Source organism: Streptomyces sp. NPDC048142, from assembly GCF_043202835.1.
GTDB lineage: Bacteria > Actinomycetota > Actinomycetes > Streptomycetales > Streptomycetaceae > Streptomyces.
Genome location: NZ_JBIDBC010000026.1, coordinates 57,672 through 109,783 on the forward strand (window position 1 = coordinate 57,672; position 52,112 = coordinate 109,783).

Sequence of the window (52,112 nt, forward strand, 5' to 3'; positions counted from 1 at the left end):
CCCTGGACCCGGAAACCGGCAGCCGGGCGAAGGCCATGGCCGGGGCGGTCCGCACCGATGGGGCGATGGTGGCGGCACGACTGCTCCTCGACACCGCCGGCCGAGGAAGCCAGGACGGACCCGCGAGTTCCTGAGCCGCCCAGGTCACGCTGATCCGACAGCCGTAGGGACTTACCCCCCTGATCACGTGCCGTCCCGTAATCGAGACGAATATCAGCTCACGCACTCGTCGCTCACACCGAATTGTGAAACGTCAGCCCGCCCACATGGCGCTGTTCACGTGCGCGGTGTCGTGGTGTTCGTGGTATTTGCTGATCTTTCCGCCGTCGATCTCGAAGAGGAGGTGATATTGATTGCGATAGTCGCGTGTGTTCTTCAGTTTCATTGTCGAGTACGCCTCCACGGCGACCCGAGGGCCCTGAATGGTCCATGCGGTGGGCGTGATGACCAGCGGACCGTCGGTGATGGAGTCGAGCGGCTTGAGCATGGTGCGGAACTCGTCCTTGGTGATGTAGCCGTCTCCCGGAGCCCCGCTCATCCACCACTCGACGTCGTCGGTGAGACAGCCCAAGAGCTGGTCCAGCGGCTCCGTGTCGTCGGCCGCTCCCCACCGCCCCTTGGCGTAGAGGCTCAGGAAGTATTCGACGATTTCCCTCTTCCGCGCGTCGTCCATCACGCATCTCCGAATTCTGGTGGTTGGTGGCCGGCAGGTGGGACCCAGCGTGCATGACCTCAGCTGTGCGCACAAATGATCGTTGAGCACATCAGGTATGCGATGTGGGAATACCTTGGCTGTAGGGTGCAGGGCATGGCGGATGTGACTCTCGTTGGGCTTCGGGTAGTGCGCGAAGTCGCTGCGACGGGCTCCTTCAGCGAAGCGGCGGCTTCTCTCGGCTACACGCAATCGGCCGTATCCCGGCAGGTGAAAGCTGTCGAATCAGCCGTGGGCGCAGCCCTTTTCGAGAGGAGGGCACGCGGGGTGGCACCCACGGAGGCCGGCGTGGCGTTCGTACGGCACGCGGCCGATGTGCTGTCGGGCCTCGACGCCGCCATGCGTGAGGTCGGCGCACGGCGCCGGCACATCACGGGCTCTGTGACGATCGGCGCGATCCCGGCCGCGGCCGCAGCTCTGGTTCCGCGTGCCCTCGCGCAGCTCGCGGACGAGCACCCCCATGTGACCGTCGGCTTCGTGGAGGATTCAACGCCCAGCCTTTTGCGGCAGCTACGTTCCAACCGTCTGGACATTGCCGTCGTGGGTGTGTGTGCCGGGCCGCAGGAGCATGACCTCGACGGGCTGCGCCAGGAGACCCTCATGGAAGACGATCTACGTGTCGCCCTGCCCCGGCATCACCCGTTGGCCACTCGGCCCCTGGTGCGGGCCGACGAACTGCGCCACGACAGTTGGATCGTCGAAAGCGCTGCCGGTGACGCCCCGTACTACGGTGCCTGGCCCACCCTCGTTCAGCCGACAGTCGCCCATCAGGCGCGCGATTGGTCCACGCGCCTGGGCATGGTCGCTGCCGGCCTGGGGGTCTGTCTGCTGCCGGGCATGGCGGCCCCCTCCGCTCCGGCCGGCGTGCGAATCGTCCGGGTCGAGGACCGCTACTGGCAGGGACGCGCGACCATCGCCGTGACCAACGAACAGCGCTCCGCAGAAACCGACGCGGCTGTTGCAGCCCTCAGACAACAGGTGCCTGATCTGCGTTAATGCCTCGTCATCCTGATTCCTGCCGGTCAGCGGGGCCGGCGTGTGGTCTCGATGGGGTTCTCGTGCCGGTCGGAGCGGAGATCGACCACAGGAAGGTCGTCGGCAGCGGGCAGGCGGCGGTCGGCGCGTCGGTCGACGTCCAGGGCGGCGGCCATGGCCGGGCATCGGCTCTGCCGGCCGTTGCGGACCACGTACGGGATCTTGAGACCACGAGCAGCCCATGGCAGGCTCATGCCGCATGATCGATGAGTTCGCGAAGGACCACCTGCACGGGAGACTGCGGCGGGACCGCGCGGCGCTGCTCTGGAAGCTCGACGGCTTGTCCGAATACGACGCCCGGCGACCTCTGACAGCGACCGGGACCAATCTCCTCGGCCTGGTCGCCGTGCACGTCGGGTGGGACCAGTACCTCTACATCGGCAGCAAGCTGCCCTGCGAACCCGCACCGGCCCGTACCCGCACGCTCGGCCTGTTCCCGGAACGCGTGGACGCCTCACCGTACGACTTCGCCCCCGACGACCCGGCGTACGTGCAGCGGCCGGCCGACGCCGACTTCTGAGCCCGCCTGCAGTGGACCGTCAGTGCCCACTGCGCGGTGTTCCTGGAGGAGGTCTTCGCTGGCAACGCCTCCCGGTGGCACCGCCTGAGCCGCGGCAACATCGAGACCGTGCGCGCCCAACTGGCTCCACGCGCGCAGCTGGCAGTCCGGCCGGACCTGCTCACCGCCGTCGACCAGGCCGTGGCCGCTCTGCCCGACGAAGGCCTCGTGGAGATCGTCTGGGAGGACGAGGACGGTCAGATCACGAGCACGGTCGTCGACGAGACCCAGTTCGAGGCGGTGACCTCCCAGCTCACCAGCGCGCGTGCTGCCGGCGTCGTTTCCCTGTATGCCGGTGAGGATCTCCCGCTGTTCACCGCTGTGCTGCCCGACAGCGACGGCGTTCTGCGCGCTCGCTGGCAGACCGAACCGACGCCCAGCGACCGGGACTGGGCGTTCCTCAAGACCTTGCGGCGCGGCCAGGTCGTCACTGGGACAGTGACGACCATCGCCAGCTTCGGCGTCACCTTCGTGGACATGGGCGGCTCACCGCGATGATCAACATTCCGGAGTTGTCCTGGCGTCCCTTCGACTACCCGTCGGACGTCGTCAACGTCGGCCAGGAGGTCACAGCTGAGGTCCTCGATGTCGACATGGTCCGGGAACGGGTGCCGCTGTCGCTCCGAGGAGCGCAGGAAGACCCGTGGCCGCAGGTAGCGCGGAGGGTCGGCCAGGTGGTTATGGGGCCGGTCACCAACATCGTGCCGTTCGGCGTCTTCGTCCGCATCGAGGACCGAGAGGACGGCTTCCAGGGGCTCGTGCCCACCAGCGAGCTGAATGCATCGTCCAGGGGCCTCGTCGAGGTCGGCGACGTCCTCACAGCGAAGATCATCGACGTCGATCTCGCGCACCGCCGCATGGTTCTGTCACATGTCCAGGCTGCCTCTGCCACGGAAGGTCAGCTGTGTGACTGACGACGAAGGGAATCCGGCGCACAGATGCGGCGAGGCTTAGACAGCCGTTGCCCGCCCTCGCCTGTCGCGAGGTTGAGCACCGGAGTTGGCCATCAAGGCCAGGTACCGCGCTCAGTCACAGCGCTGCCGGGCGGAGACGCATCCGGCCCGAACGGACCAGAATCCGGCCCGCGCGGTGCCTCCGCGGGATCAGGTGAGGTCGCCGGGGGCGAGGTCGGGGCACAGTCGGTGCCAGGAGGGGTGGCGCAGGCGTCCGGTACGGGTGCGGGGTCGAGTGGCGGACTTCGCCGACGAGCCGGGGGAGTACCCACCGTGCCCCGGCGACCGGCGGGACCTCGGCGAAGGGGCAGTGATCGGCGGCCGCGATCCGCAGGAGCTCGGCGAGGCGGGCACGTTCGGCCTCGCTCCACCCGGTACCGACGTTGCCCGCGTAGTGCAGCAGTCCCTCGCGCCGCTCCCCGACGAGAACCGCGCCGGGCAGTCCGTTCAGCCGGCCACGCCCAGGGGCCCATCCGCCGATCACGACGTCGGCGAGATGGTGAATCTTGATCTTCAACCACGCCTTCGACCGCACCCCGGGCTCGTACCGGGACGTGAGCCGACCGGGGCGAACCCGCAGGAAGTGGCCGTGGCGCCGGACGGCGCTCACGTCTACGTCAGCAACGGCAGCGGTCCCAACGACAATCCCGCCGGGACCACCGTCACCGTCCTGAACACGCCCAGCAACACTGTCGGGGCCACCATCACGGTCGGCAACAGCCCGGGCGGGATCGCGGTCACCCCCGACAGCACGCGCCTGTACGTCGCCAACCGCGGCAGCCGAACGGTCAGTGTCGTGGACACCGCCACCAACACGGTGACGGCCACCGTCGGCGGGTTCAGCGACCCGACAGGAATCGCGGTCAACGCGGCGGGCACCCGGGTCTACGTCTCCGACTCCGCCTACCCCAACGGGTCGGTCCGGGTCATCGACACCGCCAGCAACACGGTCACCGGGTCGGTCACCGTCGGCCCGTTCCCGCAGGACGTCGCCCTCAGCCCGGACGGAGCGCGGGCCTACGCCACCAACCACGGCGACAACACGCTGAGCGTCATCGACACCGCCGCTCTCACCGTGACCGCGACTGTGGCACTGAGCGACCAGCCGTTCGCGGTCGCGGTCAACCCCGTGACCGGGGCGGCCCACATCAGCCACTCCAACGACAACTTCCTGTCCGTCGTCGACCCGGCCACCCTCACTGTCGCCACGACGATCACCACGGCGGGCAACCCGATCGGTGCAGCGTTCAGCCCTGACGGCGCGACCGCGTATGTGACCAGTTTCTCCAGCAACTCTCTGGCGGTGATCAACACCGCCACCAACACCGTCACCGAGAACGCCCCCATCGGCAGCGGCCCCTACGGTGTCGGGGTGAGCCCGGACGGCACCCTCGCTTACGTCGCCAACACGCGCAGCGCCACCCTCGATGTCCTGCGCCTCGCGACCGTCACGCCCGCACCGGCCGTCACCGCGATCAGCCCGGCCTCGGGCCCGACCGCGGGCGGCACCGCCGTGACGATCACCGGCACCGACCTGGCCGATGCCACCGCCGTCACCTTCGGCGGCACCCCCGCCACCGGCGTGAGCTGCGCGGCGACCTCCTGCACGGCCACGTCTCCCGCCCATGCCGCCGGAACCGTCGACGTCCAGGTGACCACCCCCGGCGGCACCAGCGCGACCACGCCGGCCGACCAGTACACCTACCTGGTTCCGCCCGCGGATATCGACGTCAACCTCACCGCGCAGCCGCACCTGGGCCTCCTGGTGCCCTACCTGTCCTACACCCTCACCGCCTACAACACCGGCCCCGGCGCCGTCACCTCCGCCACCCTGACCGCGAAACTCCCGCCAGGCGCGACCGCCACCAACCTGTCCGCCGGCTGCACCGTCGCCGCCACCACGGTGACCTGCGCCTACGACGCCATCGCCAACGGCGCCGGCGTCAACAAGACGTTCCGCGTCCCGCTGAGCCTGCTCACCCTCGGCCAGGTCAAGGTCACCGGGCTGCGCACCGTCTCCGCACCCACCGACCCCAACCCCGCCAACGACACCGCCAGCGCCACCTGCACCGCCATCTCCATCATCCTGGTCACCTGCCCCTGACCCATCCGACGCACCACCGCTGCTCTCCACCGGCGCCCACATGCCGGCGGAGAGCAGCGGCATGAGCGAAACGTTCTTGACCGGAACACTCGCCAGAAGCCCGACCCGGACCCACCGGACGTGCCGAACGTGCCTCAACAACCCATGGATATCGATGAGGCACATGGTTCTCAGACCACCTGCCTCATATGCCTCACAACCTCCGAAGCACCCTAGATATCCAGGGCAATCGGGTGGAAGTGTGTGCGAGTGCTGAGGATGACGTTGCGGGACATCGCGTTCGTGTTGGCGGGGAAGTTGTCCGACGGCTGCGACGGCGATGCTGTCGTGACCGCGCCTGTCTGCTGTGACCTACGCGAAGTGGTGACAGGCGGCCTGTTCGCCGCGATTGAGGGCGATGAGGAGCAAAGCGGGGTGGCGTATGCGCAAGCCGCTGTCACTGCCGGCGCCGTGGCCGTGCTCGCCGAACGCGAACTGGGCGTGGCGACCATCGTCGTGGACGATGTTCGAACAGCGCTGGGCCGTCTGGCCGCCGAGCTCATCAGGCGCCTGCCGACGAGGACCACAGTGATCGCCATCACCGGGTCGGCCGGCAAGACCAGCACCAAGGACGTCACCGCGCACCTGCTGAACACCCTGGGACGGACGGCGTCCACGGCCGAGAGCCGCCTGTTTTGTTGATCCCCCCGGCACACACGGGTGGTCAGGCAACCAAGATCAATCTCACCGATACTGACTGTTCCGCTGGCCCCAGGGCCGGAACCCCTCCGTCGCGAGCATCTACCGGGCGCTCGCCGAGCACGCCAAGCGCGAGGCGTACCCCGAGGCCGTCGAGCAGGCCCACGCCGACTTCGCCGCCCTCCAGGTTGGCGAACTCCCCGCACCCCGCCTCACTGCCCCTGACAGGGCGTCACCCTGATTACAGGGAGCTACTTGTCACTTCGCCGCAGCTTCGGGAGAACAGGGCCGAAAGGCTGCCAGGACGGCCGGACCCGTCAAGGCGTAGAGGCCGCCTCACGTGACGTGAGGTCCGTGCGGCTTGAAGCCGATCATGGGTGCCGATCTGTCGAAGCGTCAGGTCTTTGAACTCCGGGGGCGGGCCGCGCCGTTGCCGCCGTCGTTCGCGGCTCGTCCGCCAGGTGGTGGGACGGCCGCAACCGCGCATCGCCGCTTCACGGTACGGACCGGGGCCGGCCAGTGGCGCCGGCCGCGTCGGGCGGTGCCGGACGGACTCGGGGCCCGGGGCGGGGTGGACCGGGCCCCGGCGGTCGTCGACACGGCCTCCGCGTGGGGCGGGGCCGCATCCGGTACGTCGGGAGGGACGGCGGAAGGTCCGAACCGGGCCGGTGCCGACGGAGATCCCGACGGCGCCGGAAGGCGTACGGGCCGAGCCGCCCGTACGCCTTCCACCGGGACGGGGAAGAGGATCAGGAACCGGGGGTGAAGGACTCGGCCTCGGCGGCGACCTCGGCCGGCCGGACCACCTTCAGGCCGCCGGGGGCCTTGGCGTCCGGCTTCATGATGATGCTCTCCCGGGTGGACGGCGCCTTCGGGTCCGAGAAGTCGTGCGACACCCCGAACTCGCTCCCGTACCCCTTGATCGTGAGCAGCGCCCTGTCGACGCCCTCGCGGGTGAGGTCCTTGTCGTCGCACGCCTTGGACAGCGCCTCGCCGAACAGGGAGGCCGCCGTGTAGCCGGCGACGACGCCGTTGTCGAGCACGTCCTTCGGGTACTGGGCGGCGTACTCCTTCGCGAGCTTGGCGGGGCCGTCGCCCGGGTCTCCGATGGGCAGGGTGGAGGCGGCGACGTAGTAGTCCTTGAGCAGGGCGGGGCCTGCCTGGGTCTTCAACAGCTGCGGGGCGAAAGCCGAGTTGTTGCCGACGACCGGGACGTCGAAGCCGGTGGCCGCCGCGACGCCGACGAGCGAGGCCGCCTGGCGGGGGCCCGCGCTGACGATCACGGCCTTGACCCCGGCCTGCTTGAGGGCGGCGACCTGGGCCGTCATGTCGTTGTCGGTCGGCTTGATCTTCTGCTCGACCACGGTGAGACCGGCCTCCTTCGCCGCGTGCTTCGAGCCGATGAGCGCGTTCTCGCCGTAGTCGCCCTCGAAGTACACGTGACCGATCCTGTCGCCCTTCGCGATGCGCTTCTCGGCGAGGAGATAGTCGATCAGGTTGATCGTCTCGACGTCGTACGTGGCGCCGATGACCCGGATGTACGGGGAGCCCAGCAGGTTCGCCGACCAGGCCTGCGGCAGCACGAGGCCCTTGTCCTTGCCGTCGATGCGCTGCTCGACGGCGGCGACGAACGGGGAGCCGATGAACTGGGCGAAGCCCACCACCTCCGGCTCCAGCTCGGTGTACGCGGTGATCGCCTTCTGCGGATCGTATCCGTGGTCGCGGACCGTCAGTTCGATCTTCCGGTCGCAGATGCCGCCCTCGTCGTTCGTCTGCTTCGCCCACAGCTGCTGCGCCTGGGTGACGCTCTTGCCGAGTGAGGCGTAGACACCGGTCATGTCGGTCAGCACGCCGAGGGAGATCGTCGAGGAGGAGACCCCGGGACCCGTCTTGATCCCGGCCTTGTCCTGCTCGTCCGCCTTTCCGTCGGTGGCCTTGCCGCTGCACCCGACGAGGGTGACGGCGAGGGTCGCGACCACGGCCGTGAGCACTCTCGGTTTCATGACTTCTCCCCTGGATTGTTCGGAGCCGCTGACTGCTTCGGAGCCGCCGGCTGCTTCGGAACGGCCGGCTGCTTCGGAGCCTTCGGCTTCTTCGTACGTACGAGGCCGAGGCGGGCGAGGCCGCCGGGCAGGAACAGGACCACCGCGACCACCGCGGCGCCGTACAGATAGCGGGACGCCTCACCGGGTGCCAGCCCGCCCGTTCCGGGGGCGGAGACCAGCGGGAGGGAGTCGCTGTAGTGCGTGAACACCTGCGGGAGCAGGGAGACGAAGGCGGCGCCGATCACCGCGCCCGCGACGCTGCCGAGCCCGCCGATGACGATCATGGCGAGGTATTCGAGGGACAGGATCATGCCGAAGTACTCGGGCACGGTCCGCTGGAAGACCAGGGCGAGCAGGACGCCCGCGAGGCCCGCGTACATCGAGGACAGGACGAAGACGCCGGCCCGGTAGCGGGCCACCGGCACGCCCATCACCCCGGCCGCGATCCGGTGGTCGCGGATGGCGTTCATGGCCCGTCCGGGCCGGCCGCGCAGCACACCCCGGGCGAACAGCGCGCTGAGCAGGAGCGCGGCCAGGCCCACGTACCAGAGCTTCTCCGAGGAGCCGAACGGCACGGCGGCGACGACGAGTTCGGTGTCGTCGAAGGTGAAGCCGAACAGCGACAGGGGAGGTACGGCCCGGCCGTTGTAACCACCGGTCAGCGAGCCCGCGTTGAACAGGACGTGCTGCCCGATGAAGATCAGCGCGAGCGTCGCGATACCGAGGTACGCGCCGCGCAGCCGGCCGGCGATGGGGCTGAAGAGCCCGCCCGCCGCTCCGGCGAGCAGCACGGCGAGGATCGCGGCCAGCCAGGTGGGCAGTCCGAGTCCGGTCAGTGTGTGCCCGTTCTCGGTACTGCTCTCGCCCGCCAGGATGCAGTAGCCGTACGCGCCGACGGCCAGGAAGAACGCGTGGCCCATGGAGAGCTGTCCGGTGGCGCCGGTGAGCATGTTGAGCCCGATGGCGCCGATCGCCGCCGCCATCGCGAACAGTCCGGCCTGGAGCCAGAAGCGCTCCAGGTAGAAGGGGAGGACGAGGAGCAGGAGGGAGCCGATGAGGACGGCGTACGTACGAGGCCTGCGCAGCCGGTCGGTGAGGCTCTCCGCGCCGCCGCCGCGTGCGGGGGCGGCAGGGGCTTCGGGGGCTGCTTCGGCGGTGGTGTCGGAGGCGGTGGCGTCAGACACGGGCCAGCTCCTTCGTGCCGAAGAGCCCCGCGGGCCGGATGAGCAGGACCGCCACCATCACCAGGTAGGGCGCCAGATCGCCGATGCCCCGGCCGAGGAAGGCGAGGTCGCTCTGGTAGCCGGTGGCGAGGGACTCGGTGACGCCGACGATGAGTCCGCCGGCGAGTGCCCCGGTGGTGGAGTCGAGTCCGCCGAGGATCGCGGCGGGGAACGCCTTGAGCGCGGCGAGCGAGGTGGCGCGTTCGAGGCCCGGGGTCGGGAACACGGTGAGGAAGAGGGCCGCGACGGCGGCGAGGGCCCCGGCGACCGCCCAGGCGGCGAGCGACACCCGTCCCAGCTTGATGCCCATGAGCGCCGCCGTCTGCGGGTTCTCGGCGGCCGCCCGCATCGACACGCCCCACGAGGTGTAGCGGAAGGCGAGCAGGAACACCGTGATCAGCAGCCCGGCGGCGAGGAACGCGGCGATACGGGTCTGGGCGAGGGTGATGCCGCCGATGGAGACGACCTGGTTGCCCCAGGGGTCTCCGAGGGCGAGCACGTCCGTGCCCATCCGGCGGGTGAGTTCGGTGATCAGGAGGATGTCGACGCCGATGGTGACGATGGCCAGGACGCTGTGGTCGCTGCCCCGGTAGCGGCGCATCACGAAGAACTCGATGGCCGCCCCGACGGCCGCCGCCCCCGCGATCCCGACGAGCAGCGCGGGCCAGAACCCGATGTCGTCGTGGAGTACGGCGGTGACGTAACCGCCCGCCAACAGCAGGGACGCATGGGCGAAGTTGACGACCTCGGTGGCTTTGAAGATGACGACGAACCCGAGCGCGATGAGTGCGTAGACCGAACCGATCGACAGGCCGCCGAGGAGGAGTTCGAGAGTCGTGGTCATTGAGGTGCTCCCAAGTAGGCCTGGACGACGGCCGGATCGTTCTGGACCTCGGCGGGTGTGCCGCCCGCGATCCTGCGTCCGAAGTCGAGTACGGTCACCGCGTCCGCGAGCCGCATCACCACTCCCATGTCGTGCTCGACCAGCACGATGGAGATGCCGAGGCTGTCGCGTACGTCGGCCACGACGGCGGCGGTGCGGCGGCGCTCGTCCGCAGTCATCCCGGCGATCGGCTCGTCCAGCAGCAGGACCTTCGGCTCCATGCACAGGGCGCGGCCGAGCTCGACGAGCTTCTGCTTTCCGTACGGCAGTGATCCCGCCGGACGTTCCAACTCCTTGCCCAGGCCGATGAATTCGGCGATCTCCCGGACCCGGTCGCGGTGGCGTCGTTCCTCGCGGGCGGCACGGGGCAGCCGCAGGCCGGTGGCGAGGAACCCGGAGCGGGTCAGCCGGTGGCGGCCGAGCAGGAGGCTGTCGGCGACGGTCGCGTGCGGGGGCAGCGCCAGGTTCTGGAAGGTGCGCGCGACTCCGAGGTCCGCGATGGTGTGCGGCGGGAGTCCGGTGAGTTCGGTGTCGCCGAGCCGGACGTGCCCGGAGGTGGCGCGGTAGACGCCGGACAGCACGTTGAAGCAGGTGGACTTGCCCGCGCCGTTGGGCCCGATGACGGCGTGCACACTGCCGGGTTCGACGGTGAAGGAGACACCGTCCAGGGCGGTGAGCCCCGAGAAGCGGACGGTGACGTCCCGCACGGCGAGGGCGGCCGTGGTGCTGTGCGCGGAGGCCGTCGCGGTGGTGGTGGTCATGCGGACCACCTGCTCAGGGTGCGGCTGCTCCGGGCGGCCGGGTCGGTGTCCGCCGCCGCGTCCTCGTCGACGACGCCGAGGTAGCGGCGGCGCACCTCGTCGGACGCGGCGAGTTCGCCGGCGGGACCGGACAGGGCGACCTCGCCGACATCGAGGACGTACGCCGTGGAGGCGAGCCGCAACGCGATGGCCGCGTTCTGCTCGACGAGCATGACGGAGGTGCCGCTCGCGTTGATCTCCCGCACGGTCTCGGCGATCCTGGCCGCCATCAGCGGGGCGAGGCCGAGCGAGGGCTCGTCCAGCAGGAGCAGGCGTGGCCCCGCCATCAGGGCCCGGCCCATCGCCAGCATCTGCTGCTCGCCGCCGGACAGCAGCCCGGCCCGCTGGTGCGCGCGGTCGGCGAGCACCGGGAACAGCTCGTGCACCCGGGCCAGTGCGGCACTCGTCTCCTTGCGCCCGCCACGCGCCCCGAGGGCGCCCGCCCGCAGGTTGTCGGCCACCGTCATCCGGGCGAAGACCTGCCGGCCCTCCGGTACCTGGACCACTCCGGCGGCCACCACCTGGGCGGGCCGCAGCCCCTCCAGGGGGCGGCCGTCGAACCGGATGGTGCCGGTGCCCGTCCCGCGGTGGAAGCCGAGGGTCCGCGACACGGCCCGCAGCAGCGTGGTCTTGCCCGCGCCGTTGCCGCCGAGCACGGCGGTGATCCCGCCGTCCGGCACATCGACGGAGATGTCGCGCAGCGCGCGGACCGGGCCGTAGCCGACGGACAGCGCGCGGATCTCTAGCGTTGCCATGCGTCCTCCTCCTTCCGCCTTGTCGTGTTGTCCTCGTCTGTCGTGCTGGTTGGTGGGGGTGGTGCCACAGACCAGCACCGGACGGGGCGTGCGTCCACGGCGCGGGACCGACTCGATGCGGGCGACCAGCGAACGAGGGGCCTCGTTGTGCACCTGCACAGACACAGGTACGGGCGGGCGCCCGCCCGGCCGGCCGGTGGCATCCTCATCGGTCATCAGGTACGCCCGGACCCGGGGACGGAGCGGCGGATGCGGCGTGGAACGCGGTACGGGGCGCTGCTCGGCCCGCTGCTGGCGGGCGGGGCCCCGCCGGACCTGGTGGAGCGTGCGGCGCGCGGCCTCGGGCTGCCGGTACGAGGGCGTTACGCGGTGGTCGTGCTGGCCGCGCCCGTGCCGGAGGGCGCGGAGGCGGAGGGCGCGGAGGCGGACGGGACGCGCTGGTACTGGTGCGACTCCAGGGACGGGTACGGGGTCGAGAACGGGTACGGGGACGGGCACGTCGTGGTGGTGCTGCTGGGTGCGGTGGGCGCGGCCGGGGCGGTGGCGCGGCTCACGGAGCGCGGTGCGGGGCCGGGGGGCATGAGTCCCGTGGTGGGCTCGCTGGCGGAGCTGGGTGCGGCCCGGCGGCTCGCGGGCACGGCGCTGCTGACGTGCGCGCCCGGCACCCGGGAGGTCGTACGGCTCGACGAGCGGCTGTCGACGGCCCTGCTGGTGAGCCGGCCGGAGCTGTCCGCCCGGCTCCTCACGGAGGTGTTCGGTCCGCTGCTGGCGCTGGTTCCGGCGGAGCGTGCGGTGCTGGTGGGGACGCTGGAGGCGTGGCTGGAATGCGGCGGGTCGGTGGGGCGGGCGGCGGTACGGCTGCGGTGCCACCGCAACACGGTGTTCAACCGGCTGCGGCGGCTGGAGCGGCTGACCGCGCGCTCGCTGTCACGGCCGCGCGAGCTGGTCGACCTGGTGCTGGCGCTGGACGTCCTGAGGCTGTCGTCCGGACCGACGTGAGACGCGGAGGGGCGGGGCCGGGCCCGGGAGGCGCGAGGCGCGGGACGGACCCGGGACTCGCGGAGCCCGAGGCACGGAAGCCCGCAGGGCCCGAGGCGCGGAAGCCCGCGAGGCACGGGGCGCGGAGGCACAGGGCACGGGACGCGCGGAAGGGGCCCGGCGTCTGTCCCCGGGCCCCTCCGCACGTCCGCTCTGTACGTGCGCTCCGTACCGTCCTCGCACGTCCGCTCCGTACGTCGACTCCGTGCCGTCCCCGTAACGTCCGCTCCGTACGTCGGCTCGTGCCGTCCTCCGTACGTCGCGCTCCGCGTCAGCGCCGCAGGAAGTCCCGGGCGATCGACTCCGCCGCCCGCTCCAGCAACGGCCCCGCCTGGGCCATGGACACGGCCGGGTCCGGTTCCAGCTCGGCCAGGGCGTAGGCGCGGCGGATGCCCGCCTTCTCCAGGGCCTCCGGGGAAAGGGCGAGCCGGCCGCAGACCGCCACGACCTCGATCCCGGCCGCGCGAGCGGCGGCGGCGACCCCGGCCGGGGCCTTGCCGTGCAGCGTCTGCTCATCCAGTGAGCCCTCGCCCGTGATGACCAGCGTGGCCCTGGCGAGCGCGGGGGCGAAGCCCAGTACGTCGAGCATGACCTCGATGCCGGGGCGGAAGCGGGCGCCGAGGGCGACGAGCGCCCCGTAGCCGATGCCTCCGGCCGCGCCCGCGCCGGGCAGGGCCGCCGTGTCCGGGCCCAGGATCGAGGCGTAGTGCGTCAGGGCCGCGTCGAGGACCGCGATGTCCTCCTCGCTCGCACCCTTCTGCCGGCCGTACACCTCGGGAGCGCCCTTGGGCCCCGTCAGCGGGTTGTCCACGTCGCTGGCCAGGACCAGGTCGACGTCCGCCAGGCGCGGGTCGAGCCCCGAGAGGTCGGCCTCGGCCAGGTCGCCGAGCGGGCCGCCGCCGGGGCCGACGGGCCTGCCGTCCGCGTCCAGGAAGCGGGCCCCGAGGGCGGCGAGCATGCCCGCGCCGCCGTCCGTGGTGGCGCTGCCGCCGACCCCGAACACGATCGTCGTCGCCCCCGCCTCCAGCGCGGCCCGCAGGAGCTCGCCCGAGCCGTACGTGGTGGCCGTGAGCGGGGCGAACACCCCGTCGGGCAGGAGCTGGAGGCCCGAGGCCTCGGCCATCTCCACCACGGCGGTGGACCCGCGCAGCGCGTACGCCGCCGTCACCGGCTCCCCGAGGGGGCCGGTCACCCGCGCCTCACGGCGCTCGAATCCGGCGGCCACCGCCGCCGCGACCGTGCCGTCGCCGCCGTCCGCGACCGGCAGGGTCTCCACCCGTACACCGGGAACGACGCGCCGCAGCCCGGCCGTCACCCGCTCCGCGACCTGTACGGCCGTGAGCGAGCCCTTGAACTTGTCCGCCGCGACGAGCACGCGGGCGGTCTCCACATCTGCTCCGTCCGTCACCTTGCATCCCTTGCTTTCGAACAGGCAGTCGCGCCGCCCCGACCCTATCCGCAGGACCCCTGATCTGCCCATGGCCGTCCACGGCCGGGCCGCCGGCCCGTGCCACTACGCTGTCGGCCGTGACGAATCCCGACGCCGACTACGCCGCGTACATCGCCGGGCTCCCCCGGGTCCTGGCCGGTGCCGCCTCGCTCTTCCGTGACGCGAACGGGCGGATCCTGCTCGTCGAGCCGAACTACCGCGAGGGCTGGGCGCTGCCCGGTGGGACCGTCGAGTCCGAGGCCGGCGAGGGGCCCCGGCAGGCGGCCCGGCGCGAGACGGCGGAGGAGATCGGCCTCGATCTGGCCCCGGGACGGCTGCTCGCCGTGGACTGGGTGCGGGGCGTCGGCCGCCCGCCGATCGTGGCGTACCTGTACGACGGCGGGGTGCTCACCGCCGCTCAACTCACGGCGATCCGGCTCCAGGAGGAGGAACTGCTCTCCTGGAAACTGGTGGCGCCCGCCGATCTGGACGGCTTCCTGCTGGGCTCGCTCGGCCTCCGGGTGCGGGCGGCGCTGGCGGCCCTGGCGTCGGGCGGCGGGCCGGCGGAACTGGAGGACGGCGACCCGGTCGCGTAGGCGCGCAGCAGGCCAACAGGAGTCGCCCTGGACGAGGAGGCCTCCTGCTCGGCCTCGGCGGCGGGCGCCTTCGTGCCGGGCCGCCCGCACCGTCGTGATCACCATCCGGCCCGGCGCCGGTGTGTGGACGGCCGCCATTGCCGTGGGCCTTACGGGTTCCTGGTCCCGTGCGCGGTCGATGCGGCGAGAGGTGTACGGGCATGAGCAGGGACAAGGTGCTCGACACGGCGCCCCCCGACCGGCTGCGCCCGCTCGTGCCGTCCCGCCGTCCCGCCGTCCCGCCGTTCGGCGGCCGCGGCGGCTGGAATGCCGGCTGGACGACGGCCGGCACGACAGTCCGCGGCCCCCGTCCAGCCGAGCCCCGAAGCCGCCCGAACGGGCCGGTCCCGCCCAGCCGCCCGCCCGCTGCCCGCTGGACGGCAGCCCGCTCCACCCGCACGCCCCTGACGGAGCCCGCCACGCCGGAGGGCTCCCTTCCGTCGCGGTGAGCAGCTCGCGGGCCCAGGTGCTCCGGGGGTCGCGCACGGTTCGCCGGGTGGCGGTGTCCGCCACTCCCCGCCCGCTTACTGTGGCGTTCCGCGCCATGGGATGTCCGGCCGGGTGTCTCTAGCGTTTCCGGCCATGACGAGCCGATTTCACTCAGTTCCCGGCACCTCCGCGCCGGGCGCCGGAGCCGTGGACCTCACAGGGCGTACCGCCCTCGTCACCGGCGGCGGCAGCGGCATCGGGCGGGCCGCCGCCGAAGCGCTCGCCGGGGCCGGTGCACTTGTTCACGTGGTCGACCGCGAGGCCGAAAGCGCCAGGACCGTCGCCGCGGCGATCGGCGGCGTGGCCCACACCGTGGACCTGGCCGGCCCCGAAGCGATCGGGACGCTGCCGACCGGTGTGGACGTCCTGGTCAACAACGCCGGGCTGCAGCACGTCGCCGCCATCGAGGACTTCCCGCCGGCCCGCTTCGAACTGATCCAGAAGGTGATGGTGACCGCCCCGTTCCTGCTGATGCGGAACTGCCTCCCGCACATGTACGCCGGAAAGTGGGGCCGGATCGTCAACGTCTCCAGCATGCACGGGCTGCGGGCCAGCGCCTTCAAGTCCGCCTACGTCGCGGCCAAGCACGGCCTGGAGGGGCTGAGCAAGGTGGCCGCTCTGGAGGGCGCCCCGCACGGGGTGACCAGTAACTGCGTCAACCCCGGTTACGTGCGCACGCCCCTGGTGGAGGGCCAGATCGCGGGCCAGGCCGCCGCGCACGGGATCCCCCCGGAGGAGGTCGTCACCGACATCCTCCTGGACCGCTCCGCGATCAAGCGGCTGATCGAGCCCGAAGAGGTCGCCGCCGTCTGCCTCTGGCTCTGCGGCCCCCACACCTCGTACATCACCGGCGCCTCGCTCCCCGTCGACGGGGGCTGGGGCGCCCGCTGACCCCCACACCCGGCTCCGGTCCCCACCGGAGCCGGGCGCACGACGCGCACCACCCGCTCCCGCACCCCCGTCCCTGACCGCCCTGCCAACGAAACGCGGTGACTCATCATGGGTTCCCCCAGCTCCGCCTCCGCACCACCCGCCCCCGGGGGCAAGATCGGCCGGATCGTCGCGGCCAGCCTCGTCGGAACCACCATCGAGTGGTACGACTTCTTCCTCTACGGCTCGGCCGCCGCGCTCGTCTTCAACACGCTCTTCTTCCCCAGCAGCGACCCGCTCGTCGGCACCCTGCTGGCCTTCCTGACGTACGCGGTCGGCTTCGCCGCCCGTCCGCTCGGCGGTGTCGTCTTCGGCCACTACGGCGACAAGATCGGCCGGAAGAAGCTCCTCGTGATCAGCCTGCTGATGATGGGCGGCGCCACCTTCGCCATGGGGCTGCTGCCCACCCACGCCGGCATCGGCGTCTGGGCGCCGATCCTGCTGACGGTCCTGCGGCTGGTCCAGGGCTTCGCGCTCGGCGGCGAGTGGGGCGGCGCCGTGCTCCTCGTCTCCGAACACGGCGGCGACGAGCGGCGCGGCTTCTGGGCCTCCTGGCCGCAGGCCGGAGCCCCGGGCGGCAACCTGCTCGCGACCGGCGTCCTGGCGCTGCTCGCCACCGTCCAGTCCGACGAGACCTTCCTCGCCTGGGGCTGGCGCATCCCCTTCCTGCTCTCCGGCGTCCTCGTCATGATCGGCCTGTGGATCCGTATCTCCGTCGAGGAGTCCCCGGTCTTCCTGGAGGCGCAGAAGAAGTCGCAGGAGCAGGCCGCCGCGGGCGTCAAGGAGCAGGCCCCGGTCGTCGCGGTGTTCCGCAAGAGCTGGCGCGAGGTGCTCCTCGCCATCGGCACCCGCTTCGGCGAGAACATCTCGTACTACATCCTCACCGCGTTCCTCCTGGTCTATGTGACCGTGCACCTGGAGATGTCCAAGAGCGACGCCCTCAACGCCGTACTGATCGGCTCGGCGGTCCACTTCGTCACGATCCCGCTGTGGGGCGCCCTCTCGGACCGGCTCGGCCGCCGGCCCGTCACGCTGATCGGCGCCCTCGGCATGGCCGTGTGGGCCTTCGGTTTCTTCGCGCTCCTGGACACCAGGTCCTTCCCGGTGATCGTCCTGTCGGTCACCGTCGGCCTGCTGCTGCACGGGGCGATGTACGGGCCGCAGGCGGCTTTCATCTCCGAGATGTTCGATACGAAGGTCCGCTACTCCGGTGCCTCGATGGGCTCCCAGCTCGCCTCGATCATCGGCGGCGCCCTCGCCCCGCTCATCGCGGTCGAACTGCTCAAGGACTACCGCTCCTCCGTCCCGATCTCCCTCTACCTCTGCTTCGCCGCCCTGGTCACCGCGGTGACGGTCTGGCTGGCGAAGGAGACCCGTGGCCGCGACCTGGCCAAGGACGGCCTGGACCAGGCGGTCCCGGGCACGCCGGCCGCCGGCCGCGAGGACTCGGTCACCCTCGGCCGCTGACCCCGCGCCTCCCGCGCGCCGCACCGCTCGTACGGCGCGCGGGAGCCGCACCCCCGCTGCCCGCTCGGCCCTCCCCGGGAGGCGACCACCCGTATGCTCACCGGCGTGACAGCCCCCGGCCCCCAGCACTCCGCGGCAGCCCTGCGCCGGCTCCTGGACCTGCTGGCACAGGGTGCGGCGGCCGAGGAGTTCGACCGGCCGGCCGCCGCCGCCCGGGAGGCGGGAGCGTCCGCCGCCGAGCTGGCCGAGATCGCCGAGGCCGCCGCCGTGGCGCTGCGCATCCGGCGCACGCTCAGCCAGCACCGGGTGCGCGAGGCGCAGCTCACCGCCCTGTTCGACACGGCCAGCGACCTGGCGGCCCTGCGCGACCTGGACGCCGTGCTGCGGGCCATCGTCCACCGGGCGAAACTGCTGCTCGGCACCGACGTCACCTACCTCTCCCTCAACGACGACACCGCGGGCGACACGTACATGCGGGTCACCGACGGGTCGGTGGCCGAGGCCTTCCAGCGGGTGCGGCTCGGTATGGGCGAGGGCCTGGGCGGTCTGGTGGCCCAGACCGCCCGCCCGTACGCGACCGGGGACTACCACGCCGACACCCGGTTCCACCACACCGCCATCATCGACGACGCCGTCCTGGACGAGGGCCTGCGGGCGATCCTCGGCGTTCCCCTGCGGCTGGGCGCCCGCATCATCGGAGTCCTGTACGCGGCCGACCGGGCCCCCCGCGAGTTCACCGCCACCGAGGTGGCGCTGCTCTCGTCCCTGGCCGACCACGCCGCCATCGCCATCGACGGGGCACGGCTGCTGGAGGAGACCCGGGCCGCGCTGGTCGACCTCAACGCCGCGTCGGAGACCATCCGTACGCACAGCGAGGCGATGCGCCGCGCCGAGGAAGCCCACGACCAGCTCACCGACCTCGTTCTGCGGGGCGGCGGCGCCGACGACGTGGCGGCGGCCCTCGCCGACATCCTGGACGGCGGGATCCTCATCCATGACGCGGACGGCGCCGAGCTGGCCCGTGCCCGCACCGGGCCGCTGCCGCCACCGGTCCCGGCGGTGTCCGCCTCCCGGACCAGGGGCCGGGCCGTTCCCCTGGACGGCACCTGGGTCTGCGCCGTCCTCGCCGGCCCCGAACTCCTCGGCTCCATCGCGCTGACCGGCCGGGCGGGGCTCGCCGACGCCGACCGGCTGCTGTTCGAGCGTGCCAGTGTCGTCACCGCGCTGCTCATGCTGCTGCGCCGCTCGGTCGCCGAGACGGAGGACCGGGTACGGGGAGAGCTGCTGGGCGACCTGCTCTCGCGCACCGGCGACCCGGGCACCCTGACGGCCCGCGCACGCCGGCTGGGCGTCAGCCTGAGCCGCCGGCACAGTGTGTTCGTCGCGCACAGCGAGGTGGCCCCCCGCCACCGTCTGCTGGCCGCGGCAGCCCGGAGCGCGCAGGCCCGCAACGGTCTGGCCGGACTGCACGACGACCACGTCGTCCTGGTGGCGCCGTCCGACGCGCCGGGACCGGCCGCCCGGACACTCGCCGCCGAGCTGGGCCAGGCGGTCGGTTTCCCCGTCACGGTCGGCTCGGCGGGACCCGCCACGGGTCCGGCCGGGCTGCCGCAGGCGCACAGCGAGGCCGGCCGTTGCCTCTCCGCGCTGCGCGCCCTCGGCCACACCGGGAGCGGCGGGGCCATTTCGGACCTCGGGTTCATCGGCGTACTGCTGGGCGACCAGGCGGACCTGGGAGGCTACGTGCGGCGGACGCTGGGGCCCGTACTCGACTACGACAGCCGGCGCGGCACCGACCTCGTCACCACGCTGGACGCCTATTTCGCCCAGGGGGCGAGCCTCACCCGGACCAGGACACTGCTCCACGTCCATGTGAACACGGTGGTGCAGCGGCTGGAGCGTATCGGCCGGCTCCTCGGCCAGGACTGGAACACGCCTGCGCGCACCCTGGAGATCCAGCTGGCTCTGCGGCTCCACCGTCTGACGCGGGGCCGGTGACGGGAAGGCCTCGGGTGGTGACGGGAAGGCTCGTGCTCCGCCGGGCCGCCCTGCGGGAGGGCCCTCAGCCCTCCAGGCCCGCCCGGACCCGGCGCGAGGGCTGGAAGACGTACAGGTCGAGGATGTCCGGGGCGTCCGCGAGGCCCGGTCCGCCCGCCGCCGCCCAGGTCACGATGTCCCGCTCGGCGTGCTCGTCGTTGACCAGGCCCAGCCAGACCGGCCGCCCCCCGGCTCGGCGGCCCTCGGCGGAGGGCTGCACGACGATCACATTGCCCTGTTCGCAGGCGTCCAGGCACTCGACCGCCCGTACGGTGGCGGTGCCTTCGAGGCCGGAGCGCAGCCGGGCCAGCTGGGCCGCGTGGTCGACGCCCGGGATCTTCTCGGTGCCGCAGCAACAGCCCCGGCAGACGCTGACGGTGGGCCGGGGGACGTTCTGGGCGGGCACGTCCTTGCGGGGGCGGCGGCTCATGGGGGCACTTCCCGTCGCGGTGGGTGGGGTGGGGATCGCCAGTGGCACCGGTGATCATCACGACTCTACCGACGCTCCCCCGGTCTCGAACACCAGATCCCCCACCCGGCCGGGTGGGGTAGTGTTGACGGCTGCGAAGGGGAGTAGCCCCGCAAACCGGTCGTCGACATACTGGAGCCTTCGGGTTCCCGGTGGCCGGGCTCGTGAGTCCTATGGAAGGACCCTCACGGGCGGGCGAGACCTTCGGTCCTGTATGACACGTCCACGTCCTGTGGGCGCTGCCGTCATGCCGGGCCGAGTGGTCCTCCGAACAGCCCGAACGGCGCTTCGCGAAGATCCGGGGTCCGGCTCGAACAGAAAGCCACCCGGAATGCACCTCGACCCTCTGGCGATCATCACCGCCTTCGGGCTGATCTTCCTCGCGGAGCTTCCCGACAAGACGATGTTCGCGTCCCTGGCCATGGGCACGCGGATGCGTCCGCTGTACGTCTGGTTCGGCACCTCGTCCGCGTTCGTCGTGCACGTCGCCATCGCCGTCGGCGCGGGCAGCCTCGTCGGGCTGCTGCCCGACTGGATCGTCAAGCTCGTCTCGGCCTCGCTCTTCGCTTTCGGCGCGTTCATGCTGCTGCGCGGCAGCGGCGGGGACGACGACGAGGACGACGGGGTGAAGACGGTGACCGGGTTCTGGCCGGTCTGCACGACCGCGTTCATGGCGGTGTTCATCAGCGAGTGGGGCGACCTGACGCAGATCACCACCGCCAACCTCGCGGCGAGCAACGGCACCTGGTCCACGGCGATCGGTTCGGCCGCCGCGCTGATGTCCGTCTCGGCCCTGGCGCTGCTCGCGGGGAGGTTCATCGCGAAGCGCGTACCGCTGAAGACCGTGCAGCGCATCGGCGGTATCTGCATGCTGGTCCTCGCCCTCTGGACGGCCGTGGAGATCTTCACCGGCTGAGGAGCGCGGCCCCGGGGGGGCGTACCGGCTTCGGTCGCCCCCCGGCCCGTCCCCCGGCCCGCTCTCCGTCTCCGTGTCCGTCTCCGTGTCCGTCTCCGTGTCCGTCTCCGTCTCAGAACAGCGGCTGCGGGCCGTCCTGCCTCCCGCCGCTCTCGAACGCGAGCAGCCGCTGCTTGCGGTCCAGGCCGCCGCCGTATCCGGTGAGGCTGCCGGAGGCTCCGATCACGCGGTGGCACGGCACGATGATCCCGACCGGGTTCTTGCCGTTGGCCAGGCCGACCGCCCGTGAGGCCCCCGGTCTGCCCAGCTCCCCGGCCAGTTCGCCGTACGTACGGGTCTCGCCGTACGGGATCTTCAGCAGCTCCGCCCATACGCTCCGCTGGAACGGCGTGCCCGCCAGATTCAGCGGGAGGTCGAAGTCCGTGCGCTCTCCGGCGAAGTACTCGGTGAGCTGCCGGATCACCTCGCCGAAGGGCTCCGGGTCCGGGACGCCGAAGGTCTCCTGGGGCGGGCGGTGGCGTTGGTCGCTCATGTAGAGGGCGCAGAGGACGCCGTCGTCGGCGACGAGCGTCAGCGGGCCGTAAGGGCTGTCGATGACCGTGTGCTGCTTGGTCACCGGAGATGTGGTGGTGCTGGTCGTGGTCATGGGAACGGTGTCCTTGTCTTCGTCGGGCGGGCGTCTCCCGTCGGGCGGGTGTCCCCATCAGGCGGGCGTCCCCGTCAGGCGGGCAGGTGGTTGATGGGGTGGCCGTCCACCGTCCAGAGGTACTGCACGGCGTACGCCCGCCAGGGACGCCAGCCGGCGGCCCGTGCGGTGAGGGCGGCGGGGGTGGCCGGCAGGCCGAGCCGTTCGGCCGCCCGGCGGATGCCGAGGTCGGTGGGGAGGAAGGCGTCGGGGTCGCCGAGTGCCCGCATGGCGATCGACTCGACCGTCCAGGGGCCGAAGCCGGGCAGTGCGGCCAGTTCGGCGCGGGCCTGCTCCCAGTCGGTGTCGGTGTCGAGGCGCAGCCGGTCCTCCGCGAGGGCGGCGACGAGTGTGGTGAGCGTGGTGCGGCGGGTGCGCGGCAGCGCCAAGGCCTCCGGGTCGAGGCCCGCCAGCGCCTCGGGGGTGGGGAAGAGGTGCGTCAGGCCGCCCTCGGGATCGTCGACCGGGACGCCGTGGGCGGTGACCAGCCGGGCCGCGTGGGTGCGGGCGGCGGCGGTGGAGACCTGCTGGCCGAGCACCGCGCGTACGGCGAACTCCGCGCCGTCCACCGTGCGGGGCACCCGGCGGCCGGGGCCCGCGTCGACCAGCGGGGCGAGCAGCGGGTCGGTGCGCAGCTGCGCGTCGACGGCGACCGGGTCCGCGTCCAGGTCGAGGAGCCAGCGGCAGCGGCTGATGGCCCGGGTGAGGTCGCGGGGGTCGGTGAGGGAGAGCCGGCAGGCGATGTGGTCGGCGGCCGGGCTCAGGGCGACGACTCCGTGCCCGTACGGGAGGGTGAGGGTGCGCCGGTACGCGCCGTCGCGCCACTCCTCGACGCCGGGGACGGCGGTCGCGGCGAGGTGGCCGAAGAGGTTGCTGGGGTTGAGCGGGGCCCGGTACGGGAGCCGGAGTGCGATGACGCCCGGTACGGCGGCGGCCCGGGGACCCCGGGCGGCTCGGGTGCGCAGTTCGCCGGGGGCCAGGCCGAAGACCTCGCGGACCGTCTCGTTGAAGGTGCGGACCGAGGAGAAGCCGGCGGCGAACGCCACCTCGGCCATGGGCAGCGCGGTCGTCTCGATGAGGAGGCGGGCGGTCTGCGCCCGCTGGGCGCGGGCCAGGGCCAGCGGGCCCGCGCCCAGCTCGGCCAGCAGCTGGCGTTCGATCTGGCGGGCGGAGTAGCCGAGCCGGGAGGCGAGTCCGGGTACGCCCTCGCGGTCGACGACCCCGTCCCGGATCAGGCGCATGGCGCGGGCGACCGAGTCGGCGCGGGCGTTCCACTCGGGGGAACCGGGGCTGGTGTCGGGGCGGCACCGCTTGCAGGCCCGGAATCCGGCCTGCTGGCAGGCGGCGGCGCTGGGGTAGAAGGTCATGTTGCGGACCTTGGGCGGCACGACGGGGCAGCTGGGGCGGCAGTAGATCCGGGTGGTCAGGACCGCGGTGAAGAACCAGCCGTCGAAGCGGGCGTCCTTGGACTGGACGGCCCGCACGCAGCGCTCGGTGTCGGTGTGCATGGATCCAGGATCGGTCACCGGTCAGGGGCTTGGCTGGCGGAAATCCGACACGGCGCTCGCGCGGAACAACGACGACCGGCCCGCGAGCCTCGCGGTGACCGTCGGGCGCGGGCTCAGCGCATCGCGAGGACTTCCTCGAACTCCACGTACGCGTGCGCGTCGAAGAGCACGAAGCGCACCTCTTCGACCGGCTCCACGGTCTCCGCCAGGACCGTGCGTACGGCGATCCGGGCCCCGTCGTCCATCGGCCAGCCGTAGATGCCGGTGGAGATCGCCGGGAACGCGATGGACTTGGCCCCCAACTCGGCTGCCAGGCGCAGGGATTCGCGGTAGCAGGAGGCGAGCAGGGCGGAGCGGTCCTGGGCGCCGGAGAAGACCGGTCCGACCGTGTGCACGATCCACTGGGCGTCGAGGCGTCCGGCGGTGGTGGCGACGGCCTGTCCGGTGGGCAGGCCCTTTCCGTGGTGCGAGGCGCGCAGCTCACGGCAGGCGGCGAGGATGTCGGGTCCGCCGCGCCGGTGGATGGCGCCGTCGACTCCGCCGCCGCCGAGCAGCGAGGAGTTCGCCGCGTTGACGATGACATCGACGGACTGGTCGGTGATGTCGCCGCGGACCAGACGTACGGCGGGGGAGACAGAGGTGCTCATGCGGACATCATGCCGCGCGCCGGGGGCCTTCGCCGCCCGGTCGGTTCAGGAGGCCCGCAGCCGCCGCCAGACGGCCTTGGCGGCGTGGTGGCCGGACATGCCGTGCACGCCGGGGCCGGGCGGGGTGGCCGAGGAGCAGAGGAAGACCGCCGGGTGCGCGGTGGCGTACGGGACGCGGGCGAGCTTGGGGCGGATGAGGGTCTGCAGGCCCGAGAAGGCTCCGCAGGCGATGTCGCCGCCTACGTAATTGGCGTTGCGCGCGGCGAGTTGGGGCGGGCCGGAGACGGCGCGGGCGAGCACCAGATCGCGGAACCCGGGGGCGAAACGCTCCAGTTGGCGTTCGATGACGTCGGTGGCGTCGCCCTCCCAGCCGGCCGGGACATGTCCGTACACCCAGAAGACATGGCGTCCTTCGGGGGCCCGGGAGGGGTCGGTGAGGCTCGGCTGGGCGGTGATGAGGAAGGGGACGTCGGGGTCGCGGCCCTCGACGGCGGCGCGCAGCGCGGTGTCGATGGTCCCGGCGTCGGGGCCGATGTGGACGGTGCCGGCGCGGCGGGCCTCCTCGGCGGTCCAGGGGACGGGGCCGGACAGCGCGTAGTCGATCTTGAAGGCGGAGGCGCCGTAGCGGTAGCGGTGGTACGCGGAGCCGAGGCCCGCGATCCGGGCGAGCGCGGCGGGCGAGGTGTCGAAGATATAGGCGCGGGCGGGCGGGAGTTCGTCCAGCCGCCTGACCTCGCTGCCGGTGCGGATGGTGCCGCCCTGCTCACGGAGGTAGGAGGCGAGGGCGTCCGAGATGGCCTGGGAGCCGCCGCGGGGCACCGGCCAGCCGTTCTCGTGGGCGGCGAGCGCGAAGACGAGGGCGATGGCCGAGGTGGCGAAGCCGCTGGTGGGAGCTATGGCGTGGGCGGCGAGCCCGGCGAAGAGGCCGCGGGCCTTCTCGCCGCCGAAGCGGCGGGAGACCCAGGTGGCGGGCTGGAGGCCGAGCAGGCCGAAGCGGGCCAGTCGGTACGGGTCGCGGGGCAGGCCGTCCCAGGGGGTGCGCAGGAAGTCGGCGGCCAGGGTGTCCCAGCGGCCGAGGAAGGGGGCCATGAGGCGGCGGTAGGCCCCGGCGTCGACGGGCCCCAGCGACATGGCGCTCTCGCCGATGGAGCGGGTGAGCGCGGCGGCGGTGCCGTCCGGGAAGGGGTGGGCGAGGTCGACCTCGGGGTGCAGCCATTCCAGCCCGTGCCGGGCCAGCGGCATCGCCCGGAACGCGGGCGAGCCGATCCCGAGGGGGTGCACGGCGGAGCAGGGGTCGTGCCGGAACCCCGGGAGCGTCAGCTCCTCGGTGCGGGCGCCGCCGCCGACGGTGTCGTGCGCTTCGTGGACCTCCACGGCGAAGCCTCTGCGGGCCAGTTCGGCCGCGGCGGTCAGCCCGTTGGGCCCGGCCCCCACGACGACCGCATCGAGCATCGAGGGCACCTTGGGACTCCTTCGTCGGCCGGCTGGCTGAACCTCCAGGATATTCCGGCGCACCGACAGCGTGGACGCGGGTACCCCGGGGCCGGTCGGGCGGGTCAGCCGCCCGACCGCAGGGCGGCCAGGACGCGCTGGAGGGTGGCCGCGTCGCGGGCCGCCGCGAACGGCAGGTCGTTGCCGCCGGCGATACGGAACGGGACGCCGGACAGGGTCGACTGGGCGCCGCCGGCCTCGGTGACCAGGAGCAGGCCCGCGGCGTGGTCCCAGGCGTACTCCCAGTTGAAGGCGGTGGCGTCCTGGGCGCCGCGGGCGACAGCGAGGTACTCCAGCCCGGCCGAGCCGCAGGGGCGGGCCGCGATGCCTTCGGTGCGCAGGCCGAGCAGGGCCCGCTTCTGGGCCTCGGTGGTGTAGTCGGGGTGCGACATCGCCACGCTCAGCACGGCACCGGGGGCGGTCGCCCCGGAGCGTATGGGCGTCCCGTTCAGCGTGGCGCCCCGGCCGCGCAGTGCGACGGCCATCTCGCCCAGGACCGGTGCGTACGTCCAGGAGGCGTGGACCTCGCCGTGCTGGGCGAGGGCGACCAGGGTGCAGAAACCGGCCTCGCCCCGGACGAACTGGCGGGTGCCGTCGACCGGGTCGACGATCCAGACCGGGGCGTCGCCGCCGAGGGCGTCGTAGACCGCCGGGTCGGCGTGCACGGACTCCTCGCCGACGACGACCGAGCCGGGCAGCAGCTTGGTGAGGGCGGCGGTGAGGTGTTCCTCGGCCAGCCGGTCGGCTGCGGTGACCAGGTCGTGCGGGCCGCTCTTCTCGATGATCTCGTGGGCGGCGAGCTTCCGGCGGCGGGGCATGATCTCGGCCGCGGCGGCGGCGCGCACGGCCTCCTCGACCTCGGCCAGCAGTCCGGTGCGCCCGGCGGTCCCGTACAGGAAGTCATCGATCATGGCTCCAGCCAATCACAGCGGGGCGGTCCCGCACGCCCCGGGTGAATGCGGACATCTCCGGCGCACAGCCGGATGCCGGACAGTGCCCATAACGTCCAGCCATGAACAAAGGATGCGTCAATTTCCGCCGCATATTCTTGACCCCCGGGTAAAAATCCGCTGCGTGACAAGTGAGGGCTCTGCGGTTACTGTTGATCTCGATTCGGGGCCCGAACTCTCGCATTGGGGTTCGCCCCGCGCGGCCTTGAGCGGCCACCAGACTGGAACGCGTAACCAGGGGGGAAACGGTGCCTCAGCCAGCTACCCCCTCAGGGGTATGCCACCCGGGCCGGGCCAGGCGGAGTTTCCCGCCACACCACCGCGATCCAGGCCGGTTACGCCCACCGTGCCGCCGCACGCACGCCCCGGATCCACTGTTCCCACGGATGTCACAGAGCCTTAACGTGCAAACCGAAACCTGGAATCAAAGGCCCGTGAGAGTGGAACCGGACATGGAGCGGATGCGTCTTGCACGGGGAGCCCCATTCCCGCGCGGATTATCTACGCGCCAGTAATACCCGCCGGTACGAAATTACTTCCCGCCTGAATACACGGCGACATCCCGGCAACAATACGGTCGCGCAACGGAGCGCGCCGTCATCCCGCTTTCCCGCCACCCCGGGCCGCACCGGAGCGGACTGAAACGGCGGGGAGGGCATCACGTCGCGTTGACAGTTCAACACATTCACAACATGCCGAACGACACACGGCAGCAGCCGTCGCTGTTGGAGCACGAGGGGTTCTGGTATGGCCGAGAAGGGCAGACGCGGGCTGATGGTCCTGCACTCGTCACCTCTGATACGCAAGGCGATTCTCGATCTGTTCCGGGGCGATCCGGGCGTCACCGTACTGGGCGGGTGTCCGCACCCGACCGCTGTCGGCAGCCTCCCCGGACGCCGGCCGGACGTCGCACTCGTGGAGTACGAGCAGTGGCAAGGGGGGCTCGGCAATCTGGCGTACTGGAGCGGCACCCGGGTCATCCTCTACAGCAGGGACAACGCCCCCCGCAGCGTGGTGAATTGCATCAGGGGCGGGGCCGCCGGCTTCGTGCACGAGTCGTGCCCGCCCGAGTCCATCGTCAAGGGGCTGCACGATGTGCTGAGCGGGCGCGGCTTCTGGCACCTGGGGGCGGATGAGCCCGAGCGCGTACCGCAGGCCCGGCGCGCCGACGCGGGCGGGCAGTGGAAGCTGAGCGGACGCGAGGAGGAGATCCTCGGACTCTTACTCCGCCGACGTTCCAACGAGGAGATCGCCCATGAGCTCTGCCTCACCCAGCAGACCGTCAAGAACTACGCGAGCCGGGTCTTCCACAAGGTGGGCGTGTCCGGGCGCAAGGAGCTGTTCAGGATGCTGAGGCCCTGCGGATGAGTTCACCGGAGACAGCACCCGAGGCGGCGCGGGGCCCCCTGCTGGTCGAGCGGTGCGGGCGGGTGGTCACCCTCACACTGAACCGGCCGCACCGCCGCAACGCGATGTCCACCGTGATGCTGGATCAACTCGCCCGGACGTTGAGTCAGTTGACGAACCCGGACGGCACGGCGCCGGGCGCACTGGTGCTCACCGGCGCCGGTGGAACCTTCTCCAGCGGTGCGGACACCCGCGAACCCGACTGGCGGGACCTGTCGCGCCGTGCGGTGCGGCGGGCCCATTTCCGTACGGTGTTCTCGGCGTTGCACGCGGCCCCCTTCCCCGTCGTGGCGGCGGTCGAGGGGTACGCGCTCGGGGGCGGGCTCGAACTGGCCCTGGCCTGCGACCTGGTGGTGGCCGGCGAGGGCGCGCTGTTCGGCCTTCCGGAGCTGGAGGTCGGCGCCGTGCCGGGCGGCGGCGCGGTCCACTCGCTGCTGCGCCGGGCCGGCCGGGGAGTGGCCGCCAGGATGCTGCTGATCCCCGGGGAGCGCGTGCGGGCGGACGAGCTCGCCCGGCTGGGCGCGGTGGAGCGTACGGTTCCCGACGGCGGGGCGCTCGCCGAGGCGCGGGCGCTGGCGGCATCGGTGGCCGCCGGGGATCCGGCGCTCCTGGAGGCGGGGGTCCGGCTGCTGCGGGACTCCGGACATCTGGACCGCTCGGCGGCGCTCGGCGTGGAGAACGGCTACTGGTGGCAGGCCGCCTCCGCCGCGAACCGGGAACTGCCGCCTCCCTCCCGATCCCCCTCCGAGAGCCCCTCACTCCCCTCCTAGCACTCCTTGGAGTGGCTTGGAGTGCCCCTTGGGGCAGAGCATTTCGGGCCACGCGAGGTGAGCGCTTCGTTGCAGCAGGTGAGTCGCGCCGCTAGGCTTGTTGATCAGATTCAGTAATAACTGAATAAGCTGTACGTGCCGTACGGCAGACGCTGACGTCCCCACCCCCCGTCCCGACCCCCGATGCCCGCCGGACGACCCCGGCCGACCGTGGACGCACGAGCCGTGGACGCACGAGGAGAGAGCAGAAGAGACGTGACCCCTCTCATCGAATGTACTGACGTCACCAAGAAGTTCGGAGACTTCACCGCACTGAGCCGACTGGACCTGACGGTCCCCCAGGGCGTGGTCTACGGGTACCTGGGCCCCAACGGAGCGGGCAAGAGCACCACGATCCGTATGCTCATGGGCCTCTCCCGGCCCACATCGGGCCGGATCCAGGTGCTCGGCCAGGATCCGACCGACCCCGAGGTCCGCCGGCGCATCGGCTATCTGCCCGGCGAACTGCGGCTGGACGAGCGGCTGACGATCGAGCAGACGCTGACCTCCTGGGGGCGGCTGCGGGGGCTGACGGACACCGCCTACCGGGACGAGCTGGTCCAGCGGTTCGGCATCGACCCGTCGCGGCGGGTGCGCGGGCTCTCCACCGGCAACCGCCGCAAGGTCGGCCTGGTCGGCGCCTTCATGGCCAGGCCGGAGCTGCTGATCCTGGACGAACCGACCAACGGGCTCGACCCGTTGATGCAGCAGGTGTTCCTCGCCGCCGTCGAGGAGGCCCGGTCGGGCGGGCAGAGCGTACTGCTCTCCTCGCACATCCTCTCCGAGGTCGAGCGGGTCGCCGACCTGGTCGCGGTGCTCCAGGGCGGCCGGCTCGCCGCCTCCGGCCCGACGCGGGAGCTGCGCAACCGGGCGGCACAGCGTTTCCACATCACCTTCGCGGAGGGCGAGGACGTCCCGCTCACCGCCCTGGCCGCCCTCGACGGTGCGTCGGGCGTGGAGCGGCGCGGGCCGGACGACCAGGAGGCCTCCCTGGCCTGGGCCGGTTCGCCCGACGCGCTGCTGAAGTTCCTGGCGGGCCACCGGATCACGACACTCACCGCACCCGAACCGGACCTGGAGGAGGCGTTCCTGGAGTACTACCAGAGGGACGTCCCGGGCAGCCGTCCTGCGGCCGAGGAGCCCTCCCCGGCCGCAGGACCGGTGCGGTAGCGACCACCGGACGCCCCTGCCACGGATCTCAGTCATCAAGGCCCGCTCCCCCGGGCCGGCCGGAAGGAACACACATGTCATCACCCAGCTCGGAGATCTTCCGGCGCGGAGTACAGATCCAGAAGCGCACCCTGATCGCCTGGTCGGCCGCGCTGGTCCTGCTCGCGCTCTCCGTCGTCGGCGCCTGGCCCTCGATGGAGGAGTCCGGCGCCCTGGACGACTTCTCCTCCGGCATCTCGCCGGACGTGGCCGCGGCCTTCGGGATCGACCGGATCAGCAGCGCGAGCGGCTACCTCAAGGGGAACCTGTACGCGGTCCTGCTGCCGCTGCTCCTCGGCCTGATGGCCGTGACCGCGACCGCCGCCCTGACCGGTGGCGACGAGGAGGCCGGGCGGCTCGAACTGCTGCTCGCGCTGCCGGTCGCCCGCCGCCAGGTCTTCCTGATGCGCTTCCTCTGCGTGACCTTCGGCCTGGCCGTCACCAGCGTGCTGGTCTGGCTGTCGGTGTACGGATCGGTCGTCTCCTTCGACATGGACGTCTCCGGGGGCGGGGTCGCGGCCGTGACGCTGACGGTCGGGCTGCTGGCCGTGCTGCACGCGGGGGTCGCGTACGCCGTCGTCGGGTTCGGCTTCGGGCGTGGGCCCGCGCTGGGCGTGGCGGCCGGGGTGCTCGTCGTCGGGTATCTGCTGCACGCCATCGCGCCGATGTCCGACGCCCTCAAGCCGCTGGCGAACATCTCCCCCTGGGAATGGGCGCTGGGCAACGACCCACTGCTCAACGGTGTCCCCTGGGGTGGGGTGGCGCTGCTGGTGGCCGTCACGGTCGTGGTCGTCGCCGCCGGTACGTACGCCGTGGACCGGCGGGACGTCAAGAACGCCTGAGCCCCACGCCCCCGCCCGCCCCGCCCGAAGGGGCCCGGCGTCTCCCCCGCGGAGGCGCCGGGCCGCTGACATGCGTACGGGGCGGATGTACGGAGCCGACGTGCGTACGGAGCGGACATACGTACGTACGGGCGCGGATACCGTACGGCGTTGACGCACGGGGCCGAAAATCGAGTACCGGCAGTCATCAAATAAAGCCTGCATGAGTACTTGACGGCCATATCGAGGCTCGTGTAAAGGCAGCTAGCTTCGATCCATGGACAGCAGTCGAGCCCATTCCCCGTACCCCTCCGATCCCATCGTGCTGACCGGCATCGGGTGCGTACTGCCCGGCACCCCCGATGTCCATGCGTTCTGGAACCACGTCTCCACCGGCACCTCGCAGGTGAGCCGGCTGGAGAAACCGGCGTTCGCCGCTGCCGGGCTGCCGGTCCACGCGGCCGCGCAGCTCGGTGCGTTCGACACCGCGGCCCGGCTGCCGGACCTCCTTCCGGCACACGCCGCGAAGTACAACCGCGACATCCTGGCGACCATGGCCGCCGTCGGCGACGCGCTGGAGGACGCCGGGATCGCCCGGGGCCAGATCGCCCCGGAGCGCATCGGCATCGTCCAGTCGTCGTCCCGCGGCCCGCTGTCCTGGTGGGCCGAGACCATCACGGCGGACCCGGAGCAGCACCCGTACGGGGGCAGGGCGACGGCCATGTTCCGCGGGCTGGCCGGCTGCCCTGCCACCCTGGCGGCGATCGGCGTCGGCGCGAAGGGCCTGGTCACCACGCTCAGCAGCGCCTGTGTCGGCGGCCACCACGCGATCGGTCTCGCCCTGCGCGAGCTGCGTTCGGGCAGCGCCGACGTGGTCCTCGCCGGGGGGCACGAGTTCCCGATCCTCCCCGAGGTCGCCCGCTGCTACCTCGCGCTCGGGGACGGGGTGCTCTCGCCCGAGAGCGAGGACCCCGCCACCGCGGTGCGCCCCTACGACCGCGACCGGCGCGGATTCGCCCTGGGCGAGGGTGCCATGACGCTCTGTCTGGAGCGCGAGTCGTCCGCCCGGGAGCGCGGCGCCCGGATCTACGCACGGATCCTGGGCCACCGCGCCCTCAACGAGGCCGCCCACGCCACCAGCATGGACCTGGTCGGGGACGTCACCGCCTCGGTCGTCGCGGGCGTGCTCGACGACGCCGGGCGCAAGCCGCAGGAGATCGGCTACGTCTGCGGTCACGGCACCGCCACCCGGTACAACGACATCGCCGAGAGCCGGGCCCTGCGCCGTCTGCTGCCGCGCCACGACGACGCCGACCTGCCGCCGCACGGCTCCAACAAACCCATCTACGGCCACACCTTCGGCATGGCCGGGATCATCAACGTCGCCGCGACCTCGCTGATGCTCCATCACCAGCGGCTGGCTCCGACCGCCAACCACCGCACGCCGGACCCCGAATGCGACTACGACCACGTCGCCGAGGGGCCGCGCGACACCGAGATCGACCTCGCGGTCTCGCTGTCCTTCGCCTTCGGCTCGCAGACCTCCGTCATGGCCCTGGAGCACGCATGACCACAGCCCTCGAACGCCCCTCCGCCACCGGCCGCCGGCCCGGCCCCTACCTGGCCACCGGCCCCGACGACCTGATACGCCGCTTCGTCCGGGAGGGCGACCACGTGCACGCGGCGGCGACGATGTCACGGCCCAACGCCCTGCTGAACGCGGTGTGCCGGGCCTTCGCCGGGAGCCACAGCCTGACGGTGAGCACCACCGCCGTGCACTCCAGCGCCCACGCGCTGGCCCTCTCCGGCGCCGTACGCAAGGTGATCACCGGCTTCGTCGGCGACACCTATCCCTCGCCGCGCCCCAACCGCCTCTACCGCGAGCTGGCCGAGGGCCGGCCGTTCGAGGTGGAGATGTGGTCGCTGCTGAGCTACACCCAGCGGCTGATGGCCGGGGCGCTCGGCCAGCCCTTCGCCACCACCGGCTCGATGCTCGCCGAGACCGACCTGCGGCACGGCAAGGAGGGCAGCCTCCACCTGGTGCCGCACCCCGAGGACCCGGAGCGCACCGTCACCCTGCTCAGCCCGCTGCGCCCGCGCTTCACCCTCTTCCACGGTGTCGTCGCCGACCGCCGCGGCAACGTGGTGGCCTGTCCCCCGCTGGGCGAGGGCTCCTGGGCCGCGTACGCCGCCACCGAAGGGGTCCTCGCGTCCGTGGAGGCGATCGTCGACGACGAGGTGATCGCGGCGATGCCGGACCGGGTGGTGATCCCCGCCGCCCGCGTCCTCGGCCTGTGCGAGGCGCCGCTCGGCGCCCACCCGCAGTCGCTGCGTACAGGAGGACTGGCCGGGGTCGACGGCTACCTGGACGATTACGCCTTCCTCACCGACATCGTGGCCGCCTGCAAGGACCCGGAATCCGCCGCCGGCTGGTACGCGGAGTGGGTCGGCGGGGTGGAGAGCCACGCCGGGTACCTGGAGCGGCTGGGCGAGGAGCGCCGCGCCGCGCTGGTGTTCCCCGCTCCCCCGGGCGCCCCGGCCGCCGCGGAGAAGGACCGGAGCCCGGCGGACGGGACCGGTGCGCCCACCGAGCAGGAGCAGCTCATCGTGCTCGGCGCCCGCGCGGTCGCCGACCTGGTCCGCGAGCGCGGCTACGACACACTGCTCGCCGGGATCGGCACCTCGCACATGTCCGCGTGGCTGGCGGCCCGGCTGCTGGCTGCCGACGGTGTCCAGGTGCAGGTGGCCGCCGAGCTCGGCCTCCAGTCGATGGACCCCGAGCCCGGCGACGTGTTCCTCTTCAGCCAGCGGCACGCCGAGCGCTCGCAGATGCTGGCGGGCGTCGCGGAGACGCTGGGCGGCGCGGTCGCCGCCAACCCGCGCTGCCTGGGCGTGCTCGCCGCCGCGGAGATCGACCCGGACGCCAACATCAACACGACGCTGCTGCCCGACGGCCGCTGGATCACCGGCTCCGGCGGGGCCAACGACATCGCCTCCTCCGTGGACTGCGTGGTGATCGCCGTCGCCTCGGCCCGCCGCTACGTACCGCGGCTGACCCACCTCACCAGTCCGGGCCTGCGGGTCCGCGACGTGGTCAGCCAGTTCGGGCGCTTCACCCGAGCCGGGGCCGGTGCCGCCTTCGAGCTGACGAGCTGGCTGCCCCCGGTGCCGGGCCGCGGCCGCACCGCGAAGGACCTCCCCGACGGGCCGGAGGCAGCGGTACGCGACCTCACCGGCTGGGACTTCCCCGGGGCCGGCACCGGGGTCAGCGGATTCCTGACCGACGAGAAGGCCGTCACCGCCGAAGAACTCGCCCTCCTGCGCACCATGGACCCGGAAGGTTTCTACCGATGACCACCACCGCCGACACCGTCCCCGACCCGGCGACGGCCCATCTCCGTCCCCTGCCGCCCACCGCGATCGCCCCCGTGCGGCTCGCCGGGATCGGCCACTACTTCCCCGGCGAGCCGGTCACCAACGCCCACTTCGAGCAGATCGAGGCGCTGGGCATCGACGACGCCTGGATCCGCGAGAACACCGGGATCATCAGCCGCCACTGGCCGGCCGACGAGAAGGAGCGCGCGGTGGAGATGGCGGCCAAGGCGGTGGACGACGCGTTGAGCGCCGCCGGTCTGGGGCCCGACGACATCGACCTCGTCATCGGCACGACCTCCACCACCCGGCCGCGGGTCAACCCCTCCAGCGCCACCAACAACTACATGGACATCTCGCTGCCGCTCCAGAAGCAGGTCGGGCTGCGACACGCCACCTGCTTCGACGTCACCTCGGTGGCCTGCGCCGGCTTCATGTACGGCACCGCGACCGCCGCCGCGATGCTCCCGGCGCTCGGCATGCGCAACGCGCTGGTGGTCTGTGCGGAGAACCCGCGCCCGATCCTGAACTTCGACTACCGCTACTCGGCGCTGTTCGGGGCGGGGGCCGCCGCGGCGGTCTGGTCGGCGGACACCGAGGAGCGTGGGCTGCTGGACGTGGCGCTGCACGCGGACGGCTCGTACTTCGACGCCTTCGACATCGACGAGAACGACAAGATGCTGATGCGCGGCCGGGAGGTCGGCGCGGTCGGCCCGAAGCTGCTCTCCCACGTGGGCCGGGAGATCCTGGAGCGCAACGGCCTGACGGTGGACGACATCGACTGGTTCGTGCCGCACCAGGGCAACCTGAACATGATCAACCAGGTGTGCCGGACGCTGGAGATCCCGCGCGAGAAGCTCCTCACCAACATCCAGGAGCGCGGCAACACCTCCAGCGTCTCCATCCCCAGCTGCCTCTCCGAGAACCTCCGCTCCGGAAAGATCCGCTCCGGCGATCTCGTCGCGACGATCGGCATCGGCCGCGGCTTCAGCTGGGGCGCGATGCTCCTGCGGATTCCGTGAGCCCGGACGATTCCCCAGCCGCCGGGCGTCCCCCGGCCCCACCGCACCGTACGGGAAGACGAGAGATGCACGACGAGACCTCACTGTGGCGCGAGAGCGGACTGCGCCTGTCCGGATTCGGGCACTACTACCCACGCCTCCTGGTCGAGAACGAGAGCGCCGAGGCCCCCGCGGGCAACGCGGTGGACGAGGCCGTCATCGGCCGGCTCGACGTCCGCAGCCGCCATGTGGCGGACGAGGAGGAGACCCCCGCGTACATGGGGGTGCGCGCCGCCCGTGCCGCCCTGGAACAGGCGGGCGTCACGGCCGACGAGGTGGACCTGCTGGTCCTCAGCAACTGGACGGACCGCGAGTTCGTCCCCGAGTGGGCCCCGCACACCGCTCATCTGCTGGGCGCGGACCGGGCACTGGCCTTCGATGTGTGCGGTGCCTGTACGGGGTTCGTGCACGGGGTGCAGACGGCTGCGGCGCATCTCGGGACGCACCCGGCCTGGCGTCACGCGCTGGTCGTCTCCAGCGAGCGGTTCTCGCGCCGGGTGCGTCCGGGCAGCAAGGGCGAGCTGATCGTGGGAGACGCGGCCGGTGCGGCCGTGCTGTCGCGGGGCGCCGGGCCGGGCGCGGGCCTGTGGGACTCGCTGCTGATCAGCGACGGCTCCGGCCGGGAGACGGTCACCGTCTATCCGCCCAACGGGTGGATCAGGAGCAGCCGTGAGCTGGTCTCCATCGCGGCCGACTCCCACGCCGAGCTGGCCACCCGGATGCTGGCCCGCTCGGGCACGAAGATGGACGAGATCGACTGGGTGGTGCCGCACCCCGGGACGGGCCAGCTGCACACCGCCGTACGGGAACGTCTCGGCATCCCGCAGGAGCGCTTCGTCACCAACTACGAGAGACGGGCGAACACCGGCAGCGCCTCGGTGCCGATCGTGCTCTCCGAGATGGCGCGCGAGGGCCGCCTGAAGCCCGGGGACCTCTGCTACACGCCCACGGTGGGTTCGGGCTGGTACTACGGGGGGCTGCTCTTCCGTGCCTGATCAGTCATCACCCACCTTGTCCGGAACGGGTGTTCGCGGCACCGCCCTGGTCACCGGCGGCAGCCGGGGCCTCGGTGCGGCCATCGCCCGCCACCTGGCTTCTGTCGGCTGGCACACCGTGATCTGCGGGCGTGAGACACAGAGCCTGGACGCCGCGGTGAAGGCGGCGGCCGACGACGGGCTCGTCCTGCACGCCGTACGGGCGGACGTCACCGACGAGCGGTCGGTGGCGGGCCTCTTCGAGCGGCTGGCCGAGGACGCCCCGCCGCTCGGGCTCTGCGTCAACAACGCGGGCAACAACTTCTCCCGCCGCCTGGTGAGCGTCAAGGAACAGCCCGGCGGCCCGCCGCTGCTCACCCCGCATCCGCTGGAGGACTTCGAGCGGGTGGTGACGTCCCTGCTCACCGGCACCTTCCTCGTCGGCCGCCACGCGGCACAGGCGATGCTGGCCGCCGGCACGCCCGGGGCCATCGTCAACATCTCCTCCACGGTCCGCCACGGCGCGTACGGGCAGTCGGCGTACTGCGCGGCCAAGTCCGGGGTGGAGGCGCTGACCCGCACCTGGGCGACCGAGCTGGGCGAGTACGGCATCCGGGTCAGCGCGGTGGCGCCCGGAGTCCTCGACGGCGAGGCGCTGCGCCGCCGTTCGGCGGCGAGCGAGCGGCACGCGGCGTACATGGCCGACCTCCAGCGCCATGTGCCGCTGCGCCGCTGGTGCGACGAGAAGGACGTGGCGGAGGCGGTCGCCTTCGCCGCCGACAACCCCTCGGTGACCGGCACCGTGCTGGAGGTCGACGCGGGCGGACTGCCCGCCCGCGTCCTGCCCCCGGCCGGCCGGAACCCTGGCGCGAGCAGGACAGCCGCGACGGCGGACCTCCCGGAGAAAGCGGAGAACACAGCATGACCAGCGGCTTCGCACCCACCCTGCTCCAGGGCAGGACCACGTTTCTGACCGGCGCGAGCAGTGGCATCGGCGCCGTACTGGCGACGATGCTCGCCGCCCACGGCTCCCGCGTGGCGCTCATGGCCCGCAGCGAGAAGGAGCTCCGGCTGCTGGCCGAGCGGATCGAGGCGGACGGCGGGCGGGCGGTGGCGGTCCCCGGTGACCTCACCGACGCCGACAGCGTGCGCGCCGCCGTCCGCGCGGCCGAGGAACAGCTCGGCCCGGTCGACCGGCTGGTGCACTGCGCGGGCGAGGCCCGCAACCAGGCCTTCCTGTGCGACCAGGACGAGGAGCAGTGGATGGCCACCCTCGACATCAACCTGCTGGGGGCCTTCCGGGTCGCCCGTGCGGTGGTACCGGGGATGATGGAGCGCCGCGAGGGCAACATCGTGATGGTCTCGTCCATCGCCGGGAAGCGCGGGCTGCCCGCCAACACCTCGTACTGCGCCTCGAAGTTCGGGCTGAACGGCATGACGCAGGCGCTCGCCTCCGAGCTGGGCGCCTTCGGTGTGCGGGTCAACGCGGTCTGCCCCGGGCTCACCGACAGCCCCGCCGCCACGGACGGCGGACGGTACGGCGACGCCTTCATGTCCGCCATCGCCAAGCACCACGGCCCCCCGGACCTGACCTGGGAGCGCTACCTGAAGCGGGCGGTCAACAGCACCGTCCTGCGCCGCCTGGTGCGCCCCGAGGAGATCGCGGCCCAGGTGCTGTTCCTTCTCTCCGACCTCTCCGGCGGGATGACCGGACAGGCCGTCAACGTGGACGCGGGGGCTCTGTGAGCAAGGAGTACGGCCCGGGGCCCGGTGAGCCGCAGCTGCCTCCTTCGCCGGAGCGGCTGCTCGCTCCGGCGGCCCGCCCCTGGGCCCCCGGCCCCCGGGACGCGCTGGTCACCGGGATGGGCTTCTGCCTGCCCGGGGCGGGCGACGAGCCGGTGCGCACGGCCGAGCAGGTCTGGGCGGCCGCCTCCACCGGGTCCAGCCATGTCGAACGCGACGGCTTCCACCACGGCACCGTGCGCGGCGCCCGCGAGGCGTTCGGGGAGCTGCTGCCGGACCTGCCGGCCCGCTATCTGCGCAGCTACGCCGACGTCCACCTCTACGGGATGGTCTCGCTGGCCGAAGCCTGCGAGGACGCCGGACTCGACCACGGGGCCGGTGAGTTGCGGGGCGCGGACGTCCTGACCGCACGGGCCGGGGTGGACAGCAACTACGACAGCTACCGCGCCTGGCACGACGCCGATCCGGCGACGGTGAGCCCGGCGGACGCCAAGTCCCTCTTCGTGCGCCTCCTGGTGGCGGGCACGTCGAGCGATGTCGGCCCCGTCCAGGCCGCGTTGCTCGGCTCCACCGGCGCCAACTACACGGTGAGCTGCGGCTGCGCCTCCTCCTCGGTGCTGCTCGGCATCGCCCGCATGATGATCGCCTCGGGCCAGAGCGACCTGGTCGTCGTCACCGGGGTGGACCGCTTCGACACCGAACGGGTGCTGCACGGCCACCGGTTGCGGGAGGTGGTCGAGCGCGAGGGCGTGACGGTGCGGCACAACAGCGATCCGCCGGCCGCACCCCGCCACGACCGGCCGATGCGCCCGTACGACGCGGCGGGCGACTGCATGAACTACGGCGACGGCTCGGTGACGCTGATCCTGGAGAGCCGCGAACACGCCGCCGCGCGCGGCGGCCGGGCGCACGGGGCGGTCCTCGGCCAGGCCACCACACGCGGCGGGCTGAACAGTGCGGTCGCCATCGACACCGGTGGTACGGGGCTGGCGGAGGCGGCCCGCCGCGCCCTGGGCGACCACACCTCGCTGGGGCGGATCCCGTACGTCAACGGGGGTGGCGAGGGCGACGCGCTGTTCACCCGGATCGAGTCCAACGCCGTCCGCGCGCTGTGGGGCGAGAATTCCGATCAGGTGCTGGTGAGTTCGCAGGAGGCGTGCTTCGGTCACAGCGGGGCGCCGCTCGGCAACCTGGGCACGGCGCTGACGCTGATGATGATGCGCGCGGGGCAGGTCTGCCCCACGGCCAACTGCGAAACCCCCTCACCCGTCTGCACGTTCGACCCGGTGCCCGGAACGACGACGCGCGCGCTGGACTTCGACCGGGCGCTGAGCTTCAACTACCAGGTGGGCGGGGTCAACAGCGCGCTGCTGCTGGGGGGTGGCGATGTCTGCTGAGCTGCCCGTGCTGCGGCTTTCCGGTGCCGGGTTCGTCCTGCCGGGGCCGGACGGCCGCGCCTGCACCGACCTGGACACCTTCTGGCGGGTGGTGCGCGACGGGGCGAGCTGCCTCTCCCCGTACGCCCATCCCGAACTCCCCCTCCGTATCGCCGGGACGGTGAACGGCTGGGACCCAGAGGCCGAACTCCCCCTGTCCGAGCGGCAGATACGCCGTTCCTCGCGCGCGGGGCTGATGGCCACGGGTGCGGTGCACCGGGCGCTGGAGCACGCGGGGCTCGGCGCCGGCGACCTCGATCCGGGGCGCACCGCGCTGGTCGCCTGCTCACTCCAGTTCGCGTTCCCGGAGGCCGAGCGCTACCACGACCTGGCCCGGGACAAGGGAGTCGCCGCCCTCGGCATGGAGTACTGGCTCAACGGGACCCCGCCCAGCGTGGTGGGCACCGTGGCCTCCGGGCTCCAACTGCCCTGCCAGACACTGAGTGTGGCGGGCTCGTGCAATGTGGCGCTGCGGACGCTCCACCTCGTCCAGCAGATGTTCCGGTGCGGGGACATCGACCGCGCGATCGTCGTCGGCGTGGACACCACCGTGGACCCGGTCTTCGTCGCGGGCACCAGCCACACCGGGCGCAGCGGCTACCGCGCGTCCTCGCTGTCCGACAACCCCGCCGACGTCCGGCCGCACGACGAGATCCAGACCGGCAACGCCACCGGGGAGGGCGCGCTCGCCGTCGTCCTGGAGAACCCGGCGGCGACCGGGGACCGCCCGGGGCTGCTGCACCGTGCGCATCTGCGCACCTCGCGCTCCAACGGCCCCTCCACCGTCGCCACCGGCCCGCCCGCCAACGTGGTGGGCGATGTGCTGGCCACACTGGCGTCGGCCGGGCGCGGGCCGGGCGATCTGGCGTTCGTCAACGACTACGCGGACGGCAACCGGTTCGTCGAGGACCACCTGTGCCAGGCGCTGGCCGGGGTACGGGAGGCCGCCGGATACGACGGCGAGATGCGGCTGACCAACCAGGAGGCGGTCTTCGGACATGTCGCCGGGACCGGCGGTCTGGTCAAACTCCTCGGCAGCCTCCTCATGCTGCGCCACGGCCATATCGCCCCCAGCGCCAACACCCTGGCCCCGTACGCGGGTCTGCCGGGCGATCCGGTGCTCGCGGGCGGTCTGGCGACCGGCGGCGACAGCGCGCTGGTGCTCGCCTCCGGGGCGGGCGGCGACGCCACGAGCATGGTCATCGAATACGAAGGCGGCGACTTGCCATGACCCACGTTCACAGCACGGCGACCCGGCCCGGGACGGCCGAGGTCGGGGACCCGCCGCGCACGCCGATCGGCACCCGTGTGGTGGTCGACGCAGCCGGGGCCGGGAACTCCCCGGCCGGCGCTCTCCGCGACGCGCTGACCGCGCTCGGCCTGGCGCCCGAGGCCCCGGCCGACGCCACCGACGCCCCCGCCGCGTACTGCGCGCTGCTGCTCGGCGAGGAGGCGTACGGCGGCGAGCGCTCGGCGGGCCTGGACCGCGCACGCGTCCGGGCCGCCGCGCTGGCGATGGCGGCGGCGGGCCGGGGCCGCCTCGTCCTGGTGACCGACGCGACGGGCGAGACGCACGCCGGGACCGACCCCGACCGGTACGCGCGGCTCGCCGCCGACCGGGCCTGGTGGCAGCACCTGGTCACCGAGGTGGCAGGGCGCGGTGTCACCGGCAACACCGTGGTCACCGGCTACTCCCCCGTCCTGGGCCACCGTCTCTCCGCCGTGGCCGAGGCCGGGCTGCTGCGCTATCTCGTGCAGCGCCGGCCCACCACGGCCGCCGACGTCGCCGCCGCCGTCGCCTTCCTGATCTCCGAGGGATGCTCCTACCTGGTCGGCGAGACCCTGCCGGTCGACGGGGGCGCGGGCCTCGGCCAGATCCCGTCCCTGCCCGCCGGCCCCCCGGCGGCCGCCCCCGCACCGCGCCGCGCCACCGCGCGGGAGCAGCCACCGCCGCAGCCGGTCAGGACCTGCTGGGCCACAAGGTCCTGGTGGCGGGCGCCAGCAGCGGCATCGGCCGGGCCGCCGCCCTGCACCTGGCCGGGCGCGGGGCCGACGTGGTCCTGGCCGCCCGCCGGACGCAGGCGCTGGAGGAGGTCGCCGCCGAGATCGCCGCACTGGGCCGGCAGGCCTGGACGCTGCGCTGCGACCTCTCCGACGCCGAGGACGCCGCCACCCTGGGTGAACGCGCCTGGAAGGCGGCCGACGGCATCACCACCCTGCTGTACGCGGCGGGGCACCTGGGTTTCAGCGCGGTCGGCGGCGACCCCGCGTCCGCCGCCCGGACCTTCGCGGTGAACCTGCACAGTTTCGTCGCCGTCACCGAGTACCTGGCGGCCCGCTGGCGGGACGAGAAGATACCCGGCGCGGTGGTCGGGGTCTCCTCGGTCAGCTCCACGCTCAGCCCGGTGGCGGGACTGGAGTACTACGGGGCGAGCAAGGCCGCGATGGCGCAGTACATCCGCTGCCTCGCGGTCTCGGTGGCCCGCCACGGCATCCGCGCCAACTGTGTGGCGCCCGGCATCATCGAGACGCCGATGGGCGACGCGGCGGGGCCCGAGCACCGGCGCGGCTGGATCAGCCGGATACCCGCCGGGCGGGTGGGTGACCCGCGCGAGGTGGCGGCGGTCCTCGGCTATCTGCTGAGCGGCTCGGCCGCCCGGGTGACCGGCGCGGTGCTGCGGGCGGACGGCGGCTTCGGCCTCGGGGATGTGGCTCCGCTGCGGCCGGGGTTCCCGGAGCCGGAGGTCTCGGGGCTGGAGGTCTCGGAGCGCCCGGAGGTCCCGGAGTCGGAGTCCGCGTCCTCGGTGTCGGCGGAGGTGGAGAGCCGGTGAACGCCGCTGGAGCGGAGACGGGCGGTCCCCCGGTGGCGCTCGTCGCCGGGGCCTCCTCCGGGATCGGGGCCGCCGTCGCCCGCCGCCTGGCCGCGCGCGGCAGCGCCGTGGCGCTGGTCGGACGGCGGGAGGCCGAGCTGAAGGAGGTCGCGGAGTCGATCCGCGCGGCCGGGGGGACCGCGTTGCCGCTCGCCCTGGACCTGGCCGAGCCGGGCGCCCCCGCCGAGGCGGTCGCCGCCACCGCCGCCGGGCTGGGGCCGGTCGGGCTGCTGGTGTGCAGCGCGGGCGCCATCCGGCTGGCCGCCGTCCACGAGACCGAGGAGCGGCACTGGGAACGGCAGTTGCGGGTGAACCTCACGGTGCCGTTCCTGCTGGCCCGTGCGGTGCTGCCCGGAATGCGGGAGCGCCGCCGCGGCTGGGTCGTGAACATCGGCTCCGGTGTGGGCTCCGAGGTGGTGCCGGGCAGCGGCGGCTACGGCGTCAGCAAGCACGCCGTGCACCGGCTCACCGAGCTGATCCACGAGGAGAACCGTGACCTCGGTGTCCGCGCGGTCACCGTCGCCCCGGGCTGGGTCTCCACCCGGCTCGCGGCCCGGCCCGCCGACCTCGGGGTTCCCGAGGAGGAGGTGCTGGACGCGGAGGACATCGCGGACACCGTCGCGTGGCTGCTGGACCGTCCGGCCCGGATGAGCGTCGGCCCGCTGGTCCGCGTCGAGCCGTCGGCGAGCCGGGCCGCCGCCGGTGATGCCATGACCCGCCATCTGACCCGTTCCCGTGCCGAGGGCGCCGGACCGGCTGCTGAGGAGACCCCCTGATGGGCAGGACCACTCTCATCGAGCACGACGTGCCGGTGGAGATGCGCGACGGGACGGTGCTGCGGGCCGATGTGTGGCGCCCCGCCGAAGGCCCGCCTTCGCCCGCCGTGCTCTTCCGCACCCCGTACGGCAAGTCCCCGCTGGGGCTGGCCACGCTGACCCCGGCCCAGTGCGTGGACCGGGGGTACGCGGCGGTGGTGCAGGACACCCGGGGCCGCTTCGGTTCGGAAGGCGAGTGGGCGCCGCTGGACTGGTCGCAGGAGGGTCCGGACGGGTACGACACCGTCGAGTGGGCCGCGCGCCAGCCGTGGTGCGACGGAAACGTGGCCATGGCGGGCACCTCGTACCAGGCGATCGTCCAGTGGCTGGCCGCCATGGAGAAGCCGCCGCATCTGCGGGCCATCGCACCCACGATGTCCACCTCGGCGCCCTTGGACACCGAGCAGCTCGGCGGCTCCCTGCGTCTTGACCACCTCACGAGCTGGCTCGGGCTGACCGCGCTGGAGTGGGTGCAGCGCCGGGCCGCGGCGGACGATCCGGTGGACGGGGCGGTCGTGTCCGAGGTCCTCCAGCTGCTCACCACACCCGAAGTGCTGCTGCGGCGCTGGCCGTTGTCGGCGATTCTCGACTTCGACGGGTTCCCCGGCCGGCTGCGGGACATCTTCGCGGGGCGTGTGACGACGGTGGCCGACTACCGGCTCGGGGAGGTCGGCGTGCCCACCTTCTCGGTGGGCGGCTGGTACGACGTGTTCTCCTACGGCACGATCGAGCTGCACCGCGCCATGTGCGCCCAGGACCCGGTGGCCGGGCGGCACGAGCTGGTCGTCGGGCCCTGGGTGCACTCCGGTCAACTGCCGCAGGTGCAGGGCGAGGTGAACACCGGCCCGTACGGTTCGGCGCAGGGCGCGCGGCTGGCCGACCTGCACCTGGACTTCTTCGACCGCCACCTGCGGCCGGACCTCGCGCGTACGGGTCAGGACTCCGGCGGGGGCGTACGGTACTTCCTCTTCGGTGACGACACCTGGCACCGCGCCGCGACCTGGCCGCCGCCCGAGGCCGCCGACGTGCCCTGGTATCTGGCGGGTCCGGCCGGCGGCGGAAGCAGCGGGGAGGGCGGCCGGCTGCTGCCCGCACCGCCCCAGGAGGGCGCGGGCCACGACGCGTTCGTCTACGACCCGGAGGACCCGGTGCCCTCGCACGGCGGGCGGGTGCTCCAGCTCGGCCGGCTGGCGGCGGGTCCGCTCAGCCAGACGCATCTGGAGGGCAGGCCGGACGTGCTCTGCTACACCTCCGAGCCGCTCACCGAGCCGCTGGACGTGGTCGGCCGGCAGCGGCTGCGGCTCCGCTTCGGCTCGGACGCACCCGCCACCGCCGTGGTCGCCAAGCTCACCGACGTACACCCGGACGGGCGTTCACTGCTCGTGGCCGAGGCCAGCCTCCGGCTGGAGGCCGAGGGGGACGGCCCGCGGGGCGAGCCGTACGACGCCGATCTGCTGCTCGGGGACACCGCGTGGCGCTTCGCCCCCGGGCACCGGCTGCGGGTCCACGTCACCAGCAGCAACTTCCCCCATCTGGACCGGCACCCCAACGTTCCGGGCCCGGTCGGCGAGGCGGATCACTGCCGCACCGCGCGGCAGTCGGTCTGGTACGGGGGCCCGTACGAGAGCGTGCTGCGGCTGCAGATCCTGCCCGCGCCGAGTGCCGGGCCGGGCGCCGGGGAGTCCGCGTGAGCGACGATGTGCTCGATCCGGCGTCCGCCGCCGTGCCGACCGCGGAGCAGTGCGTGCTGGGCCCCCTGCTCAGGCGGCGCGCCGCCGCCGCGCCGACGGCTCCGTACGCGGTGCTGCCGGACGGTGACATCTGGACGTACGCGCGGACCCTCCGGGAGACCGAGGAGACGGCCGCCGCGCTCCAGGCGCTCGGCGTCGCGCCGGGCGAGCTCGTCCTGAGCTGGCTGCCCAACGGGCCGGACGCACTGCGCGCCTGGTACGGGGTCAACCTGGCGGGCGCGGTCCTGGTACCGCTCAACATCGCCTACCGGGGCGCGATCCTGCGTCAGGTGATCGCCGACAGCGGGGCCGGGGTGCTGATCTGCCGGCCGTCGCTGGCGGCCCGGCTGGAGGAGTCGGACGACGCGGTGGGGGCGGTGCGTACGGTGGTTCTGCTGCCGGGCCCCGAGGACGCACCCGGAGACGTGGCGGCGCTCGCCGGGCGGCTTTCCGGGCGCTTCCGGGTGGAGACCGAACTGCGGGCGGACCGGGCGGAGTTCGCGGAGCCGGTGCCCGCGCGGCAGCCGTGGGACCCGCAGACCGTCATCTACACCTCGGGGACGACCGGCCCGTCCAAGGGGGTCGTCTCCTCCTACGCGCACCTGTACAGCAGTTGCACCGCCGCCTTCCACGGGATGGCCGGACCGCAGGACCGCTATCTGCTCCAACTGCCGTTGTTCCACGCGGGCGGCACGATCGGGGCGTACGGGATGCTGGTGCACGGCGGCTCGGTGACGGTCGTGCCCGCGTTCACCACAGCCGAGTTCTGGCCGCTGATCCGGCGGACGGGGACGACCCTGTGCACGCTGCTCGGCGTGATGGCGACCTATCTGCTCAAGCAGCCGCCGCTGCCGCAGGACACCGGGCACCCGCTGCGGGCGGCCTACGTCATCCCGTTCACCGAGGGGGCCACGGAGTTCTCCAAGCGGTTCGGGGTGTCGGTGCGGGCGCTGTTCAACATGACCGAGGTGTCGTGCCCGGTGCTCTCCGCCCCGGACCACCACCCGGGCGTCCCGATGCACTGCGGGGAGCCCCGGCCGGGCATCGCCGCCCGGGTCGTCGACGACCACGACCGTGAGGTGGCGGACGGCGAGGCGGGCGAGCTGGTGCTGCGCGCGGACCGTCCGTGGTCGTTCCTCAGCGGCTACCTCGGCAGGCCCGCCGAGACGGCCGCCGTCTGGCGCAACGGCTGGTTCCACACCGGGGACACCTTCCGGCGCACCCCGGACGGCGGGCTGGTCTTCGTGGACCGCAAGAAGGACGCCATCCGCAGGCGCGGCGAGAACATCTCCTCCTTCGAGGTGGAGGCGCAGGCCGTGGCCCATCCTGGAGTGCTGGAGGCGGCGGCGGTGGCCGTGCCCGGCGACGAGGGCGAGGACGAGGTGCTGCTGGTGGTGGCGGACCGCGACCCCGCGGCCCCGGTCGACCCGGCGGCGCTGCTGGAGTTCCTTCGGGAGCGGCTGGCCCACTTCATGCTGCCGCGCTACATCCGGGTGCTGCCCGAGCTCCCGAAGACCCCCACCGGCAAGCCGACCAAGCACACGCTGCGCGCCGAGGGCGTGGTGGCGGGGACGTGGGACCGCGAGGCGGCGGGCATCCGGATACGCAGGGAGAGGATCGCATGAGCCAGGAAGCATTCCGGGCGGGCCGGGAAACGGTCCCGACGGGCCAGGAGCCCCGGGCCGGGTGGGCGGGGGCGGCGACCGAGTCGTTCGCGGACTTCGCCGACCGGGTGGACGGCAAGGAGGACGTACCGCTGCGGGCCGCCCTGGAGAGCGGGGTCGCCACGCTGACGCTGGACCGGCCGCACCGCCGCAACAGCCTCGACCTGACACTCTCCCGCCATCTGCTGCTCGGCCTGATGTGCGCGGGCGACGACCCCCGGGTGCGTACGGTCGTGATCACCGGGAGCGGCGGGGCGTTCTGCGCGGGCGACGACGTCGAGAGCGTACGGCGGTGGCGGCTGGGCGACCGGGCGGACACCCCCTTCGACCCGATCACTTCGGACGCCCACTATCTGCGGGTCTGTGAGGCGATCCTCCACCTGCCGAAGCCGGTGATCGTGGGGCTGACCGGGGCGGCGGCGGGCGCGGGGGCGGAGATCGCCTGCGCCGCCGACTTCCGGCTGGCGGACACCCGTGCCTCGATCGGCAGTTGCCTGGCCGGGGTCGGGCATGTGGGGAACGTGGTCCTGATGTCCCGGCTGACCGGTCCGGCGCGGGCTACGGAGATCTACCTCACCGGGCGGATGGTCGCGGGGGCCGAGGCGGTGCGCCTGGGGCTGTTCGACCGGCTCTGCGAACCGGAGGACTTCGACCGCGAACTGGCCGAGCTGGCGGGCCGCTTCGCCGCGCTGCCGACCGCTTCGGTGGGGCTGTTCAAGGAGTTGCGGGAGCGGAGCTGGGGGCAGCCGGCCGAGTACGGGCTGCGGCTCCAGGACGCGTACCACCTGAAGACGCACGCCACGGTGGCCGACGCCCGCGAGGGGATGGCCGCGTTCGCCGAGAAGCGGCCGCCGCGCTTCGCCGGCGGCTGACCGGTCGGGCGCGGCTCCGCCTGCCATGCCCGCCTCCGCCTCCCTTCGCGGTCGCGCGGCAGGCCACTGTGGGTCACGACGGGCCACTATCGGTCGCTTCGGGCCGCCACGGGCCATGACGGAGAGAGTATTCTGATTCTGATGAACAAAGCGCTGCGGCACCACCGTCCGGCGGCCTCGCCGCCCCCGCCCCCGCCTGTGCCCTCGTCGACCGCCGGTCACGGCAGGGAGTCCGCGCGGTGACGGGCCCCGACGGCCGGACCGCCACGGAGGCCCGGGGCGAGGAGACGGCGCACAGCATCGACGTCTCCGGCGCCCGGCTGCACTACTGGACCGCCGGAGCGGCGGACCTCCCGGGGATCGCCCTCACCCACGGCGCCGGGGCCGACCACCGCATGTTCGATCCGCAGATCCCGGCACTGGTCGGCGCGGGCTATCGCACCCTGCGCTGGGACGTGCGCTACCACGGCGCGTCCGCCTCCGGCACCGGCAGATTCCGTACGGTCTACGCGGCGCAGGACCTGGCAGCACTGCTGGACGCGGCCGGGATGCCCAGGCCGTTGGTGCTGCTGGGACAGTCGATGGGCGGCAACATCGCGCAGGAGTATCTGCGCCGACGGCCCGACGAGGTCGCCGCGCTCGTGGCGATCGGCTCCACATGCAGCACGCTGCCCGTCACCCGCGGCGAGCGCTGCCGCCTGGTGCTCTCCCGTGCCCTCATGCGACTGGTGCCCTACCGCCGGCTGACCCGGTCGATGACCCGGGCGTCGGCAAAGGCCCCCGGGGCCCGGACGTATCTGCGCGAGACCTTCGAGGCGAACGGGCGGCGCTCCTTCCTCACCACCTGGGACGGCATGACCCGCGCGCTCGATCCCTCCCCCGACTACCGGATCGAGAAGCCCGAGCTTCTGATCTGCGGTGAACACGACAGCACGGGTAACATCCGCTCGGCGATGGAACGGTGGAGCGAACGCGATCCCCACAGCGAATTCCATGTGATCCCCGGTGCCGGACACGTCGCCAATCTCGACTGTCCCGACGAGGTCAACCGGCTGACCGTCGCCTTCCTGAAGGCCTGAGACCCCAGCGAGACCATGACTGACCACGACATCACGCCCGACACGGGATCCCTCCCGGTTCCCGGCTCCGAGGGGTTCAGCGAGGCGGAAGCCGCCTTCATCAGCGAGATGGGTTCGCTGATGGAGCGCTGGGGCCTTCCGCAGGCCACCGGCCGCCTCTTCGGCTACCTCCTGCTGCGCAACAAGCCGGTGGACCTCGACACCATGACCCGCGAGCTCGGCCAGGCCAAGAGCGGACTCAGCGTCGCCGCACGCCAGTTGGAGGCCTGGGCCCTGGTGCGGCGCTCCACCAGGCCCGGCAGCAGGCGGATCGATTACGAGGCGGTGGGCGACCTCCAGCACCTGCTGCTGGTGAACAACGCCCATATGCGCAAGTTCACCGAGACGCTGAGCTCGGGCATCCCGGTGGCGCGCGGCGAGGCCCGGGACCGGCTGGCCTCGCTCGCGGGCCTGTTCAGCGGATACGTGGAGCAGACCGAGGCGCTGGTGGCCGCCTGGGAGGCCCGGCGCGCCGCCTCCTGAGCCCGCCGCGCCACCCGTCTCCCCTTCCCCCTGCCCTTCCTCCTTCCGACTCCAAGATCCAAGTTCCGAGCTCCGAGCTCCGAGCTCCGAGCTCCGAATTCAGACTTCCGACTTCCGACTTCCGACGGAGTGACCGTGAACGTGTCGTCCGGCCCCGCGCCGAGCAACGGAACAGCGGCGGCCACCGCCGTGGCGGACCCGGCCCCCGGTGTCCGGATCCGCCCGCCGGTCGTGGATGCCTGCTCGCTGGTGTACGACGACGCGGGCTGGCGGGTGTACCTGAACCGGCTGGGCGAGAACGCTCCCGAGTATCTGGACGTCTTCTCCGCCTCGTTCTGCCGGTACTTCGGCGCCGCGCACACCGCGTACCGCGACGCGCTGGCCGCCCGATGGCAGGACGCGGTCGATGTCCTCCTGCCGCCCGGCCGGCCGCCCTTCGACCTGGCCGCGCATCTCACGGACCGGCAACGGCAGGGCGTGACGGGCGAGTTCGCGATGGGCTCGGCGGAGCGACTGCCGGACGGCCGCACCGTCAACGATTGGCTGCTGGAGACCGTCCGGGACGTCCGCGACCGGATCCACGTCTGGGCCGGGATCTCCCTGCGCGACCCGGCCGTGGCGCTGCGCGAGCTGGAGCGGTCGCTGGCGGCGGGGGCGAGCGGGCTGTGCGTGATCCCCTTCCTGGACGGCACCGATCCGGCCGACCCCCGGTTCGCCCCGGTCTGGGATGCCGCGGCCGGGGCGCGACTGCCGGTCTGGCTGCACACCGGCCACCACTTCGCCCGGGACCACCCCAGCGGCCTGGGCAACTGGCGTACGGTCGAGGCGCTCGCGGGCCGCCACCGCGAGCTGCTGCTCGTCGCCGGGCACGCGGGCTGGCCCGATGTGCAGGAAATGCTGCTCACCGCAGCCCGGCACCCGGGGGTCTTCCTGGAGTTCTCCTCGCACCGGCCCCGGCACATGCCCAAGCCCGGCTCGGGCTGGGAGCCACTGCTCCACCACGCCCGGGGGATGGCCCGCGACCGGGTCCTGTTCGGCACCTCGACCTGGGTCAATCCGGGCCCGACCGGACCGCTGGCCGATGAGCTGGCCGCGCTCCCGCTGCCCACCGAGGTGGTCACCGCCTGGCTCTCGGGCAACGCGGAGGCGCTGGCCGCCCGCGCGGCCGGGGCACGCCGGGGCTGAGCCGCGCCGGGAGCCCTCCGGGGGATCCGGACCGGCCGCCCGGGGCAGGCGGCCCGCCGCCGTATCACCCGGCCGGAACCTGATCACCGACCGAAACCTGATCACCGGTCAGAACTCGTCCCCGTCAGCCCGGTTGGCCACCAAGCGCTCATTCGGCTCGGCTGGCCGGCCAGTCGGTGAGCCGACGGCCGACGGCTGACCGGCCGGACCGGTGGGCGCTCAGACCCAGTCCCGCCGTGCGGGCGGCTCGCAGAGCTCCAGCACCACCGCGCCCGTCTCCGGCTCGTCCCCGGAGACGGGACGGACGCGCGCACCGACCGTCACCAGGTGCGGAGCCGCCCCCACGATCTGGCAGCGGAAGACGAACCCTTCGGAGAACCGCACGAGGGACTCGTTGCGTGCGGCCTCGGTGTAGCGGTGGACCACGGCGGTCCGCACGACCACGCCGTGGCCGGTGGTGCGTTCAGGCTCCAGATCACTCGACGCGCACACCGGGCACAGCAGCCGCCGGAACGAGGCGGTGCCGCACCAGCGGCAGCGGTGATAGGAGAGGCCGCACTCCTCGTGCGCCTTCTGGACGGTGCCCATTCCTGTCTGGGACACGGCTCGACCCCCTGCGCTCGACTCGGACGCGCCGCACCTGCACTGCCGGCGCGTCCGCACCATATGGCACTCAGTGCCGGACAGTAAAGGCACTGAGTGCCCATTGATACTCAGTTCTCGCCGACGGCGACCTCGATCTGCTGCACGACGCGCCACATCGGGGTGCCTTTCCGCGCGACCATCACGATCACCTCACCGTCGCCGGAGACGGGAAAGAGAGCGGATCCGGACCTGGCGGCACCGGAGGCGAAGGGGCCGGACGCGGCGGCTTCTGCGGCGGAGGGGCCGGCGGGAAGCCCGGCCTCCCGCCCCGGTGACGACGGCGCGCCCGCTTTCCCCGCGAACCGTCCCCACACCTCGCGCACCAGGGCGAGCGCATGATCGACGGCCACCTCGGGGTCACCCGCCCCGCCCGAACGCAGCCACAGCCGCAGCCCGTTGTTGTGCGCGGCGACCACGGACGCCGCGATCACCTCGGCCCGCAGTTCCCCGTCACCGCCCTCGCCGAACCGGCCCCGCAGATGGCCGGCGAGAGTCTGCTCGTAGCGGCGCACCACGGAAAGTTCGTACGTCCGCAACCCCGGCACCTCCCGGGTGAGGCGGTAGCGCTGTACGGAGAACTCGGGGTTGGCCGCGTACATCCGCAGCACGATGCGCGCGGCGTCACACACCGCGCCGACCGGATCACTGTCGTCGACGACGGCCAGGAACTCCGTCATCTCGGCGAGGCAGCGCTCGTGGTCCGGGAAGACCGCGTCCTCCTTGGACGGGAAGTAGCGGAAGAACGAACGCCGGCCGACCCCGGCCCGCGCCACGATGTCGTCCACGGTCGTCCGCTCGAAGCCCCGCTCCAGGAAGAGCTGGAAGGCCGCCTGCGCGAGCACCTCCCGCATGGGTGCCTTCTTCTCGGGTCCTCGCGCCTCGCTCATGCGGCGAAACGTAGCACCGGAGGGGCACTTTTGGCACTGCGTACCTTTACAGAGGGTACTGAGTGCCATATTGTCGTCACTACTACGAACGACACCCAGGTGGGACCACACCCAGGTAGGCAGGAGAGCCGGCGTGAGCTTGAGGATCGTTGTCTGTGTGAAGTACGTGCCCGACGCGACCGGTGACCGGCGTTTCGCCGATGACCTGACGCTGGATCGTGAGGATGTCGACGGTCTGTTGTCGGAGCTGGACGAGTACGCGGTCGAGCAGGCGTTGCAGATCGCTGACGGGGCGGACGACGCGGAGATCACCGTGGTGACGGTGGGTCCGGAGGATGCCAGGGACGCGTTGCGCAAGGCGTTGTCGATGGGTGCGGACAAGGCGGTTCACGTCGAGGACGATGATCTGCACGGCAGTGATGTGATGGGGACGTCGCTGGTGCTGGCGAAGGCTGTGGAGAAGACCGGGTATGACCTGGTGATCTGTGGGATGGCGTCGACGGACGGTGTGATGGGTGTGCTGCCGGCGTTGCTGGCGGAGCGTCTGGGTGTGCCGCAGGTGACGCTGCTGTC

49 protein-coding genes and 3 pseudogenes (1 of these 52 only partly in view) are annotated in these 52,112 nt (G+C 72.6%); 35 read left to right on the forward strand and 17 right to left on the reverse strand.

The genetic code is table 11. The features are described 5' to 3' along the window. Positions 1-134 carry the 3' end of a glycosyltransferase gene (locus ACGF2Y_RS27345; RefSeq protein WP_392952591.1) on the forward strand. The gene continues 1,114 nt to the left of window position 1, outside the view, so the window shows 134 of its 1,248 coding nt (coding positions 1,115-1,248); its start codon lies off the left edge, out of view; the stop codon is at positions 132-134. Positions 135-253: 119 nt separating this feature from the next. On the opposite strand, the gene ACGF2Y_RS27350 is transcribed toward ACGF2Y_RS27345, so the two are convergent. Further along, a complete protein-coding gene (locus tag ACGF2Y_RS27350) occupies positions 254-673 on the reverse strand; it encodes a nuclear transport factor 2 family protein (RefSeq protein ID WP_392952594.1) in 420 nt (139 codons plus the stop codon). A 135-nt stretch (positions 674-808) separates the two neighbouring features. Here ACGF2Y_RS27350 and ACGF2Y_RS27355 point away from each other — a divergent pair, with 135 nt between their 5' ends. Then, complete coding sequence (locus ACGF2Y_RS27355; RefSeq protein WP_392952597.1) at positions 809-1,708, forward strand: LysR family transcriptional regulator; 900 nt, start codon at positions 809-811, stop codon at positions 1,706-1,708. Between the two features lie 26 nt (positions 1,709-1,734). On the opposite strand, the gene ACGF2Y_RS27360 is transcribed toward ACGF2Y_RS27355, so the two are convergent. Beyond that, entirely contained in the window at positions 1,735-1,941 is a 207-nt protein-coding gene (locus ACGF2Y_RS27360) for a hypothetical protein (RefSeq protein WP_392952599.1), read from the reverse strand. A 5-nt stretch (positions 1,942-1,946) separates the two neighbouring features. On the opposite strand from ACGF2Y_RS27360, the pseudogene ACGF2Y_RS27365 reads away from it, so the two are divergent. The 3 genes and pseudogenes from ACGF2Y_RS27365 to ACGF2Y_RS27375 all read left to right on the forward strand — a co-directional run. Continuing rightward, a pseudogene (locus ACGF2Y_RS27365) lies at positions 1,947-2,129 on the forward strand (DUF664 domain-containing protein); the annotation flags it as partial. A gap of 174 nt (positions 2,130-2,303) precedes the next feature. Beyond that, on the forward strand, positions 2,304-2,804 hold the full coding sequence (locus ACGF2Y_RS27370; RefSeq protein ID WP_392952601.1) for a hypothetical protein: 501 nt from the start codon (positions 2,304-2,306) through the stop codon (positions 2,802-2,804). Further along, positions 2,801-3,220: a S1 RNA-binding domain-containing protein gene (locus tag ACGF2Y_RS27375; RefSeq protein WP_392952604.1), complete on the forward strand. Its 420-nt coding sequence runs from the start codon at positions 2,801-2,803 to the stop codon at positions 3,218-3,220. Before ACGF2Y_RS27370 ends, ACGF2Y_RS27375 begins: the two co-directional genes overlap by 4 nt. Before the next feature lie 189 nt (positions 3,221-3,409). Here the strand turns inward: ACGF2Y_RS27375 and ACGF2Y_RS27380 are convergent. Next, a pseudogene (locus tag ACGF2Y_RS27380) lies at positions 3,410-3,821 on the reverse strand (ATP-dependent DNA ligase); the annotation flags it as partial. Between the two features lie 27 nt (positions 3,822-3,848). On the opposite strand from ACGF2Y_RS27380, the gene ACGF2Y_RS27385 reads away from it, so the two are divergent. Together ACGF2Y_RS27385 and ACGF2Y_RS27390 are read left to right on the forward strand one after the other, a co-directional pair. Next, the gene (locus tag ACGF2Y_RS27385) at positions 3,849-5,363 is read left to right on the forward strand and encodes an IPT/TIG domain-containing protein (protein WP_392952607.1); all 1,515 of its coding nucleotides are present in this window, start codon (positions 3,849-3,851) and stop codon (positions 5,361-5,363) included. A 258-nt stretch (positions 5,364-5,621) separates the two neighbouring features. After that, positions 5,622-6,044 (forward strand): hypothetical protein, encoded by a 423-nt coding sequence (locus ACGF2Y_RS27390; protein WP_392952610.1) that lies wholly within the window; start codon positions 5,622-5,624, stop codon positions 6,042-6,044. A 746-nt stretch (positions 6,045-6,790) separates the two neighbouring features. On the opposite strand, the gene ACGF2Y_RS27395 is transcribed toward ACGF2Y_RS27390, so the two are convergent. From ACGF2Y_RS27395 to ACGF2Y_RS27415, 5 genes are read right to left on the reverse strand one after another with little or no spacing between them, the layout of a single operon-like run. Next, the gene (locus ACGF2Y_RS27395; protein ID WP_392952613.1) at positions 6,791-8,044 is read right to left on the reverse strand and encodes an ABC transporter substrate-binding protein; all 1,254 of its coding nucleotides are present in this window, start codon (positions 8,042-8,044) and stop codon (positions 6,791-6,793) included. Further along, complete coding sequence (locus ACGF2Y_RS27400) at positions 8,041-9,270, reverse strand: branched-chain amino acid ABC transporter permease (RefSeq protein WP_392952615.1); 1,230 nt, start codon at positions 9,268-9,270, stop codon at positions 8,041-8,043. The genes ACGF2Y_RS27395 and ACGF2Y_RS27400 overlap by 4 nt, the downstream gene beginning before the upstream one ends. Continuing rightward, the gene (locus ACGF2Y_RS27405; RefSeq protein ID WP_392952618.1) at positions 9,263-10,153 is read right to left on the reverse strand and encodes a branched-chain amino acid ABC transporter permease; all 891 of its coding nucleotides are present in this window, start codon (positions 10,151-10,153) and stop codon (positions 9,263-9,265) included. The genes ACGF2Y_RS27400 and ACGF2Y_RS27405 overlap by 8 nt, the downstream gene beginning before the upstream one ends. Beyond that, positions 10,150-10,953: an ABC transporter ATP-binding protein gene (locus ACGF2Y_RS27410; RefSeq protein WP_392952621.1), complete on the reverse strand. Its 804-nt coding sequence runs from the start codon at positions 10,951-10,953 to the stop codon at positions 10,150-10,152. The genes ACGF2Y_RS27405 and ACGF2Y_RS27410 overlap by 4 nt, the downstream gene beginning before the upstream one ends. Then, a complete protein-coding gene (locus ACGF2Y_RS27415; RefSeq protein WP_392952624.1) occupies positions 10,950-11,747 on the reverse strand; it encodes an ABC transporter ATP-binding protein in 798 nt (265 codons plus the stop codon). The genes ACGF2Y_RS27410 and ACGF2Y_RS27415 overlap by 4 nt, the downstream gene beginning before the upstream one ends. Positions 11,748-11,996: 249 nt before the next feature. On the opposite strand from ACGF2Y_RS27415, the gene ACGF2Y_RS27420 reads away from it, so the two are divergent. Continuing rightward, positions 11,997-12,746: a PucR family transcriptional regulator gene (locus ACGF2Y_RS27420; protein WP_392952626.1), complete on the forward strand. Its 750-nt coding sequence runs from the start codon at positions 11,997-11,999 to the stop codon at positions 12,744-12,746. Between the two features lie 310 nt (positions 12,747-13,056). Here the strand turns inward: ACGF2Y_RS27420 and ACGF2Y_RS27425 are convergent, their stop codons facing one another. Continuing rightward, positions 13,057-14,175, reverse strand: coding sequence for a glycerate kinase (locus ACGF2Y_RS27425; RefSeq protein ID WP_392952727.1), 1,119 nt, complete (start codon positions 14,173-14,175; stop codon positions 13,057-13,059). Positions 14,176-14,312: 137 nt separating this feature from the next. On the opposite strand from ACGF2Y_RS27425, the gene ACGF2Y_RS27430 reads away from it, so the two are divergent. From ACGF2Y_RS27430 to ACGF2Y_RS27445, 4 genes are all read left to right on the forward strand, one after another. After that, positions 14,313-14,810, forward strand: coding sequence for an NUDIX domain-containing protein (locus ACGF2Y_RS27430; RefSeq protein ID WP_392952629.1), 498 nt, complete (start codon positions 14,313-14,315; stop codon positions 14,808-14,810). A gap of 621 nt (positions 14,811-15,431) precedes the next feature. Further along, the gene (locus tag ACGF2Y_RS27435) at positions 15,432-16,229 is read left to right on the forward strand and encodes a 3-hydroxybutyrate dehydrogenase (protein ID WP_392952632.1); all 798 of its coding nucleotides are present in this window, start codon (positions 15,432-15,434) and stop codon (positions 16,227-16,229) included. 108 nt (positions 16,230-16,337) lie between these two features. Continuing rightward, positions 16,338-17,735: an MFS transporter gene (locus ACGF2Y_RS27440; protein WP_392952635.1), complete on the forward strand. Its 1,398-nt coding sequence runs from the start codon at positions 16,338-16,340 to the stop codon at positions 17,733-17,735. Between the two features lie 93 nt (positions 17,736-17,828). Further along, positions 17,829-19,733, forward strand: coding sequence for a helix-turn-helix domain-containing protein (locus tag ACGF2Y_RS27445; protein WP_392952638.1), 1,905 nt, complete (start codon positions 17,829-17,831; stop codon positions 19,731-19,733). A gap of 64 nt (positions 19,734-19,797) precedes the next feature. Here the strand turns inward: ACGF2Y_RS27445 and ACGF2Y_RS27450 are convergent, their stop codons facing one another. Next, positions 19,798-20,202 carry a (2Fe-2S) ferredoxin domain-containing protein gene (locus tag ACGF2Y_RS27450; protein WP_392952641.1) on the reverse strand — a complete coding sequence of 135 codons (405 nt, stop codon included), beginning with the start codon at positions 20,200-20,202 and terminating at the stop codon, positions 19,798-19,800. A gap of 370 nt (positions 20,203-20,572) precedes the next feature. On the opposite strand from ACGF2Y_RS27450, the gene ACGF2Y_RS27455 reads away from it, so the two are divergent. Beyond that, on the forward strand, positions 20,573-21,157 hold the full coding sequence (locus ACGF2Y_RS27455; RefSeq protein ID WP_392952644.1) for a TMEM165/GDT1 family protein: 585 nt from the start codon (positions 20,573-20,575) through the stop codon (positions 21,155-21,157). A 112-nt stretch (positions 21,158-21,269) separates the two neighbouring features. Here the strand turns inward: ACGF2Y_RS27455 and ACGF2Y_RS27460 are convergent, their stop codons facing one another. From ACGF2Y_RS27460 to ACGF2Y_RS27480, 5 genes are all read right to left on the reverse strand, one after another. After that, positions 21,270-21,803 carry a methylated-DNA--[protein]-cysteine S-methyltransferase gene (locus ACGF2Y_RS27460; RefSeq protein WP_392952646.1) on the reverse strand — a complete coding sequence of 178 codons (534 nt, stop codon included), beginning with the start codon at positions 21,801-21,803 and terminating at the stop codon, positions 21,270-21,272. Positions 21,804-21,877: 74 nt separating this feature from the next. After that, positions 21,878-23,350 carry an AlkA N-terminal domain-containing protein gene (locus tag ACGF2Y_RS27465; RefSeq protein ID WP_392952649.1) on the reverse strand — a complete coding sequence of 491 codons (1,473 nt, stop codon included), beginning with the start codon at positions 23,348-23,350 and terminating at the stop codon, positions 21,878-21,880. Between the two features lie 113 nt (positions 23,351-23,463). Continuing rightward, complete coding sequence (locus ACGF2Y_RS27470) at positions 23,464-23,997, reverse strand: O-acetyl-ADP-ribose deacetylase (RefSeq protein ID WP_392952652.1); 534 nt, start codon at positions 23,995-23,997, stop codon at positions 23,464-23,466. A gap of 45 nt (positions 23,998-24,042) precedes the next feature. Then, positions 24,043-25,458 carry a phytoene desaturase family protein gene (locus ACGF2Y_RS27475; protein WP_392952655.1) on the reverse strand — a complete coding sequence of 472 codons (1,416 nt, stop codon included), beginning with the start codon at positions 25,456-25,458 and terminating at the stop codon, positions 24,043-24,045. Positions 25,459-25,553: 95 nt separating this feature from the next. Then, a complete protein-coding gene (locus ACGF2Y_RS27480; protein ID WP_392952658.1) occupies positions 25,554-26,399 on the reverse strand; it encodes an inositol monophosphatase family protein in 846 nt (281 codons plus the stop codon). Between the two features lie 786 nt (positions 26,400-27,185). On the opposite strand from ACGF2Y_RS27480, the gene ACGF2Y_RS27485 reads away from it, so the two are divergent. The 21 genes and pseudogenes from ACGF2Y_RS27485 (at position 27,186) to ACGF2Y_RS27585 (ending at position 50,007) form a co-directional block, all read left to right on the forward strand. After that, complete coding sequence (locus tag ACGF2Y_RS27485) at positions 27,186-27,806, forward strand: LuxR C-terminal-related transcriptional regulator (protein WP_392952661.1); 621 nt, start codon at positions 27,186-27,188, stop codon at positions 27,804-27,806. Further along, positions 27,803-28,615 carry an enoyl-CoA hydratase/isomerase family protein gene (locus ACGF2Y_RS27490; RefSeq protein WP_392952664.1) on the forward strand — a complete coding sequence of 271 codons (813 nt, stop codon included), beginning with the start codon at positions 27,803-27,805 and terminating at the stop codon, positions 28,613-28,615. Before ACGF2Y_RS27485 ends, ACGF2Y_RS27490 begins: the two co-directional genes overlap by 4 nt. A gap of 255 nt (positions 28,616-28,870) precedes the next feature. Beyond that, positions 28,871-29,824: an ABC transporter ATP-binding protein gene (locus ACGF2Y_RS27495; protein WP_392952667.1), complete on the forward strand. Its 954-nt coding sequence runs from the start codon at positions 28,871-28,873 to the stop codon at positions 29,822-29,824. Between the two features lie 74 nt (positions 29,825-29,898). After that, the gene (locus ACGF2Y_RS27500) at positions 29,899-30,705 is read left to right on the forward strand and encodes an ABC transporter permease subunit (RefSeq protein ID WP_392952670.1); all 807 of its coding nucleotides are present in this window, start codon (positions 29,899-29,901) and stop codon (positions 30,703-30,705) included. Between the two features lie 256 nt (positions 30,706-30,961). Further along, on the forward strand, positions 30,962-32,254 hold the full coding sequence (locus ACGF2Y_RS27505; RefSeq protein ID WP_392952673.1) for a beta-ketoacyl-[acyl-carrier-protein] synthase family protein: 1,293 nt from the start codon (positions 30,962-30,964) through the stop codon (positions 32,252-32,254). After that, entirely contained in the window at positions 32,251-34,038 is a 1,788-nt protein-coding gene (locus tag ACGF2Y_RS27510; RefSeq protein ID WP_392952675.1) for a CoA-transferase, read from the forward strand. The genes ACGF2Y_RS27505 and ACGF2Y_RS27510 overlap by 4 nt, the downstream gene beginning before the upstream one ends. Then, positions 34,035-35,078 carry a ketoacyl-ACP synthase III gene (locus ACGF2Y_RS27515; protein ID WP_392952678.1) on the forward strand — a complete coding sequence of 348 codons (1,044 nt, stop codon included), beginning with the start codon at positions 34,035-34,037 and terminating at the stop codon, positions 35,076-35,078. The genes ACGF2Y_RS27510 and ACGF2Y_RS27515 overlap by 4 nt, the downstream gene beginning before the upstream one ends. Before the next feature lie 65 nt (positions 35,079-35,143). Then, on the forward strand, positions 35,144-36,112 hold the full coding sequence (locus tag ACGF2Y_RS27520; RefSeq protein ID WP_392952681.1) for a ketoacyl-ACP synthase III: 969 nt from the start codon (positions 35,144-35,146) through the stop codon (positions 36,110-36,112). Positions 36,113-36,128: 16 nt separating this feature from the next. Further along, a complete protein-coding gene (locus tag ACGF2Y_RS27525) occupies positions 36,129-37,016 on the forward strand; it encodes an SDR family NAD(P)-dependent oxidoreductase (protein WP_392952684.1) in 888 nt (295 codons plus the stop codon). Next, complete coding sequence (locus tag ACGF2Y_RS27530; RefSeq protein WP_392952687.1) at positions 37,013-37,837, forward strand: SDR family NAD(P)-dependent oxidoreductase; 825 nt, start codon at positions 37,013-37,015, stop codon at positions 37,835-37,837. The genes ACGF2Y_RS27525 and ACGF2Y_RS27530 overlap by 4 nt, the downstream gene beginning before the upstream one ends. After that, the gene (locus tag ACGF2Y_RS27535) at positions 37,834-39,231 is read left to right on the forward strand and encodes a beta-ketoacyl-[acyl-carrier-protein] synthase family protein (protein ID WP_392952690.1); all 1,398 of its coding nucleotides are present in this window, start codon (positions 37,834-37,836) and stop codon (positions 39,229-39,231) included. Before ACGF2Y_RS27530 ends, ACGF2Y_RS27535 begins: the two co-directional genes overlap by 4 nt. Further along, the gene (locus ACGF2Y_RS27540) at positions 39,221-40,501 is read left to right on the forward strand and encodes a beta-ketoacyl synthase (RefSeq protein ID WP_392952692.1); all 1,281 of its coding nucleotides are present in this window, start codon (positions 39,221-39,223) and stop codon (positions 40,499-40,501) included. The genes ACGF2Y_RS27535 and ACGF2Y_RS27540 overlap by 11 nt, the downstream gene beginning before the upstream one ends. 284 nt (positions 40,502-40,785) lie before the next feature. Beyond that, positions 40,786-41,070, forward strand: a pseudogene (locus tag ACGF2Y_RS27545) (short-chain dehydrogenase); the annotation flags it as partial. Positions 41,071-41,087: 17 nt separating this feature from the next. After that, complete coding sequence (locus tag ACGF2Y_RS27550; RefSeq protein ID WP_392952694.1) at positions 41,088-42,101, forward strand: SDR family NAD(P)-dependent oxidoreductase; 1,014 nt, start codon at positions 41,088-41,090, stop codon at positions 42,099-42,101. Next, entirely contained in the window at positions 42,098-42,916 is an 819-nt protein-coding gene (locus tag ACGF2Y_RS27555; RefSeq protein ID WP_392952696.1) for an SDR family oxidoreductase, read from the forward strand. The genes ACGF2Y_RS27550 and ACGF2Y_RS27555 overlap by 4 nt, the downstream gene beginning before the upstream one ends. After that, positions 42,916-44,646, forward strand: coding sequence for a CocE/NonD family hydrolase (locus ACGF2Y_RS27560; RefSeq protein WP_392952699.1), 1,731 nt, complete (start codon positions 42,916-42,918; stop codon positions 44,644-44,646). The genes ACGF2Y_RS27555 and ACGF2Y_RS27560 overlap by 1 nt, the downstream gene beginning before the upstream one ends. Beyond that, the gene (locus ACGF2Y_RS27565) at positions 44,643-46,310 is read left to right on the forward strand and encodes an ATP-dependent acyl-CoA ligase (RefSeq protein ID WP_392952701.1); all 1,668 of its coding nucleotides are present in this window, start codon (positions 44,643-44,645) and stop codon (positions 46,308-46,310) included. Before ACGF2Y_RS27560 ends, ACGF2Y_RS27565 begins: the two co-directional genes overlap by 4 nt. Next, positions 46,307-47,221 carry an enoyl-CoA hydratase/isomerase family protein gene (locus ACGF2Y_RS27570; protein ID WP_392952703.1) on the forward strand — a complete coding sequence of 305 codons (915 nt, stop codon included), beginning with the start codon at positions 46,307-46,309 and terminating at the stop codon, positions 47,219-47,221. The genes ACGF2Y_RS27565 and ACGF2Y_RS27570 overlap by 4 nt, the downstream gene beginning before the upstream one ends. Positions 47,222-47,460: 239 nt before the next feature. Further along, a complete protein-coding gene (locus ACGF2Y_RS27575) occupies positions 47,461-48,300 on the forward strand; it encodes an alpha/beta fold hydrolase (RefSeq protein WP_392952706.1) in 840 nt (279 codons plus the stop codon). A gap of 15 nt (positions 48,301-48,315) precedes the next feature. After that, the gene (locus ACGF2Y_RS27580; protein ID WP_392952709.1) at positions 48,316-48,822 is read left to right on the forward strand and encodes a GbsR/MarR family transcriptional regulator; all 507 of its coding nucleotides are present in this window, start codon (positions 48,316-48,318) and stop codon (positions 48,820-48,822) included. 135 nt (positions 48,823-48,957) lie between these two features. Then, positions 48,958-50,007, forward strand: coding sequence for an amidohydrolase family protein (locus tag ACGF2Y_RS27585; RefSeq protein WP_392952711.1), 1,050 nt, complete (start codon positions 48,958-48,960; stop codon positions 50,005-50,007). A gap of 219 nt (positions 50,008-50,226) precedes the next feature. On the opposite strand, the gene ACGF2Y_RS27590 is transcribed toward ACGF2Y_RS27585, so the two are convergent. Together ACGF2Y_RS27590 and ACGF2Y_RS27595 are read right to left on the reverse strand one after the other, a co-directional pair. After that, on the reverse strand, positions 50,227-50,595 hold the full coding sequence (locus ACGF2Y_RS27590) for a Zn-ribbon domain-containing OB-fold protein (protein ID WP_392952730.1): 369 nt from the start codon (positions 50,593-50,595) through the stop codon (positions 50,227-50,229). Positions 50,596-50,720: 125 nt separating this feature from the next. Next, complete coding sequence (locus tag ACGF2Y_RS27595) at positions 50,721-51,503, reverse strand: TetR family transcriptional regulator (protein ID WP_392952733.1); 783 nt, start codon at positions 51,501-51,503, stop codon at positions 50,721-50,723. Between the two features lie 169 nt (positions 51,504-51,672). Between ACGF2Y_RS27595 and ACGF2Y_RS27600 the strand changes: the two genes are divergently transcribed. Then, positions 51,673-52,112: electron transfer flavoprotein subunit beta/FixA family protein (locus ACGF2Y_RS27600; protein ID WP_392952714.1), on the forward strand; the 440-nt coding region annotated here is incomplete at its 3' end.

Coding starts and splice junctions, on each gene's coding strand:
- ACGF2Y_RS27450 (WP_392952641.1), bottom strand. CDS start 20,202: ATGAGCCGCCGCCCCCGCAAGGACGTGCCCGCCCAGAACGTCCCCCGG.
- ACGF2Y_RS27480 (WP_392952658.1), bottom strand. CDS start 26,399: ATGATCGATGACTTCCTGTACGGGACCGCCGGGCGCACCGGACTGCTG.
- ACGF2Y_RS27500 (WP_392952670.1), top strand. CDS start 29,899: ATGTCATCACCCAGCTCGGAGATCTTCCGGCGCGGAGTACAGATCCAG.
- ACGF2Y_RS27470 (WP_392952652.1), bottom strand. CDS start 23,997: ATGAGCACCTCTGTCTCCCCCGCCGTACGTCTGGTCCGCGGCGACATC.
- ACGF2Y_RS27445 (WP_392952638.1), top strand. CDS start 17,829: ATGCTCACCGGCGTGACAGCCCCCGGCCCCCAGCACTCCGCGGCAGCC.
- ACGF2Y_RS27490 (WP_392952664.1), top strand. CDS start 27,803: ATGAGTTCACCGGAGACAGCACCCGAGGCGGCGCGGGGCCCCCTGCTG.
- ACGF2Y_RS27440 (WP_392952635.1), top strand. CDS start 16,338: ATGGGTTCCCCCAGCTCCGCCTCCGCACCACCCGCCCCCGGGGGCAAG.
- ACGF2Y_RS27415 (WP_392952624.1), bottom strand. CDS start 11,747: ATGGCAACGCTAGAGATCCGCGCGCTGTCCGTCGGCTACGGCCCGGTC.
- ACGF2Y_RS27550 (WP_392952694.1), top strand. CDS start 41,088: ATGCTCCTACCTGGTCGGCGAGACCCTGCCGGTCGACGGGGGCGCGGG.
- ACGF2Y_RS27460 (WP_392952646.1), bottom strand. CDS start 21,803: ATGACCACGACCAGCACCACCACATCTCCGGTGACCAAGCAGCACACG.
- ACGF2Y_RS27465 (WP_392952649.1), bottom strand. CDS start 23,350: ATGCACACCGACACCGAGCGCTGCGTGCGGGCCGTCCAGTCCAAGGAC.
- ACGF2Y_RS27395 (WP_392952613.1), bottom strand. CDS start 8,044: ATGAAACCGAGAGTGCTCACGGCCGTGGTCGCGACCCTCGCCGTCACC.
- ACGF2Y_RS27420 (WP_392952626.1), top strand. CDS start 11,997: ATGCGGCGTGGAACGCGGTACGGGGCGCTGCTCGGCCCGCTGCTGGCG.
- ACGF2Y_RS27510 (WP_392952675.1), top strand. CDS start 32,251: ATGACCACAGCCCTCGAACGCCCCTCCGCCACCGGCCGCCGGCCCGGC.
- ACGF2Y_RS27485 (WP_392952661.1), top strand. CDS start 27,186: ATGGCCGAGAAGGGCAGACGCGGGCTGATGGTCCTGCACTCGTCACCT.
- ACGF2Y_RS27455 (WP_392952644.1), top strand. CDS start 20,573: ATGCACCTCGACCCTCTGGCGATCATCACCGCCTTCGGGCTGATCTTC.
- ACGF2Y_RS27520 (WP_392952681.1), top strand. CDS start 35,144: ATGCACGACGAGACCTCACTGTGGCGCGAGAGCGGACTGCGCCTGTCC.
- ACGF2Y_RS27405 (WP_392952618.1), bottom strand. CDS start 10,153: ATGACCACGACTCTCGAACTCCTCCTCGGCGGCCTGTCGATCGGTTCG.
- ACGF2Y_RS27540 (WP_392952692.1), top strand. CDS start 39,221: ATGTCTGCTGAGCTGCCCGTGCTGCGGCTTTCCGGTGCCGGGTTCGTC.
- ACGF2Y_RS27570 (WP_392952703.1), top strand. CDS start 46,307: ATGAGCCAGGAAGCATTCCGGGCGGGCCGGGAAACGGTCCCGACGGGC.
- ACGF2Y_RS27390 (WP_392952610.1), top strand. CDS start 5,622: ATGACGTTGCGGGACATCGCGTTCGTGTTGGCGGGGAAGTTGTCCGAC.
- ACGF2Y_RS27580 (WP_392952709.1), top strand. CDS start 48,316: ATGACTGACCACGACATCACGCCCGACACGGGATCCCTCCCGGTTCCC.
- ACGF2Y_RS27530 (WP_392952687.1), top strand. CDS start 37,013: ATGACCAGCGGCTTCGCACCCACCCTGCTCCAGGGCAGGACCACGTTT.
- ACGF2Y_RS27590 (WP_392952730.1), bottom strand. CDS start 50,595: ATGGGCACCGTCCAGAAGGCGCACGAGGAGTGCGGCCTCTCCTATCAC.
- ACGF2Y_RS27375 (WP_392952604.1), top strand. CDS start 2,801: ATGATCAACATTCCGGAGTTGTCCTGGCGTCCCTTCGACTACCCGTCG.
- ACGF2Y_RS27595 (WP_392952733.1), bottom strand. CDS start 51,503: ATGCGGGAGGTGCTCGCGCAGGCGGCCTTCCAGCTCTTCCTGGAGCGG.
- ACGF2Y_RS27410 (WP_392952621.1), bottom strand. CDS start 10,953: ATGACCACCACCACCGCGACGGCCTCCGCGCACAGCACCACGGCCGCC.
- ACGF2Y_RS27435 (WP_392952632.1), top strand. CDS start 15,432: ATGACGAGCCGATTTCACTCAGTTCCCGGCACCTCCGCGCCGGGCGCC.
- ACGF2Y_RS27355 (WP_392952597.1), top strand. CDS start 809: ATGGCGGATGTGACTCTCGTTGGGCTTCGGGTAGTGCGCGAAGTCGCT.
- ACGF2Y_RS27350 (WP_392952594.1), bottom strand. CDS start 673: ATGGACGACGCGCGGAAGAGGGAAATCGTCGAATACTTCCTGAGCCTC.
- ACGF2Y_RS27515 (WP_392952678.1), top strand. CDS start 34,035: ATGACCACCACCGCCGACACCGTCCCCGACCCGGCGACGGCCCATCTC.
- ACGF2Y_RS27505 (WP_392952673.1), top strand. CDS start 30,962: ATGGACAGCAGTCGAGCCCATTCCCCGTACCCCTCCGATCCCATCGTG.
- ACGF2Y_RS27360 (WP_392952599.1), bottom strand. CDS start 1,941: ATGAGCCTGCCATGGGCTGCTCGTGGTCTCAAGATCCCGTACGTGGTC.
- ACGF2Y_RS27560 (WP_392952699.1), top strand. CDS start 42,916: ATGGGCAGGACCACTCTCATCGAGCACGACGTGCCGGTGGAGATGCGC.